This window comes from Sediminicola luteus, assembly GCF_040566555.1.
Classification (GTDB): Bacteria; Bacteroidota; Bacteroidia; order Flavobacteriales; family Flavobacteriaceae; genus Sediminicola.
Genome location: NZ_JBEWYP010000011.1, coordinates 1 through 57,671, shown reverse-complemented (window position 1 = coordinate 57,671; position 57,671 = coordinate 1). Strand labels below are relative to the sequence as shown.

Genomic DNA, 57,671 nt, shown 5'->3' with positions numbered 1-57,671 from the left:
TTTCAATACTTCTATCGATGAATCTTATTCTTCCAGACTGTGCTTGGCATACTGTCGCCATTTATCAATACAATTAGCCATATCCTCAGGAATCTCCGAATCGAAACGCATAAATTCTCCAGTAACCGGGTGGACAAAACCTAAGGTTTTTGCATGTAGGGCTTGCCTTGGCAAGATCTTAAATGCATTGTCCACAAATTGCTTGTATTTGGTAAAGGTTGTGCCCTTTAAAATTTTTTCTCCCCCGTAGCGTTCATCATTGAACAAGGTATGCCCTATATACTTCATATGCACCCTTATCTGATGTGTCCTTCCAGTTTCCAACTTACAGGAAACGACGGTAACATACCCCAAGCGTTCCAATACTTTATAGTGCGTGACCGCTTCCTTGCCTTGATCCCCTTCAGGAAAAACCTCCATTTGGAGTCGGTTTTTAGGATTTCTGGCAATATGTCCTTCAATGGTACCACTTTCATCCTCCACATTGCCCCAGACTATGGCTACATATTCCCTTTCGGAAGTTTTATCATGAAACTGTTTTGCCAAATGCGTCATGGCCGCTTCTGTTTTAGCTACCACTAGGAGTCCAGAAGTATCTTTGTCTATTCTATGAACAAGCCCTGGCCTTTCATCACTGTTCAATGGAAGCGAATCTATGTGGTGCAACAGCGCATTGATCAAGGTGCCAGAATAATTGCCGTGACCAGGATGTACAACCATCCCAGGCGTTTTGTTTACCACCAATAACACATCGTCCTCATAAACTATATTTAAGGGGATATCCTCTGGAGTAAGAAGAAACTCATAGGGAGGATGCTCGAACATCACACGTACCTCATCACCTGCCTTCACTTTATAGTTGGACTTAACGATGGAATCATTCACCCAAATATTTCCTTCTTTGGCGGCTTGTTGAATTTTGTTCCTTGTGGCGTTTTCAATAAAATTCATCAAAAATTTGTCAACCCTAAGTGGCTCTTGCCCCTTTCCGGCTACAAATTTGAAATGTTCAAATAACTCCTCTTCATTCAATTCCGGCCCATTTACCTCTTCCATATGTTATTCTTCTGATTCATCTTTAATGACAGCCCTTTCTGTTATTTCTCCCCTTCCACAGACAAGTTCAATTTTGGAAGTCTTGGGTAATTGATCCCCTGGCTTTATATATTTCCCTTTAAACCTTATCTCGTACACCATATCCTTGCCCATTTCTTCAATGTAGGTAATACGTTGTACGTCCAGACCTACAGCCCTTAATTTTGAAGTGGCATTACGAATGGAATTTTGAATAATGTCTGGGACAGTTACTTTATTATATCCTGATGGATTGACCGTGACATAAATTTTCCTGTTGGATTTTACCTTGTTCCCAGCCGGCGGGTTCTGCTCAATAACCGAAAATCTTGGATAGTCGGGATTGTAATTAGCAGAATCCAACACCTCGTACCTAAGGTCGTTTTTCTCTATCACATTCCTCATGTCTGAAACCGATAATTTTGAAAGATCGGGCACAGTAATAAATTCACCATGATTGGTTGAACTTTTTAACCATTGCATTGTTCCAAAAACCAATAGCACCAAAACCACTACTGCGAGTGCCAATTGTTTCAAAAAAACCTTACTTCCCAAAAAACGGAAAAAACTCATCCTAACTCTTTTAATAATCCGAACAAATATATGAAACACAAAGCTTTTTTCTTTACTTTAAAAAAATGATATTTGTTTTGATGGTTTAGGTATATGGCAACCTTGATAAATACACCTATCCATAACATACAACCTAGTATTTACAGATGAAAAAGAACATTGCCATCATTATGGGCGGGTATTCCAGCGAATATAAAATTTCACTAAAAAGTGGAGGGGTCGTATTTAAATATTTGGATAAGGAAAAATACAATGCCTTTCCTATCCATATTTTTAAGGATAAATGGGTTCATGTAGATGAAGAACAAAACGAGCATCCCATAAATAGGAATGATTTTTCCTTGGACTTGCCCAACGGAAAAATAGTTTTTGATTGCGTCTTTAACGCCATCCATGGTACCCCTGGTGAAGATGGTTTAATGCAGGGATATTTTAAATTGATGGGCATTCCCCAAACTTCATGTGACTATTACCAAGCGGCCTTGACCTTTAACAAAAGGGATCTTTTGAGTGTGCTTAAACCATATGGCATTATATCTGCCACATCCTATTACCTAAATTTAGGAGATCCTATCAATGAAGAGGAGATTGTCAAAAAAGTAGGTCTTCCCTGTTTTGTTAAGGCAAATAAAGCTGGAAGCAGCTTTGGCATTTCCAAAGTCTACCAAAAAGAAGATCTTTCTGAGGCAATTTTAAAGGCCTATAAGGAAGATGATGAAATTATCATTGAAAGTTTTTTAAATGGTACAGAAGTCTCTGTAGGGGTCATTACCTATAACGGGGAGACCAAAGTATTGCCAATAACCGAAATTGTCACCGAGAACGACTTTTTTGATTATGAGGCCAAATACGAAGGGAAATCCAAAGAAATTACCCCTGCCAGAATTACGAAAGAGCAGGAATTAATGGTGTCTGAAGCTGCAAAACGCGCCTACGAAGTATTGAAAATGAAAGGGTTCTCTAGAAGTGAGTTCATTTTTGTAGGGGACCAACCCTATATGTTGGAGATGAACACAACGCCAGGTCTCACCGAAGAAAGCATACTACCCCAACAGGCCAAGGCGGCTGGCATTGAACTGCCACAGCTTTTTGAAAGTGCCATCAAGGAAGCCTTAAAAGAAAAATAAGTAACTTTAACCAACGCAAAACCAACCGTAATGAGACGTGCCATTTTTCCAGGCTCCTTTGACCCACTGACCCTTGGACATTTTGATATCATCCATAGAGGGATTACCCTTTTTGATGAATTAGTCATTGCCATAGGAATCAATGCCGATAAGAAATACATGTTCACCCTAGAAGAAAGGACCCAATTTATCAAGGAGGCCTTTAAGGATGAGCCGAAAATTAAGGTTATGACATATGAAGGTCTAACCGTAGATTTTTGTAAAAAAATAAATGCCAGTTTCATTTTAAGGGGCCTTAGAAATCCTGGAGATTTCGAGTTTGAAAAAGCTATAGCACATACAAATCGTAAACTCTCAGAAATTGAGACCGTCTTTCTTCTCACCTCTTCCGGTAAATCCTATATCAGTTCGTCTATCGTGAGGGACGTTATTAGAAATGGTGGGGATTATACAGGATTGGTTCCAGATAGTGTTCGTGTCAAAAAATAAGAACAGATTTAAATTCACAAAATCCGTAATACAACGGCCTTAATTATTCTTCTAAAGGCAAGCAAGCATGTAGGTCAAAATAAAGGGTTTTTTACAATTAACAGTGCTGTTTCCACTTACCTTACCGATTAAAAATGTAGTATTTTTCTGCATTTCACCGACATTTTAAGACTGCACACCTTGTTATAAGGGGCCAACACCACTACTTTGGTCCTATTCACAACAAACTCTTAGACAAGAGATAAAATCCGTTTACTTTAGTAGGAAATTTCAACTAAATGTTGCGGGAGACCCAAGTACAGACCAATAATTACCTCATAAAGCAATTGCCTGGAGCAACAGCTTTTGTGAATACCAAGTTCGAGGTAGTTCATGCGTCGGACAAATGGGTGTCCTTGTTCGATTTCAACCCTTCCACCGTATTCGGAAAAACGTTACACAAACTCTTTAAGAGTATAGACCAGGATTGGCAAAATGTCTTAGACGGTTGCCTTTTAGGAAAACACAGCGAGGTTCATTTAGAGCGACATATTGATAAGGCAAAGAATGAGCGTTGGTTTAAATGGTCAAACATTCCCTGGTACGATGATAAGGAAAATGTCATTGGCATCATTTTGAATACAGAAGATGTCACGGAAAGAATCCAGAATGAATTGCAATTGGAAAAACTTGAAGTTCTATTCAAGGAAAAATCAGAAATTGGAAAAATAGGACATTGGGAGTATGATGCTGAAAAGAATGAACTTCTTTGGTGTAATATTACCAAGGCTATTCATGAGGTTCCTATGGATTATGTACCGAACATTAGTAACGGCCATACTTTTTACAAAGAGGGATACAGAGGAGAAACTATTGCCAATATGGTCCGTAAAGCAGTTAGTACCGGAGAACAGGTGAGCGGGAGAATTCCCTTGGTCACTGCAAAGGGAAAACATATCTGGGTGCTTGCCGCGGGTCAACCCATACAAAAAAACGGGGTATTTATTGGACTTATAGGCACTTGCCAAGACATAACGGATATTGTAACGGCCGAAGCCAAAACAAAAGAAAGTGAAGAACTCCTAAGAAAACTGATAGACAACCTACCTCTCAATGTTTTCATAAAAGACCTAGAATCTAGAAAAATATTGGTCAATAAGTCGGAATGTGACTTTTTTGGAGTAAAAAATCCAGAAGAAATCCTAGGAAAAAACATGTTCGATTTCTATTCGAAGGAAAAAGCCCAACGTTTCCGAAATGAAGATTTGGAGGTCATGAACAATAATACACCTATGCTCTCCATAGAGAGTACTTTTACTAAAAAAGACGGATCTTCCTCCACTTTTTTAACCTCAAAAATCCCACTTACAAATAGTGAAGGACAAGTTACCGGCTTAATAGGCTTTAGCTTGGACATATCTAAAGTAAAACAAAAGGAACAGGAACTAAAAGAAAATGAACATTTGTTGAGGACCCTGGTGGACAATCTACCCCTCAATGTATACATAAAAGACCTAGAGTCCAGAAAAATCCTCGTCAATCAATCTGAATGTGATTACTTGGGCGTAAAAAATCCCAAGGAATTATTGGGAAAAAGTGATTTTGATCTATATGATAAAAAGATTGCCCAAATATCAAGAAACGAAGATCTTAAGGTATTAACTTCATTAAAACCGATTATAGGAAAGGAAACGGTAAATATCACCAAAGATGGTAAGGCAACCTATTTCTTAACCTCCAAGATACCTCTAAAAGGGTTGGATGGCAAAGCCAATGCCTTGGTTGGCTTTAGTTTGGATATTTCCAAACTAAAACAAAAAGAGGAAGAACTAAGGGATTTGATCAATGTAACCTCATTACAGAACAAAAAGCTTATCAATTTTGCCCATATCGTTTCCCATAATCTAAGATCACATACCGCTAATTTCTCTATGTTATTAGATTTTTTGATCAACGAAAAGGATGAAGAGGAAAAATTGAAAATAGTAAATATGTTGACCGATGCATCGGACAATTTATTGGAGACCCTTGATAATTTAAACGAGGTGGTCGCTATTAACACCAATGTCAATTTGGGCAAAATTCCCAACCATTTGAACTCAAAAATTGAAGCGGTACAACAAAATCTCTTGGCCTTTCTAAGAAACAACAACGCAAAAATCATAAATAATATCCCTGATGATATACATATAAAAGCCATTCCGGCTTATTTGGATAGTATTTTGATGAATTTTATGACCAATGCAGTTAAATATAAAGATCCAAACAGAGATCCAATAATTACCTTGAGCATAAAAAGAAGCCAAGATTACACCGTCTTGAGCATTGCCGATAACGGCTTGGGTATCGACCTAAAAAAATACGGCGGCAAATTATTTGGCATGTATAAAACATTCCACAGCAATACTGACGCTAGGGGAATTGGACTTTATATTACCAAGAACCAGGTTGAGGCCATGAACGGAAAAATTATTACAACCAGTGAGGTTGGGAAAGGCACCACATTTAATATACACTTTCATGAAAAAGATTGATTCTGTTTGCATTATTGACGACGATCAGATCGTTGTTTTTGGCATTAAAAAAATGCTAGGAACGGTCGTTGATTGCGAAAATATTTTCACTTATGGCAATGGAAGGCTTGCTTTGGAAGGAATTCGTGAAATGATCGAAGAAAACAATGAGGTACCCAGTATCATTTTCCTGGATATCAATATGCCCATTATGGACGGCTGGGAGTTCTTAGAAGAATTTATTACCCTAAAATTGGACAAAAAAGTATATATAAATATCGTGACCTCTTCCATAGACCCTTGCGACAAACAAAAGTCGGAAACCTTCAAATCCAGAACACATCACACCATAGAATATAAGACCAAGCCCATTAGGAGAAATGAAATTGAAGAAATAACAAATGCCGCTTAGACTTTGAACTTTAAATTTGCTTAATTTTGAAAAGGCATTGCCAATAATGTCCAGTCAACAATTATAAGTAAATGAGATATTTTTTAATCTTTTCTATTCTGTTCCTACTACTTTCCTGCGAAAAAAAAATAGAAGATAAAATAGCTGAATATCCCACCCCATTTGAGAAATCGAATGGCAATCAGACCGCCACCTATGATGAGGTCATTGAATTCTACATCCAATTAGCGAAGGGATTTCCCGCCATCAACATACAGACCATTGGTGAGACCGATAGTGGTAAACCATTACACATTGTGACCTTTAACTTGGACGGGGATTTTAACTTTTCCAAAATTGGCAAGGACAAAACCATCATCCTGATCAACAACGGCATTCACCCAGGCGAAAGCGACGGGATAGATGCTACAATGACCCTATTCAGGGATTTGGCAGTGGAAAAAATTACGCCTCCAAAAAACGCGGTCATCACAACTATTCCCATCTACAACATTGATGGCGCCCTAAATAGAAACTCCACCACCCGTACCAATCAAAATGGCCCAGAATCTTATGGTTTTAGGGGAAATGCCCAAAATTATGACCTCAATCGGGATTTCATCAAATCCGACACTAAAAACGCAAAAACTTTTGCCGATATTTTTCATTTGGTAAAGCCGGATATTTTTATTGACAACCATGTAAGCAATGGTGCCGACTACCAATACACCCTTACACACCTATTTACACAGCACAATAAGCTTGGCGGAGACCTTGGTACATTCATTAACCAGGAATTAAGGCCCAAATTGGAGCAATCCTTAGCTGCCTCTAATTGGAATATTACCCCTTATGTAAATGTATTTAATACAGTGCCCGAAAAAGGTTTTTCCCAATTTATGGACTCCCCCAGATATTCCACAGGATATACAACTTTATGGAACACCCTTGGAATGATGGTAGAGACCCACATGCTAAAACCTTATAAGAAAAGAGTGGAGGGAACGTACCATCTGATGGTCAAAATGATAGAAATAGCGGATACGGATACCAAGAAAATTAAGGAGTTAAGAGAGCGCGCCTTTTCCGAACAATTGGAAATGGACTACTACCCATTACAATGGGAAGTAGACAGCACAAAAGTATCTACCTTAAATTTTAAAGGCTTTGAAGCAGACACCCTGATCAGTGAAGTCACCGGCCTCCCACGCCTAAAATACGATAGAAAAAGACCTTTCACTAAAAAGATAGAGTACTACGATAATTTTAAGCCTTCAGTGATCGTAGAAGTCCCCAAGGCTTATATTATTAAAAAAGGATGGACAAAAGTAGTAGACCTGCTTGCCAAAAACCAAATTAACTTCCGAACACTTCAACAGGACTCCACTTTTTTGGTAGAATCCTATAAAATTGAGGCCTACAGCACCTATGAGCGGCCCTTCGAAGGCCACTACCCACACTATGGAACCAAAGTTTCCAAAAAATCGGATACGGTAAGATTTTCACAAGGGGATTATTTGGTGCCCACCAACCAACCGGGAATGAGGTATCTCTTGGAAACCTTGGAACCAGAGGCACCCGACTCATTTTTCAACTGGAATTTCTTTGATACTATTCTTAGTAGAAAAGAGGGATTTTCTCCTTACGTTTTTGAGGATGTAGCGCTTAAAATGTTACAGGAAAACGAATCCTTGAATTTGGAATTTCAGCTCAAAAAGGAAATGGAACCCGATTTTGCCCAAAACTGGTATGCGCAGTTAGACTGGCTTTTTACACATTCCAAATATTATGAATCTGCACACATGCAGTATCCGGTATACCGCATATTAAAAGATAGCGGCTTGGCTTCACAATAAAAATTAATCCTCGAAAAGAATTTTGATATTGGTATAAGAATTCTGAAGTGCCTTTTTAATTTTTTTGGGTCCCTTCCACTTTACTTTCACGATCCCTTCGTCGGCCTGACCCACTAACGGGCCCCTATATGCCGTTCGCATGGCATACCAATGCACCTCTTTTAGCTTATAAGTGCCGTTTCTTTTGAATACGTGATAGGTAGTCCTAAGAAAGTTCTCAATTTTCAGGCCTCGTACCCCGGTCTCCTCCTCTACCTCCCTTATTGCGGCATCTGGTAAGGTCTCCCCTTTATCTACTTTTCCTTTGGGCAAGTCCCATTTATCATTCCGGTAAATAAAAAGAACTTTCCCCTCCTTATTGGTCACAACTCCGCCTGCCGCTACCACTAATGGAATCTTTTTGGTGAACTTTTTAAGTATTTCTTCGTGATTCGGGTGATAGATATAAGCCTCTGTAATTTTATTCTTTGCCAAGGCAGCAATGGCAGCATTGATAGATTTACCATTCAACAAAAAATATTTGCTGTTGTCTGTTTCCGAGAGTTTATTTGTTAAAATAAGAGCAGACTCATTAACAAAAACTTTATACATTTGCGTCATGGTTTTAAATAAAGACACCGCAAAAAAAACAGCAGAGCTTTTGTTGCAAATTAATGCAATAAAGTTGACACCTGAAAATCCATTTACATGGGCTTCGGGTTGGAAATCTCCAATCTACTGTGACAATAGAATAATCTTGTCCTATCCTACCATAAGAAATTTTGTGCGCGATGAGATGGCCAAGCAAGTAGAAAACCTTTATGGAAAGCCAGATGTGATTGCTGGGGTAGCTACCGGTGCCATTGGTATTGGCATGCTGGTTGCTGAATCTTTGGGCCTACCTTTTGTCTATGTACGCCCAGAACCTAAATCTCACGGAAGACAAAACCAAATTGAGGGTTATTTGGAAGCCAATCAAAACGTTGTGGTCATCGAAGATTTAATTAGTACAGGAAAAAGTAGCTTAAATGCGGTAGATGCCCTTAAGGAAAGTGGCGCCAATATTAAAGGAATGATCGCCATCTTTACCTATGGTTTTTCCGTCGCACTCGACAATTTTAAAGAAAAAGGCGTAGAACTGCACACCCTGAGTGATTACGATCATCTGATAAAACAGGCATCAGAGACCAATTATATCAAAGAAGCTCAATTGAACACACTTCTTGCATGGAAAAACAATCCTGCAGAATGGAAAAAATAACTTAATATGCATATTGAAACTCCGAAAAAAACAATAGCAAAAAGCGATAAGGAAGTCTACGATTTTTTGCTTGATATCAAAAATTTTGAAAAATTGATGCCTGAAAACATTAGTAAATTTGAAGTTTTGGGTGAAGATAAATTTTTATTCGCCTTAAAAGGAATGCCCGAAATTGTTTTAAAGCTAAAGGACAAAAACCCTTACGACAAGGTTGTTTTGGGTGCTGCCAGCGATAAACTACCCTTTACACTTACGGCAGATATAGTTTCCCTAGGGGAAAATGAAAGTGACGTTGTACTAAGTTTCGAAGGCGAATTTAACGCCATGATGGCCATGATGATAAAAACGCCCATCACTAATTTTATGGGAACCCTATCCGAAAACCTTCATAAAATCTAGTACAATAATTTAATTTCCTTTAGACCAAATTCTTTTTTTATACCATCTTCCAAGGTAATGATGAGTTTCCCTTCTTGGGAAACATCGGTGATGAAACCCATAAATAATTCGTCATTCTCATTTCTGAAAGTGGAAGGCTTATCTTTTCTAAAGAGCACACTTTTGTATTTTTCAAGGAGTGCGTTTCCTTTTGTGGAATTTTTGGACTTTAAGATGTCAAACATCTCCCCCATTGTTTCTAAAAGCGACTTTAAAAGTTCTTCCAAGTCCAAATTTTTACCTGAAATCAGTTTTAAGGAAGAAACATTTGGAAGATTATTGAAGTGGATTTGGTTCACATTTAGTCCAATTCCTATGACGGAAGACTGAATTTTATCACCAGAAAGGATATTTTCGATTAGGATACCGGCTATCTTATGGTGACCTGACAGAATGTCGTTTGGCCATTTTACACGTAGATCGGGTATATGAAGCTTCTTTAAATGCTCATATAGCGCCATAGAAACCAATACATTGATCATAAATTGATTGGATACCAAAAAATTATCAAACCTCTTCAACACACTAAAGGTCAGGTTTTTACCGGGTTCTGACTCCCATACGGTGCCCATTTGTCCTCTCCCTTTAGATTGTTCACGGGCCATTACAACCGTAAAATCTTTCAGTGCAACCTCTGCCAATAACTCCTTTAAGTATGCATTTGTGGATTCCGTGGCATTAAGTTTGATTATCTGCATAGGTAAGTAGTTGTTTTCTTGCACAATCTTATGTTAAAAACAATAGCTAAAAAAACAAAAAAACAATAACTTTGTAAAATATAAAATTTTTGAATGCAGAATAGTAAAGTTAGTCAAGATGAATTAATCACTTCAATTTTATTCGGAATAGAAGAAGTAAAAGGAAATCATATAAATATCCTCGATCTTAGAGAAATTGAGAACACTGTATGTGATTACTTTATTATCTGTGATGGTACTTCCAATACGCATGTAAATGCAATCGTCAACTCAATCCAAAAAACTGTAAGCAAGGGCTTAAAAGATAAGCCTTGGCACGTTGAAGGTTCCGACAATTCGGAGTGGGTCTTAATGGACTACGTAAATGTTGTGGTGCATGTCTTCCAGACGCAAACCAGGGAATATTATGACATAGAAGGTCTATGGGGCGATGCGAAGGTAACCGCTATTGAAAGTAGTTTTAATAAGTAAAAAAAAATAATGGCTAAAGAAAATAATACAAGTCCAAAAAAACCAAAATTCAGCTCATGGTGGATTTATGGTTTAATTGCTATGTTGCTAATCGGTTTCCAATTTTTCGGTAGCGGTAATTTCAATAGCACCAAAAAAACCACCTCTTCTGAGCTACAAGAATATCTGAGGAACGGGGATATTTCTAAAATTCTTATTATTACCAATACCCGTCAGGCTAAGGTCTTCCTTACCGAGGAGGCTTTAAACAAGGACGTTCACAAGGATGTGGCAGAAAAATCTTTTGCACTTACACAGGGAGTGACGCCACAGTACATATTGGACTATGGGGATTTACAGAACTTTGAGAACGAGATAAAAAATATTAAAAAGGAGAACAACCTGGATACCATTGTCGATTACGACACGGAATCTAACGTCTTGGGAGACCTTCTCTTGACTTTACTGCCATTTGTACTAATCATAGGTATTTGGATCTATTTGATGCGCAGAATGTCTGGTGGTGCCGGTGGAGGAGCTGGAGGACAGATCTTCAACATAGGTAAATCTAAAGCAAAACTTTTCGACGAGAAAACAGATACAAGGACTTCCTTTAAGGATGTAGCCGGTCTCGAAGGGGCAAAAGAAGAAGTAGAGGAAATAGTTGAATTCCTTAGAAATCCAGATAAATACACCTCTTTGGGTGGAAAAATTCCTAAAGGTGCCTTATTGGTAGGACCTCCTGGAACAGGTAAAACATTATTGGCCAAAGCCGTTGCAGGTGAAGCCAAAGTTCCTTTCTTTTCATTGTCTGGATCAGACTTCGTAGAAATGTTCGTAGGGGTTGGTGCCTCAAGGGTACGTGATCTTTTCAAACAAGCAAAGGATAAATCCCCGGCCATTATATTTATCGATGAGATAGATGCCATTGGTAGGGCAAGAGGGAAAAATAATTTTACCGGGTCCAACGATGAAAGGGAAAATACCTTGAACCAATTACTGACAGAAATGGATGGTTTTGGAACCAATACAAATGTTATTGTATTGGCAGCCACAAACCGTGCGGATGTGTTGGACAAGGCCCTTATGAGAGCTGGTAGGTTCGATAGACAGATCTATGTGGATCTTCCTGATCTTAACGAACGTAAGGAAATTTTTGAGGTTCACCTTAGACCGATAAAAACTGCAGAAACGCTGGATCTTGATTTTCTTGCAAGACAAACGCCAGGTTTCTCAGGTGCAGATATAGCCAACGTATGTAACGAGGCCGCACTTATCGCCGCCAGAAAAGAGAAAAAGGCCGTAACAAAACAAGATTTCCTGGATGCCGTAGATAGGATCGTAGGAGGTCTTGAAAAGAAAAATAAAATCATCACCCCAGGTGAGAAAAAAACCATCGCCTATCATGAAGCCGGACATGCCACTGTTAGCTGGATGTTAGAACATGCTGCTCCCTTGGTAAAGGTAACAATTGTGCCTAGAGGACAATCTTTGGGGGCAGCATGGTATTTACCGGAAGAGCGACTTATCGTTAGACCGGATCAAATGAAGGATGAGATGTGTGCCACCTTAGGAGGAAGAGCTGCCGAGAAGGTGATGTTCGATAAAATTTCCACGGGTGCCTTGAGTGACCTTGAAAAGGTGACTAAACAAGCAAGGGCAATGGTGACCATCTATGGCCTTAATGATGAGATAGGAAACCTTACCTACTATGATTCCTCTGGTCAGAACGAGTTTGGATTTTCCAAGCCATATAGCGAGGATACCGCTCAGAAAATTGATAGGGAAATTTCCAAACTAATAGAGGAACAATACAAGAGGGCTGTTGAACTTCTATTTAAACATAAGGATAAACTTACCGAATTGGCAGAACGCCTTTTGGAAAAGGAAGTTATCTTTAAAGACGATTTGGAAAAGATTTTTGGCAAAAGACCATTCGACAAAGAATTTGATGCTCAAGGCCAAGAAAAACTCGATAACGAAGTATTACCAAAAGAAGAACTAGAATCTTAGAAACAAAAGACGTGTTATTACACGTCTTTTGCTTTACTTTATGCCATAAATTGAAGATCGTATAAACAGCTATGGGTCTATTTGATAAACTATTTGGGGGTGGAAAGAAGAAGGTTTCAAGGGAAACTGCTGAAACCAGAGGGCTACATATGCCTGACCTCAATATACCTGTGGACGAAAAATTTACGATTCACTTTAAAAAGAATGGTGGTAAATTCCTATACTGCGATTCCTTTTCAGAAATTGCCGAGGCTCTAGACAATATTATTGTTGAAAATCAATGGCAAGACCATGCCTTCTTTTCCATAGATGACAGATTGGAAGACAGGTTTTCCAAACAAGGGCTGCTATTTACAAACAGTCCAACCAAGAGCAAGGTATTTTTTACCACTTGCGAGCAACTCATAGCCCAAAACGGGTCCATTTTAGTATGCTCCAACCAATTAAAAGAGTACAAACTACACGATTTACCAGAAAATCTTATTGTTTTTGCCACGACCAGTCAACTGGTAGAATCTATTGGAGAAGGTTTAAAGAACATTAAGAAGAAATATAAAAACAGCATTCCGGCCAACATTACAACCATTAAACATTTTCAGTCCAATACGGAGGACAAAGATGATTTCCTCTCTTACGGAAGTAGTTCAAAAAATTTATATCTTTTACTTCTGGAAGACCTTTAACTTATGAGAGAAATTCTAAGGCGCCTAATAACGGGTGTCGTCTATGTCTTTTTATTACTATCTGCTATTTTTCTTAGCTCAGATGCCTTTGACTTTTTGTTTATGGCCTTCGGATTGGCCTGTTTACATGAATACAAGCGTATTGTAAAACTGAAAGGATACCATATCTATTTGGCCTATTTGATTCTTTGGTGGGCCTTTATATATATTATTCAGGACCAAGTAGTCATCAATATTTTGATGTTAACGACAATTACCATTAATTTAGCACTACTGGTTTTCCTCTTCAACAAAAAAGAAATTCATCTCAACACTTTGCAGAAATTCCTATTTGGTTTATTTTATATAGGTGGAGGCTGTATTTTTCTTACCATGATACCTTATAAGGATGACGAATTTGCCCAGTTTTTGATCATGGGTATTTTTATCCTCATTTGGGTAAATGATTCTTTTGCCTACTTGGTAGGAAGAAGTATAGGAAGAACCAAACTTTATCCCGCAGTTTCTCCTAAAAAAACAATTGAAGGAACTTTTGGAGGACTAGTTTTCGCCCTGGTTGCGGCATATATCATGTCATCCTATGAAACCAACCTCTCCCTTCAGGAATGGTTGATTTTAGCCGTAGTGATTGTTGTTACCGGTAGTTTGGGCGACTTAATAGAATCTAAATTCAAAAGAAGCGCAGGGGTCAAGGACAGCGGCGCCATATTGCCCGGTCATGGAGGCATGTTGGATAGGTTGGACAGTTTGGTCTTTGCCGCCCCATTTGCTTATTTAACGTTAAATATCTTTTCATATGTTTCATAAAGAAGGTCAAAAAATCATTTTAATTACATTTCTGATCGTTGCTTCCATCAGTCTTTTGGCCCATTTTTTTATTGATATTACCTGGGCCAGACTTGCCATACAGATCTTTGCCCTATTTATTTTGGTAATGATCCTTCAGTTTTTTAGAAATCCTAAACGAAAGGTCATCAAAAACTTTGACGAGATATTGGCACCCGTAGATGGGAAGGTTGTTGTTATTGAAGAAGTAGAGGAAACGGAGTACTTTAAGGATAGAAGAAAACAAGTCTCTATTTTTATGTCCCCCATCAATGTACATGTCACAAGGTATCCTGTGAGTGGAGTAGTTAAATATTCCAAATATCACCCTGGAAAATACCTAGTTGCCTGGCACCCAAAAGCGAGTACCGAAAACGAACGAACCACTGTAGTCATAAAAACTCCCAAATTTGGCGATATCCTGTACCGACAAATAGCTGGGGCAATGGCCAAAAGAATCGTAAATTATGCCATTGAAGGAGATAGTGTCCGGCAAGGTGAGGATGGTGGTTTTATTAAATTTGGTTCTAGGGTAGATTTGTTCTTACCTTTAGATTGTCCAATTACGGTAAAATTGAACCAAAAAGTTACAGGAGCCAAAACCTGTATTGCCATACTTAAAAGTCAGGATGACGAGTGATAAATTAAATACAAAATTTTCCGAAGCTGTTGCCTTTGTGAATGACTTTACAGAACCCCTACCTGCTGATCTTCTGCTAAAGCTCTATGCGTATTATCGCATTGCGAATGAGAACTTCAACCACCCAGGAAGCAGCACACCACTAATCAATGCATTTAAGGCCAATGCAATGATACAGGCCAAAGATATAAAACCGAAGCAAGCTATGAAGCTTTATATCGCCCTAGTAGACAAGGAACTTAGAAATAAGTTGTAAGGTTTTTTATAAAAATAAGTGATTAGGCTACAGACAGAATATCCTGCTCTTCTTTCTCAAAATAAGTGAAGTATATACCAAAGACTATGGTGATTATAAAATAACCAGCCATAAGTATTTCACCAAAGGGCATAAAGCTATCTAGCCCGAACCAACCTCCGGTATAAACAATTATTCCGATCCCGCACAGACCCCTTGCCACCTCAATATACACAGCAACCTTACTTCTATCCATTAAAGACGAATACCCATAGATGCCAACAAATACAAAAGCTCCAAATAACAATAGCCCATCAAAACCAATAACGCTGTAACTATAAAACATAAACAGCAAAAGGAGTACACTGAACAACATTTGAAAAATCACATAGGCCTTTAGCCTTGACGACGCCACTGTTTTATACCTTTTAAAGTGATAAACATCCTCTATGATGGTAATGGGATATTTCTCCTTGACATCCTCCGGTCTCCATCCGGTAGGCATAAACCAAATTCTAATTTTGTCCCAATAATTCCCAGTTCTCCAAGCATCCTTCAACATATTCCAAAAATGCTGAAAATTAATATGCACAGGGTTCCAAGTAGCTGCCTGTTTTAACACCCCGAACTGAGGTGGGACGTCGTCCAGTTCTTCTTGGAATGTTCCAAACATCCGATCCCATATGCACAAAATCTGTCCAAGATTCTTGTCGATATACTCCGGGTTAATAGCATGGTGAACTCTGTGCTGGGAAGGTGTCACCAGGACTTTCTCTACCCAGCCCATTTTACCAATATGCTGCGTATGATACCAAAATTGGGCAAATAAATGTACTGGAGCCAAAATAGCAATCACCTCATAAGGAACACCCAATAAAGCTGCGGGTAACAATAAAATTGAAAAATATCCAATCAGATTTGAAATAGGCTGGCGGAGAGCACAGGCCAAATTGAATTCTTCACTACTGTGATGTATCACATGCTGATTCCAAAATATATTGATCTTATGGCTCAATCTGTGGTTCCAATAGCCCGCAAAATCCATAACTACAAAAGCCACAACCCAAACTAGCCAAGTAGCTTTAATCTCTGTTACCGCCAGTTGTTCCACTAAAAAAGGATAACTGATCACAATAAAGGCAAGGCCAAGGGAATCTTTTATAATATTGGTCAATCCGGAGCTTATGCTAGAAACAGTATCCAGCACCTTATGCATTTGATTTTTGATGAAATAACCGTAGCCGATTTCAATGGCTAGCAAAAGAATAAAAAAGGGAATTGCATATAATAATGCATTGGCATAGGTTTCCATGACAGGATATTAATTCATACTCCCTAAATATACTAAAATCCTCTTTTACAACTGAATAATTATTTTTTTGGTTACCAAAACTCAGGGAGAATTTACTTTTAGGATAAAACCTTGGCCGTGTACATTATCAATCTTTATACTTGGATCTTTACTGAGGTACCTCCTTAAATGGGAAACGAATACATTTAAACTCTTTCTATTGAAGTAATCGTTCTTACCCCACAAATGAATTAGGATATCCTTATGGGAGCAGAGCTGATTAGGGTTATTGACCAGATAAACCAATAGTTCATTTTCCCTACTGGTCAGAGATGTTACCTCATTTTCAAAACTCAATTCTTGATTGACACTGTTCAATCGATATTTACCAATAGAATAATTTTTATCCTCATGGGCAACAACAGTTTTTTTACCCAATCTGGACAAAAGGCTTTCAATACGCACCACCAATTCTTCTTCATCAATTGGTTTTTTCAGATAATCCACGGCCCCAAGGGCAAATCCTTTTAGGACGTCGATTTTTAAAGATCTCGCCGTTAAAAACAAAAACGGTAACTCAGGAGCCACATTCTGAATCTTCCCGGCAAGGGTGAACCCGTCCATTTCAGGCATCATTACATCCAAAATGGCCAAATCATAGTAATTGCTTTCAATATTCTTTAATCCCTCCTTACCAGATTTTGCCCAAGTAATTTCAAACCCCTTCATCTTTAAATACTCTGTGAGCAAATACCCTAGAGATGGGTCGTCCTCAACTAATAATATGCTATACTCTTTTTCCATTTTTCTTTAAAGGGATTTCTATTGTAATTGTGGTGCCTTTGCCGAGCTCACTTTCCACTTTTATATGGCCATTATGACTATCAACAACATGCTTCACATAATGTAATCCAAGTCCATATCCTTTCACCGTATGTAGGTTACCTTGAGTTACCCTGAAATATTTATCAAAAATACGTTGCTGGTCTTTTTTATCCACTCCTATTCCATTATCCCTGACACTTACCACCAGAAACTTTTTATCCATATAGGCTTCTAAATGTATTTTAGGATCTTCAGAATACTTTTTGGCATTCTCCAATAAATTAATGATCGCATTTTCTAAATGGGAAACCGCTGCACTCAAGTGATATTCCCCATCCTGCAATTCATATGAAAATTGAAGGTTCTCCAATGCTCCCAAAGTCTGAAACTCCTCACAAAGCCGTTTCAATACAGGCCTAAAATCAGCATCCGTAAAAACCAAGACTTTTCTATTGTTCTCCATACTTCCCAATTCCAAAACCTTATCTATATGGACTTTCAATCTTTCCATCTGCTGCCGGATAATGGCAACTATAGGTTTGTGTTTTTCATCTAAATCCTTTTCCAGAATTTTGGTAGCCAACCCTATAGAGAATACAGGAGTTTTTAATTCATGGGTTAGATTATTAATGAATTCGTTGGTGGTGGTAATAAGTTTTCCTTGCCAATAAAAAGACCTCAGCACCCAAATGACCACCATAATAATGGCCAACATAAATATGAGACTGGGAATGGTGAGCCCGTTCAACTGAAATAAAAAGTAGGTATTAATATCTTTGAATTGAAGCTCAAGCACCAAGCTTTTGCCTACTAAAGCAGGCAGGTACCCGTCCAATTCTATTGGATAGGCATTTAACTTGTCACCTTCCCTAAAAACGATGGGTGATGTTAGGTAATCCGTAGAATCCCTGGAGAATAATTGATATGAAAAATCGGTTGCAATACCATTGACAGCCAACCTATCTTTTAAAAAGTCATTGAAAAAATGTCCAGTGGCACTTTGTACACTGTCCATACTAAGTTTAAAATAGGAATCATCCTTTGTGATCGACTTGCCAATTAAAAATGTAAGTTCATTTTCTTCGAACAAGTCCTTTTTTATAGCCTGACTGGCAATACCCATATTTTTACTGAACTGCACTTTGGCTAGATTTAGTCCAATCCGTAAATATTGGTACTGTACGATGAACAGGCCGAGCACCGCAACTATAAATATAACGATATGTAATTTCCGTCTTTTCAAACCAAGCCCAAAATAATACAAAAATGGGCTATTTTGCCTTTCTCAATAATTTATTATGCCCATTAACTTTTCATTAATCTTCTTTACCTATCGTTAACCTCAACCAATGGCAAATCTGCTTAATTTAGTCAATAGTTAATTCCAATTCAATTTCATTGCAAGTACATTCATAAATAATTAGTCACTCAAAGCTAACCAATGATTGGTTAGCTTTTTGTTTTTGGCCTTGCAAACCATGGATACCTCTAGCATTTAGAATAATGCTGATAAAAAACAATGAAAGAAATCTACCTACATATTACCACAAGAATTTCTAAAGATCAGATTCTTTCCATCTGTATTGGACTGGTATATGTTTGGTTTGGATCATTAAAATTCTTTTCAGCGATGAGTCCGGCCGAAGATTTGGCGATCCACACAATTGCTAAACTAACCCATGGCCTTATCCCGTCTTCCATTGCCATCTATATCTTGGCCTTTTGGGAAACACTCGTGGGGGTACTACTAATTGCCCAAACATACCGGAGAACTATAATTATTATGGCATTGGTCCATATGGGCATGACCTTTACCCCCTTTATTTTTTTTCCAGAACTTACATTTAACGAAACTATATTTGTGCCCACATTGCTAGGACAATATATTGCAAAGAATATTGTGATTATCGGTGCCCTACTAAGTCTGCTCCCGGAGAGATCCATGGAGTAGAGCAACTCTCAAATCCTGTACTTTAAGAGGTTAGACTTTAACCTGCCATCTTTACTATTACCAATCTATTGGATGATAATCCTTCAGGAATTTTCCGGTCCAATGCTTTGCGGTATTAATACCATCTATCAGTGGATCCAAGACCCTTGCAGCCCCATCAACAATATCTAAAGGTGGTTGAAAATCATGAACCTCAACCTTTCTTTTGGAAAGTTCCACAGGGTCCTCATCTGTCACCCAACCGGTATCGACGGCATTCATGTATACCCCATCCTTTGCAAAGTCGAGGGCAGAGGTATGTGTCATCATATTCAAGGCCGCTTTGGCCATATTGGTGTGGGGATGCCTGTCTTCCTTGTAAAAACGATGGAACTTGCCTTCCATTGCCGAAACATTGATAATATGCTTTTTACCCGTGTTTTCCTGCCTCATCAATCTAGACAAGCGGTTGCAGAGTACAAATGGTGCTATTGCATTCACCAATTGCACTTCTATCATTTCCGGGGTCTCTATCTCCCCCAATTTTAAACGCCAGCTATTGGTTTTCCTCAAATCGACCTGTTGTAGGTCTGCATCAAATTCTCCCTCTGGAAATACTTCCTTGGTGGAAAGTGAATTGTCAAAACTATAGGGAATCTGTGATAGCTTAGCGGAAGCCCTAATCCCGATGCCAGGTTCTGGAGCGTGCCAATTTACCGGCAGGGCGTTGTTTTGTTCCGTAGATGTTCCTTTACCCAAAGATTTTAATTCCTGCAAACAGTAATTGTGATCGGAAAGAACTTCCTGTGCAAACTGAGGTAATTGCTCTATGGGCAATTCCTCATTTTTTATTAGGTGTTGGTAAAAGCCCGCTGGTCTTCGCACCGTTTGTGCTGCATTGTTTATCAAGATATCTAACCTGTCGTACTGCTGTTCTATAAAATTGCAGAAAATTTCTACGCTGGGAATATGACGGAGATCAAGACCATGGATTCTTAATCGATGTCCCCATTGCATAAAATCTTCTTCCTTGGAAAAACGCAAGGCAGCATCAACCGGAAAACGGGTTGTTGCAACCACCGTAGCACCTGAACGCAATAAAATTAAGGCAATATGGTATCCTATTTTCAATCTGGAACCTGTTACCACCGCTACTTGACCTGTTAAGTCAGCAGTCTGGAATCGTTTGGCGTAATTGAAGTCCCCACAATCCTGGCACATGGTATCATAAAAGTGATGTAATTTGGTATAGACTGTTTTACAGACGTAGCAATTTCGTGGTGATTCCAATTCCCTCTCTTCCAACTGCTCTTTAGATGGCATGGGCAACAATTTAGGCGCCACAAATACTGCCGCCTCTCTAGCACTTCGAATCCCAGTTTCCTTACGCGCATGTTTGTCGCGTTCTATCATTTTTCGCTTTGCAGCTTTGGCAGAATCTTTTTTACGTTGTTTAAACTCGTGACGATCCGGTCTGGAAAGAATTCCTGCCGCTTTTAATAAGGCCACTCTTTTATCTTCTGGCAATTCCAAAATCTGATGCGCATTGTCCACCAATCTATCCAAAATGGAAATACACTGCTCTATCTCCTCAAGACTCACCCCCGACGATGTCAGTTCGTTTGGCTCATTCGGCTTCATAATACTCATACAATCAGGATTATTGCTCTTTTTTAAAACGGTGCAAATGTACAGTATAATTCATCTGAAAAAGCAATAAAAAGGCATCAAATGATCAATGGATCATTGTGAAATCTTACGAATGCCGGTTTTAAACCTAAGCATCATGATATCAACATAAAGAATTGATAGTGTCACTAATTTCTAAAAAGGCCCTATCATGATATGAGCCCTGTACGTCCCAGGATCCATCAGCCAAGGCATTCCTGGAGCATGTGGCTTATCTGGAAGTCCCGTAGATTCAATGGTTGCAAAGGGAATATAAACAACATATCTAAACTTACCATCGGACAAGGTTCCCGAAGCTTTATCATACGCCTCATCACTTCCATAATAGATGTACAACATACTGGGATCTTTAGGCATCATTAATTTCCCCGCAGCAACTTCCGCTCCCCGAATATCAAATTTTTCCTTGGCGTCCATACCCTCGGCTCCCAATTCCCTCCCTCGTCTCATAAATGGTTCCAATTGAACAGAATAACAGGCTACACTGATTCCTTCCTGATTTGGATTATCAGCAATACATACCAGGTTATTGGATCCTTTCCTCAGTACGGTGAATTTCCCATTGGCATCATATCCATAAACCATGGCCTCACTCTTTTTTTGATCTGGAGCAGGTATCACTGCTGTTTTTATTTGAATTTCCTTTGGCAATATTTCAGTTTTCACCTCCTGTGCCGATGAAGAAAAGAACAATAACAGGATCAACATGAATAGTAGTGGTTTCATAATTCTATCTTTTATTAAATATAAAAAAAGACGGCTTATTAGAGAAATAAAAAAGCGTTTACCTTTTCAACCATGAAAAGATAAACGCTTCATATTAAATGTAGTACCTTTTATTCCAAGCTGGCCAAGCTCTTTTCCAAGGTCTCGATTTTGGCAACTGCATCTGCCTCTTTTTGACGTTCCAATGCAATGACCTGCTCTGGAGCATTACTGACGAAACGCTCATTGGAGAGCTTCTTTTGTACAGATATCAAAAATCCTTTGGTATACTTCAATTCCTCATGGATCTTCTTTATCTCTGCATCAATATCAATTGCACCGCTCATCGGAATAAAATATTCATTAGATTTCACCCTAAACGTAAGTGCTCCATCAAGCGGACTTTCCCTATAGGAAATAGTAGACACATTGGTAAGCTTGCTTATAATCACATCCCAATCATTTGCTATTTGGCCTTCGTTCAATACAGACAGTTCCAAAGATTCCTTCATGGGAATGTTCTTTTCCTTTCTAATGGTTCTGACTCCGGCAATAACATCGGCAGCAAAATCGAATCCTTCAATAAGACTCTCATTTACTGTATTTGGCTTTGGCCATTTTGCCACTACCAGCGCCTCCTTAGGCGAACGCTCAGCTATATGCTGCCATATTTCTTCTGTTAGGAATGGCATGAACGGATGTAATAATTTAAGGTTGTTCTCAAATATTTCGATCACTGCATCAAACGTGATCCTATCGATAGGCTTTTGGTATGCAGGCTTTATAATTTCCAACAACCACGAACTGTAATCATCCCACACCAATTTATAAATTGACATCAAAGCATCTGAAATTCTGTATTTGCTAAAATGGTCCTCTATCTCCAATAAGGTCTTGTTGAATTTGGAATGGTACCATTCAATTCCCAGTTTTGAAGATTCTGGCTGGGGCAAATCTGCCACTTCCCATCTTTTAACCAACCTAAACCCGTTCCAGATCTTATTGGCAAAATTTTTCCCTTGTTGACATAGGGCCTCATCAAACATTAAATCGTTTCCTGCCGCGGAACTCAATAAAAGTCCAACCCGCACCCCATCAGCACCATAATCCTTAATCAACTGTAGGGCGTCTGGTGAATTCCCCAACGATTTAGACATTTTACGCCTTTGCTTATCCCTAACCAAACCTGTTAGATATACATTTTCAAAAGGTTTTTCGCTTCTATATTCATATCCAGCAACAATCATTCTGGCCACCCAGAAAAACAAAATGTCCGGACCGGTCACCAAATCATTGGTAGGATAGTAATATTCAATTTCCTTGTTCTCCGGCTCCAAAATCCCATTAAAAACACTAATGGGCCACAACCAGGAAGAGAACCATGTATCCAAGGCATCCTCATCTTGTCGAAGATCTATGGATGTTAAATTAGAGTTACCAGATTTTTTCTGGGCAAGGAGCAATGCCTCCTCCTTGGTCTCAGCGACCACAAAATCGTCCTGTCCATCCCCAAAATAATAGGCAGGTATTTGTTGTCCCCACCATAATTGCCTGGAGATATTCCAGTCGCGGATATTTTCCATCCAGTGGCGATAGGTATTCTCAAACTTTTTTGGAAACAATTTGATTTCTTCATCTTCCAAAACAGATTTGATGGCCGGCTTTACCAAATCTTCCATTCTTAGGAACCACTGGTCAGACAAACGTGGCTCTATTACCGCTTTGGTCCTTTCGGAAGTTCCCACCTTATTGAGGTGTTGCTCTTTTTTTATCAAAAACCCTTTCTCTTCCAACTCTTTGGAGATTTCCTTTCTGACTACGAACCTGTCTTTGCCTTCGAAGTGAAGACCATAACTGTTAAGGCTAGCATCGTCATTAAAAATATCTATGGTTTCCAAATTATGCTTTTCTCCTAAAGCCTTGTCATTAATATCGTGGGCAGGAGTTACTTTTAAGCATCCTGTACCAAATTCCACGTCTACATATTCATCCTCAATAATCGGGATCACCCTATTGCATATGGGCACAATTGCCTTTTTACCTTTTAAGTGGCTGTATCGCTCATCATTTGGATTGATACAAATGGCGGTATCCCCTAAAATGGTTTCTGGTCTTGTGGTTGCAATGGTTACGGTTTCATCCGAACCTTCAATACCATATTCCAAATAGTATAACAGGCCTTGCTTTTCCTCATAGATCACTTCTTCATCAGAAAGTGTGGTTTTAGCTTCCGGATCCCAGTTCACCATGCGGTACCCCCTGTATATCTGACCTTTGTTGAACAAGTCAACAAATACCTTAATTACGGAAGCGGACATATTGTCATCCATGGTAAACTTGGTCCTATCCCAGTCACAGGAACATCCCAATTTCTTCAATTGCTCCAAGATTACGCCACCATACTCATTGGTCCAGTCCCAGGCATGTCCTAAAAATTCCTCTCGGGTTATATCGGCCTTATTGATGCCCCTTTCCTTTAATCTAGCAACCACTTTAGCTTCCGTTGCAATAGAAGCATGATCCGTACCGGGCACCCAACAGGCGTTTTTACCCATTAGTCTTGCTCTTCGGATCAGAACATCTTGAATAGTGTTGTTCAGCATATGCCCCATATGTAAGACCCCGGTAACATTTGGAGGGGGAATTACAATGGTATAAGGCTCTCTTTCATCTGGTACTGAGTGGAAATATTTATGTTCCATCCAGTAGTCATACCAGCGGTTTTCGGCCTTTTGGGGCTCGTATTTTGATGGGATCTCCATTATTTGGTATAGTTTTTGTCTTACCCTTTATAGGTATTGTTCAATTTATTTAAATAAGTAATGTTAACCTTAATAAATCCATTACTCATTTGATAAGCTGGAAATACGAAACAAAAATAAGTAACGTTATTACATAACAAAAGAATTTTGGAGGTTGATGTGAAAACATTTACTTTTGAATCTTACCCAAAACTAAAAATGATGAAAAAAATAGTACTATTATTATTTATTGGACTATTAGGAATTAGCCTAAACGCGCAGGATAAAACTGCAAAAATTAAGTTTAATACGGATACCGTTGATTACGGCGTGGTTGAAAAAGGCAGTGATGGAGTTCGTGCTTTTGAATTTACAAACACCGGAACATCTCCTTTGATTATCAGCAAGGTGAGTTCTAGTTGTGGATGTACAATCCCTAAAAAACCAGAAGGTCCTATTATGCCAGGAGAGAAAGGCGAAATCCAAGTAAAATATGATACCAACAGGGTTGGACCTATTAGAAAGGCGATCACAGTCATCTCCAATGCAGATCAGCCGACAATTATTTTAAAGATTAAAGGCGAAGTAAAAGCCTAATTTATAATCACATTATTAAAAGCCCGCAATAGCGGGCTTTTTTTATTTGAATACTTTTTTTAGAACAAAGGAAAAAAGCAGATCTTGGTTATAACGCTCAATCACCAGCTTAACCCTTTTTCCTTCCCTTTCATTGATCATTTGAAGCACTTCTTGGAGTTTGTACTTATGAACACCCTTGCCATTGACCGAAAGTATTAAGTCTCCCTCCTGCAATCCTGCCTCATGAGCCGGACTTCCAGCGCGAATGGAGGAGACAACGATTTCTGGTACCAAACTTAATCTCGTCCTGCCTTCCATCAATAATTGCACGTCTCCAAACGACTTTTCATCATTTTTTACAATACCTCTGGCATCTGTAAGTTTCTCTGCGATATAACGCATTCCCGCATGCATGAGTTCTATCCCACTAAGGTTGTACAGAAATGGCGCCTTAAAATTACCATTCCTTTTTATGAGGATCTCATTTTCCGCATAATTGAAAACAATATTGAATCTCTTTAATATTTCGCCACCAATACTACCATTGCGCTCCCCCAGATTCTTAATCGCATTAAAGGATTCCATATCTGGAAATGCAGTCTTTGGGCCCTTTAAACTATTGCTACCCAACTTAAACCCTTCTACCATAGTTCGCTTTCCAAAAATATTGCCACTGAGCCCTTTTCCCAGGTAATCCTCATAATGCTTCTCAGGAATATCCAAGCCCTTTTCCTCATCTTCAAAAAGCCAGATGGCGTCCGAACTACCAGTATCCACCAATAACCTCACAGGTATTTCCGATCCACTTCCCATAAAAACCTTACCGTCTACATAAGCCTTTTTATTTTCAACAATTAAAGGAAGCCTTTCTTGATTTTTACTGAGTTTGGGCTTGTAGCTCTTCGGGTCGTGGAATTTAATAATCTTGGACCCGTAATTAATTTCCACTACAAAATCTTTAAAAAGGTCATAGCCAATGATTCCGTGAACCGGGACGCCCAGACTAGGGGAAAAATTAATGTCCTTATCTAGAACCACATACAACTTCTGACTCCTATTTGAAATAGAATTTATTTTAAAGAAATTACCATCAGAACTAAGCCCTTTCATATGACTGCCTTCCCCCAAGCCTTTGATGGTTATTTCGGTGACATTTTTGATTTGTACGGAGTCCTGATCGGAGAGATTGAATAAGATTGGAGTGCCCACCCCTGAATCGAGCAGAAAGGACAACTTTGCCCCATTCACTTCCACAGGAATGATTATTAAATTGTTGATGAGCTGGAATTTTACCTTTTGAAATTTCTCACCTCTCTCCAATTTAAATCCTTGGGCAAAGGAAATTAATGGAAAACAAAAGATAATTATTGCGATATATTTTAATAGGCGGGCCAAATTTCAGTATTTCAATTTCATAAACTTCTTTAAATTAAGGAATTAACAACAATTGTCATAATACATTAACATATAATTGGTGGCATAAAATAAACCCAATCTTATTGCGTGGTATGGATTGATTTCTCATTTTTGTGGAAAATTAATATTCATGCCGACTATTTCACAAAAAGGGCGTTCCATGCCCGAATCCCCTATCAGAAAATTAGTGCCTTATGCTGAAGATGCTAAAAAAAGAGGCACTAAAGTAATTCACTTGAATATCGGGCAACCGGATATAAAAACTCCTCAAATAGCCTTAGATGCTGTAAAGAACAACACCCTAGAGGTATTGGAATACAGCAGAACAGAAGGTTCTGAAGCCTATCGTGAAAAATTGGCCAACTACTATGCTAAAAACGACATTCACGTTTCGGCAACGGAAATAATCATTACAACAGGTGGATCTGAAGCTTTGGCATTTGTGATGGGCACCATTATGGATACTGATGAAGAAATCATCATTCCTGAGCCTTTCTATGCCAATTATAATGGCTTTGCCACTGCGGCAGGGGTTACGGTAGTACCCGTAGTTTCAAAAATCGAAGATAATTTTGCATTGCCTCCTATAGAGGAATTTGAAAAACTTATTACCCCAAAGACCAAAGCTATTTTAATCTGTAACCCAGGAAATCCTACAGGCTACCTTTATAGTAGGGAAGAGATTGAAAAATTGGCGAAAATTGTCAAAAAACACAATTTGTTCTTGGTGGCCGATGAGGTTTATAGGGAATTTACCTATGAAGGCAAAGAACATTATTCCGTACTACAAGTAGAAGGATTGGAGGACAATGCCATAGTGGTAGACTCGGTATCCAAAAGATATAGTATGTGCGGTGCAAGAATTGGTTGTTTGGTTTCCAAAAACAAGGAAGTTATTAAAACTGCGCTCAAATTTGCCCAGGCCAGGTTATCCCCACCAACCTATGCACAAATAGCCTCCGAAGCAGCATTAGAGACCCCACAGAGCTACTTTGACGATGTAAAGGTTGAATATGTCGCTCGAAGAAACCTCCTAATTTCCGAGTTAGAAAAAATTAAGGGCATCAAAGTTGCCAAACCCCAAGGTGCTTTTTATTGTATTGCGCAGCTTCCTATTGCAGATGCTGACCATTTTGCACAATGGCTATTGGAATCATTCGAACTCAATGGGGAAACGGTAATGGTGGCTCCTGCAGCCGGATTTTATGCCACTGAAGGGTTAGGAAAAAATCAAATCAGAATCGCCTATGTTTTGGATAAGGAAAACATCACAAGGGCCGTTCAAATATTAAAGGCAGCTTTGGAAGTCTATAAGGGATAATGACAATACAAGAGAACATATCCTTAAAACAATACAACACCTTTGGCATAGATGCCAAAGCAAGGTACTTTTGTGAGATCACTTCCTTGGCCGAATTGAGGGAAGCCCTTGAATTGGAAGGCTACCCTGAGAAATTCATCCTAAGCGGTGGCAGCAATATGCTGATCACCAAAGATATCAGTGCTTTGGTGCTGTACATCCACATAAAAGGAATTTTTGTGGAAAAGGAGGATGAAAACCATGTTGTTCTAAAGGTGATGGCCGGAGAGAACTGGCACGAAATGGTACTTTGGACCCTGGACCACAATTATGGTGGCCTTGAAAACTTATCACTGATCCCCGGATTTACAGGAACGGCCCCTATTCAGAATATCGGCGCCTACGGGGTGGAACTAAAAGATTGTTTTGTAAGCTGCCAAGCTATGGATGTGGACACTTTGGAACTGAAAACGTTTTCAAAAGAGGATTGTCAGTTTGGGTATAGGGATTCCTTTTTTAAAAATGAGGGCAAGGGTAAATATATCATCACCTCTGTTAATTTTAGGCTTACAAAAAAAGACCACCAACTGAATACCTCATACGGGGCCATTGAAACTGAAATGGAACAGCAGCAGGTTTTAAACCCTACCATTAAAGACGTTTCCAATGCCGTGGTGGCAATTAGAAAAAGTAAGTTGCCAGATCCTAAGGAATTGGGAAATAGCGGGAGCTTTTTCAAAAATCCGGTGCTGACCAAAAATGAATTTGAACTCTTTATTAAACACAATCCGGAAGCCCATTACTATAAGGTATCAGACCAAGAGTACAAGGTTCCTGCAGGATGGCTTATAGAACAAAGTGGGTTCAAGGGTAAAAGATTTGGTGATGCGGGTGTACATAAAAACCAAGCTTTGGTCTTGGTCAATTACGGAAATGCCAGCGGAAAGGAAATTATAGAATTGGCACAGACGATCCAAAAGAAGGTATGGGACAAGTTTCAAATAGAAATTATACCTGAAGTGAATATTATAAAATAACCCCCGACGATTAAAATCACCGGGGGTCAAACCAAACCAAACTAACCAAACTTAAATGTACAATTACCAGTTGTACACTTATCTTATTAAAAACAGGTTATAAAATCATGTTAGCCATCAATTTTATACCTTAGCGTTCAAATGTATTTACGGTACTTAGGTACCCTTGGATTTTTCAATAGCGTTAAAATTCTCTAAACGCAATTTAATTTATGAGCGTACTTCTAGAAAAACATATTGTTGAATTGTTGCAGGAGCGAAATGAAAAAGCCATTTCCCTTCTCTATGAGCATTATGGGGATACCTTGTTCGGGGTTGCCTATAAGGTGGTCAAAGATCACGACCTTGCCCAAGATATCGTTCAAGAAAGTTTTGTAAAGATTTGGAAAAAGTCGGACTCCTATGATTCTTCCAAAGCCAAGCTTTTCACATGGCTATTTCGTATTACGAGGAATACGGCCATAGACAAATTGAGGAGCGTAAACACAAAAACCGACAAGGAAATCCAAATGGATGTTTCCGACGTATATAGAATAGGCGTAGAAAGCACTAGGCCAGAGTTAATGGATGTTCGAGAACATTTGGACAAGTTGGAATCCAAGTATCAAATTGTGTTAGATGCCCTCTTTTTTCAGGGGATGACGCAACAAGAGGCCAGTGATGAACTGGAGATACCCTTGGGAACCATAAAATCTAGATTAAAAATCGGGCTTCGGGAGTTAAAGAAAATTTACGGCTCTTCTATGGTGCTATTGTCTCTAATAAGTATATGGTCATGAAAGATAAAATAAAAATATTCCTAGATTCCGATCTGTTGGAAAAATACCTAATCGGTTCCACTACCAAGGAAGAGACATTACAGGTAGAAAGATACATAGCCATGCATCCAGAAGTTAGGGAGATGTACCTTGAACTTCAGGAAAATTTAGAGGCCTATGCAAAATTGCACGCTATAAAAACACCGGATGGTCTTAAGGAAAAAATCTTGAGCACCATAAAGGCCCAAAATTCTTTGCGTAAAAGATTTACTAGATATGCCGTGGCCGCCAGTGTGGCCGTATTTATATTTGCTGGCTCCTCTTACTTCTTTTGGGACCAGAACCAAAATCTTATGCAGGAAAACACCATTGTCTCCAATAAGATCAAGACTTTAGAGGAAGATATGAGGGAGCAATTGGAAGATGTCAGGAACCAATTCATTGTTCTGAACAATCCTTTGACCAAAAAATATAACGTAAAAGGGAACAAAAATGCTAGGGACCTTAAGGCCATAGCCTATATCAACCCTGTTAAAAAACTATCCTATCTCAACCTAAGGAATCTGCCCGAGTTACCAGAGGATAAGTGTTTCCAAATGTGGGCGGAGGTCAATGGCGAAATGGTAAACCTTGGCGTCATAAAGGAAATAACGGACAAAGAAAAATTGCTGGCCCTTCCGTATGCTGAAAATGCTATCGGATATATTACCATTGAACAAAAAGGTGGCAATATGGCCCCTACTGTGGAAAATATAGTGGCCAATATCAATTATTAAAAAGTCCAAATCTTAAAGTAGTTCTAAATACCCTTTTAAAGGCCATTAATTTTATATCTTTGACCAAAATTTAGATATGAAACTATTACTATTGACTATTGGTCTATTAGCTATAGGATTTGCTGGAATAGCGATAAAAATCTGGTCTAAGAAAGACGGAAAATTTGCCGGTACTTGTGCCAGCCAGAGTCCCTTTTTAAACCAGGATGGAGAAGCTTGTGGTTTCTGCGGAAAACTTCCCAGCGAGCAAGATTGCAAAAAAGATACAGTAACGGAACTTCCTTAAAGTACCTTCTGCCGCTTATTAAGAACTCTGTTTGGACAAAACTAAAGACACACTTAAGATTACCATAGAAAAGGCTAAACTGGGAAATCAGATAGCCTTTAGCACGTTATTGGACACCTATTGGAATAATGTATATGGGTTTCAGCTCATAAGGACCAGAAATGAGAATGACGCTGAGGATATTACTATCCAGACATTTTCAAAAGCTTTTGATAAAATTGACACCTACGACGACACCTACGACTTCAATACGTGGTTGATCGCCATTTCCAAGAATTTACATGTAGATCTCATTCGGAAGCGTAAACGAAATATTTTTGAAAATACCGGTGACGGCAGCAATGAGGCCATTAAAAGAGTTTTGGACGATGCCCCGTCTGCAGAAGACCAGCTGATAAGGGAGCAAGACTTGGCTACCCTTTTATATTATATAAAGCAGTTAAAGCCCCATTACCAACAGGTCATTAACCTTAGGTACTTCAATGAGTTGAGTTACGCCGACATAGCAGTGGAACTTAAGGAACCCCTCAATAATGTAAAGGTAAAATTACTCCGTGCCAAAAAACTTCTGGCAGAAGTGATCAAGAACAAAAAATAAGCCCTTCTCCCCTATTTTACTAGGATTCGCATTCATATATATCAAAATTCCTAAAATAACTATGTTTTATCATTTTGGTTCATCTCCCAATATGGAATAATACAAATCCCATTTCGTATCTTTGTAAAAAATTAGAGCATGAGCATTGAAACCGTAGAAAGTGTAAGTCCACCTAAAGGAAAACCAAAATGGCTACGTGTAAAACTTCCTACCGGAAAAAAATATACCCAACTAAGGGGTCTGGTAGATAAATATAATCTCCATACCATTTGTACTTCGGGAAGCTGTCCCAATATGGGCGAATGCTGGGGTGAAGGAACAGCAACCTTTATGATCCTAGGAAACGTCTGTACCCGTTCATGTGGGTTCTGCGGCGTAAAGACCGGAAGACCTGAGGATGTAGATTGGGAAGAACCAGAAAAAGTTGCCCGTTCCATCAAAATTATGGGCATTAAGCATGCTGTAATAACTTCCGTAGATAGGGACGATATCAAAGATATGGGTTCCATTATCTGGGCAGAAACGGTCAAGGCTATCCGAAGAATGAATCCAAATACCACCTTGGAAACCCTAATTCCTGATTTCCAAGGAATAGAAACCCATTTGGACCGTATTATAGCTGTCTCGCCAGAGGTTGTTTCCCATAACATGGAAACGGTCAAAAGACTAACGAGAGAAGTACGAATTCAAGCCAAATACGAAAGAAGTTTGGAAGTTTTGAGGTATTTAAAGGACAATGGTGCCAAAAGGACCAAATCCGGAATAATGCTCGGACTTGGAGAATTGGAAGAAGAGGTAATAGAGACCATGGAAGACCTGAGAAGGGCAAACGTAGATGTGATAACCATTGGCCAATACCTTCAGCCTTCCAAAAAACACTTACCGGTAAAAGAATTTATTCTTCCAGAACAGTTTAAAAAATACGAAGAATTGGGTCTAAAAATGGGCTTTAGACATGTAGAAAGTGGAGCCTTGGTCAGATCTTCCTACAAGGCCCATAAGCACATCGATTAATAAAAACCTACATATATTAAATCCATCCCGCTAATGCGGGATTTTTTTCAAATGAATAAAGTAAATATTGGTATCAATGGTTTTGGTAGAATAGGAAGAACGGTCTGTAGGTTAATGCTAGACAATCCCCACCTAAATGTTGTTGCAATTAATGATTTGGCCGATGCCAGAACCCTGGCCCATTTATTAAAATACGACAGTATCCATGGGGTATCCCAAAATCAAATAGGACACGAAGGGAACCATATCCTAGTGAATGATAAAAAAATAGCTTTACTAAGTCATGAGCATCCCCAGCATATTAATTGGGCAGCTCATAAAGTTGATATTGTCATCGAGGCCACTGGGAAGTTTAAAACCCAAGCGGACCTTCAATTTCATTTGGATAACGGAGCGAAGAAGGTGATCTTATCTGCCCCTCCTGTGGACGACAATATAAAAATGGTTGTCTATGGCGTAAACGAGGGAATTATTACAGAGGATGACCATATCATCTCCAATGCCTCATGCACCACCAACAACGCAGCTCCCATGATCAAGGTCATTGACGACCTTTGTGGGGTAGAACAAGCTTACATAACCACAGTACATTCCTATACTTCCGATCAAAGCCTGCATGACCAACCTCATAGGGATCTAAGAAGATCTAGGGCCGCCTCCCAATCCATAATACCAACTACGACTGGAGCAGCGAAGGCCTTGACCACCATTTTTCCGAATTTAGCCAACGTTATCGGGGGCTGTGGCATACGTGTTCCCGTGCCAAACGGCTCTTTGACTGATATTACTTTGAATGTAAAAAAAGAGACATCCATTCAGGAAATCAATACGGCATTTGAAAAAATTTCCAATGAGGAATTAAAAAATATTATTTTTTACACAGAAGACCCTATAGTTTCTATTGATATAAACAATAGTTCTTATTCTTGTACGTTTGATTCTCAGATGACTTCCGTAATTGGAAAAATGGTTAAAATCATCGGCTGGTATGATAATGAAACGGGATACAGTTGCAGAATTATTGACCTAATTAATTTATTGATCAAGAAAAAGTACGTTTGAGAATTAAATTTAGATATACAAGGAATGTAAAATTCCTATTGATGGTGGTGATCATGTCCACTTTTCATTTTATTTCCGCTCAGGATATTAAGCCTCCTGTGAAGGACATAGATGCGTATTTCTCAGAAGCAAGAAAATTCAAGAACCAAAACAAGATAGATCTTGCCATTAAAGCCATGGCCAAAGCCGCGAATCTGGCTGAGGAAAATGAGGATATAAAGACCATTATCGATAGCTATCACGAAATCTCTTTATTAAATCTCAAGCTGGAACGGGAAGACAATGCACTTTTTTATTATGAACGTGCAGAAATATATCTTCGGGAGATAACATACCCGCACGGTAATGCCACCCACCAGTATATTGAAGCCCTTAATTATTTTAGAAACGGAAAACCTTACCAAGCCTTAGACTTGCTTGAAGAGGCCAGAAGTCTTAGCAATGACAGACATCTTTTAAACCTAATCTCTTTGTTGGAGGCAAACATCTCCCTCAAAATTGAAAAATATAGGGTTGCTTCCAAGAATTTCAATTCTTTGGTAGTCAATAGCGATATTCATGAGAAGGCTTATCTGACCACAAAAGCTTATTTGGGGCTAACAAAATTGAATATAGCCCTGGACAGTTTGGATTCGGCCGCAAAAAATGGAACCAATGCGTTGAACCTTGCTCGGGATAATGATTTCCATCAAGAAATATTGGAAGCCAATGAATTGTTGGGAAAAACCTTTGAGAAATTGGGACAATTCGATTCTGCACTGGTTTACAACAGAAATCTTCTCCAGATCAAAGATTCCTTGATTGCCATTGAAAAAATTAACGCCCAAGTCAAAACTGCCGATCAGTTACGAGGAGAGTTAATGGAGAGCACCATTAAAAAGCAGGATGTTGAAATAAAAGAATTGAATGAATCTTCTAGCCGTTCTGAGATTACGGCCATTTTGACTTCCGCCTTTTTGACCATAATATCACTTTTGGCCGTTTCATTATACAGGAACAATCAGATTAAACTAAAAACAAACGACTTATTACATACTAAAAATAGGGAACTACAAACCGCCAGGGATGCCGCAGTGCAGTCCATGGAGGCCAAGACCAATTTCCTATCAACAGTAAGCCACGAATTGCGGACCCCATTATATGCGGTTACGGGACTCACGCATTTGCTTTTGGAAGAAAATCCAAGCAAAAAACAAGAAGAGCATTTAAAAGCGCTGAAATTTTCTGGGGATTATTTATTGAATTTCATCAATGACATCTTACAAATCAATAAAATTGATGCCGATAAGTTGGAACCTTTAAATGTAAAATTCAGCCTTAAAAAGGTCCTTACAGAAGTCATCAACTCATTACAACAAAGTGCCAAAGCCAATAAGACGGTAATTAATTTGGATTACGATCCGGACATTCCTAGCCATTTACTAAGTGATCCTTTAAAATTATCCCAGATATTCATCAACCTAGTTGGAAATGCCCTTAAATTCACCAAAAAGGGAGAGGTAACGGTTATAACCAAACTTCAGGAACAACATGAGGATGAGGTCACTATTTATTTTGAGGTAAAAGATACAGGAATTGGAATTGCCCCTGAAAAACAAGAAAACATCTTTGATAGTTTTGAACAAGGATCCATACAGATCAATAGGGAATACGGAGGTACAGGGCTTGGTCTTACTATTGTAAAGAGCTTACTTGGACTATTTGATAGTAAGATCAAATTAAAAAGTGAACTTGGGAAAGGTAGCTCCTTCTTTTTTGAGCTAACGCTTAAAACCACTGAGGGCAGTGAAATTGACGACATGAATTTCCAAATGCACGAAAGGGATTACGACCTGACTGGACTGCATATTTTGATTGTGGAGGATAACAAGATCAACCAAGTCATTACCAAAAAGATGCTTCTTAAAAAGGAAGTGACCTGTGATATTGCGAGCAATGGTACGGATGCCATAGAAATGGTGAGAAACAACACCTACGATGCTGTACTAATGGATATTCATATGCCAGGTATTAGTGGAGAGGAAGCGACGATAGAAATAAGGAAATTCAACACCACATTGCCCATCATTGCATTGACAGCTATTTCTTTGGATGACAGTCTGGAAAGTTTCTATGCTGCAGGGGTCAATGATGTGGTGACAAAACCATTTAAGCCAGAAGTTTTTTATCAAAAAATTGGTCAGAATGTCTTTTCTCCAAAAATCAACAATCCAGCATCATAAAGAAGCCAAGGCTTCCTGTAATTGCTTTCGGCCTTCTCCAAGCAACTTGTGCTCTATTTTGATATAATAAAGATTATCAACCTTACCCTTTAGCCTTACAAAATCCTTTTCTGTGGTCAAGATGAGCTCTTTGGAATCAAAAGCGTTTATTTCTCTTTCAGTAAAAAAATGATGGTCCCCAAACTCCAGATGCTCAAAGGCTATTGAGGCTTCTTTCAAATAAGTGACCAATGGAATTGGATTCGCGATACCCGTAACCAATAATACCTTTTTGACTCGTAGATCTTGCAGCTCCAAGGTGCTACCTTCCCCTTGTAAGACGGTATCATAAACCAAACTACTGAACAATACCTGTTGATGTTTTAAGGGTTGTAACTTTTTAATGATTTTTTCTTGCTCGTCCTGCCTTAAATTGGGCGGACATTTGGTCACCATAATAATATCGGCTCTTTGGGCCTCCTTTTTGCTATCCCTTAAATTCCCGGTAGGCAAAAACCAATCATCAACATATAACTGGCCGTGGGCAGTTAGAAGAATGGCAAAGGAAGGTTGCACCTTACGATGTTGAAAAGCATCATCCAACAAGATGAGATCGGGCTTCTCTTGTGCCTCCAAAAGTGAGATTCCGTTTCTCCTATCGGCATCTACAACCATTATGACTTCAGGATATTTACTATATATCTGAAAAGGTTCATCCCCTATTTGCTCAACTGTGGTAGATGGTACTGCCTTTATAAAACCCTTGCTTTTCCTTCCATATCCCCTGCTTAGAACTGCTAGTTTGCGATTTTCCTTTAAAAGTGCAATCAGATATTCTATCATGGGGGTTTTTCCTGTTCCGCCGACACTTAAGTTTCCCACACAAATGGTGGGCGTACTGAAGGAAGTGGATTTAAAAATCCCCTTATCGAACAGTATATTTCTAATATAGACTACCAATCCATAGACCAGGGAAATTGGAAACCCTATTTTTCTGAGTACCTTCATCGGAACGAAAATATAATATTTTATCTTTGAAGGGCTATAAATTTCAAAAATGATCGTAAACGAAGTAACCAGAATACTAGAGGAATTGGCTCCATTGGATTATGCAGAGGATTTTGACAATGTAGGTCTGCTCATCGGAGATAAAAAAATGGAGGTATCAGGTATTTTAGTGACCCTGGACACCTTGGAAAATGTTGTTGATGAGGCCATTGAGAAGAACTGTAATCTCATTGTGAGCTTTCATCCGATCATTTTTAGTGGATTGAAGAAAATTACGGGCAAAAATTATGTGGAAAGGGTTGTCCTCAAATGCATTAAAAATGACATTGCCCTATATAGCATGCATACCGCATTGGACAATGCCCCCATTGGTGTCAACTCCAAGATATGTGAGGTTTTAGGAATACAAAATCCAAAAATCCTTATTCCACAAAAAGGGACCATTAAAAAATTGACCACCTATGTTCCCAAGGACAGTGCCCAAGTACTCAAGGAAGCCCTCTTTGAAGCAGGGGCTGGGAACATTGGGAACTATAGCAATTGTAGCTTTTCCACCAATGGAATAGGGAGCTATATGGCAGGGCCAAATGCCAAACCTACGTTAGGGGAAATTGGAAAGGTCCATTACGAGGAAGAAACACAGATCAGCGTTACCTATTCCAAAGGAGATCAGGGTAAAATTATCAATGCCCTGCTACAGGCACATCCCTACGAGGAGGTCGCCTATGAAATACAGACCCTAGAGAACAAAAACCAGAATATAGGCATTGGAATGGTCGGGACTTTGGAAAAAGCCATGAGCGAAGAAGATTTCATGCACTGGGTGAAAAAACAAATGAATGTCGCCTGTGTGCGCCATTCCAGTTTTTTGGGTAAAAAGATCAAAAAAGTGGCAGTCTTGGGAGGCAGTGGTTCTTTTGCCATTTCCGCTGCCAAAGGGGCAAAAGCAGATATTTTTATTACCGCTGACCTTAAATATCACCAATTTTACGAGGCTGAGAACAAAATTGTACTGGCAGATATTGGACATTTTGAAACAGAGCAGTTTACAAAAAATCTATTAGTTGACCATCTTACAAAAAAAATTCCTAATTTTGCAATCTCTTTAGCGGAGAGCATAACAAATCCCATCAAGTATTTTTAATATATGGCAACAAAAACAGAAGCAACAGCAGAAGAAAAATTAAGAGCATTATATGATTTGCAATTAATTGATTCTAGGGTTGACGAGATACGAAATGTTCGTGGAGAATTACCTTTGGAAGTAGAAGATTTAGAAGATGAGGTGCTTGGCCTTAAGACAAGATTGGATAAGTTAAAAACCGATGTTGAAACCATCAACTATGAGATAACTGCCAAAAAGAACCTTATTGACGAATCTAAAGTTCTGGTAAAGAAATATACCGAACAACAAAAGAACGTAAGGAACAGTAGAGAGTTCAACTCTTTGACAAAAGAAGTGGAATTTCAGGAACTGGAAATTCAATTGGCTGAAAAGAACATCAAGGAATTCAAAGTTCAAATAGAGCAGAAAAAAGAAGTTATTTCCCAAACGAAAGAACGTTTATCAGAAAGAGAAGCTCATCTAAAGCACAAGAAAAGTGAATTGGATGCTATCTTGGCGGAAACTGAAAAGGAAGAAAAGGCATTGATAAAGAAATCTGCTGAATACGAAGAGCAGATTGAAGAGCGCTTGGTTAAAGCCTACAAACGTATTCGACAAAATGTTAAAAACGGACTAGCCGTTGTTCCAATTGAAAGAGGAGCATCAGGAGGTTCTTTCTTTACTATCCCGCCACAAGTGCAGGTAGAAATTGCTTCACGTAAAAAAATCATTACGGATGAGCATAGCGGAAGAATCTTGGTAGATCCTGTTTTAGCAGAAGAAGAACAAGAGAAAATGCAAAAATTGTTCTCTAAATTATAAGAACAATACATAGATATATAAAAAAAGCCAGCTTAATTTAGCTGGCTTTTTTATTGGGTTCAAATTTCATTTATAGCAATTCCAAAATGCGCTGCTCTACCTCTTGGCTATCCCATTTTTCTTCAATCTGTGGCATTTGCATTATCTGTTTCATAATCCCTTCCTGTGCATCCCCTATGGCCAATGCCTCGGCATACGACGCATCTGAAAAGGTTACTCTTGAATAACTTGGAATCCATTTATCGGGATATTTCTCAGAGAAGCGGCGTTCGATCTTTTTCTGTAATAAAAATTTGGGATCTGCCGTTTTACTGCTCATTTCCATAAAGTTACGATAACTCAATTCGGCTATCGCATCTGCATTGGGCTTTCGCATTTCTTGATAGGCCTCGAATGCGGAGCTCCAATCATCGCCACTCTTATCCAACAGCTCACAGAGCACATAAATATCTTCAAATCCGGCATTCATTCCCTGACCATAAAAAGGAACAATGGCATGGGCTGAATCGCCTACTAAAGCTACCTTGTCCCAATATGTCCACGGATAACACTTTATGGTTACCATGGCACTTGTGGGATTGCTGAAAAAATCTTGGGTCAAATTTTCAATATCCTGCATAACATTTGGGAAATATGCCGTAAAGAAGTTTTTAGCATCCTCTTTGGTCTTAATACTTTCAAATGAAACCTCTCCCTCGAAAGGCAAAAATAAGGTACAGGTAAAGCTGCCATCCAAATTTGGCATTGCGATGAACATAAACTTGCCCCTTGGCCATATATGGAAGGAATGCTTGTCTAACTTATGGGTGCCATCAGCATTGGCCGGTATGGTAAGCTCCTTATAACCTACATCTATAAATTCCTGTGTATAATCAAATCTACTACGACGTTGCATTTTATGCCTTACCCTTGAAAAAGCACCATCGCAACCAAAAATAACATCATAGTCATATTCTTCCCATACACCTTTCTCTGTTTCTCCTGTAAATATCTTGGCATTGGGCAGATCTACATCCCACACCTTCTCCTCAAACCGAAACTCAACTCCGGCTTCCTCCGCCAAATCGATCATCCTTCTGTTCAACACCCCTCTGGAGATAGACCAAATGGCCTCTCCGTCCTTGCCGTATTTCTGAAAGTACAATGGCTGACCTACCACGTGCATTGCACGTTTATCCAGAGGAATTGCAATCTTTTTAATCTCATCCTCTATCCCTACGGCCCTCAAGGACTTCCATCCCCTATTGCTCATTGCCAGGTTAATGGAACGACCGGAAAATTGAACATTTCTTATATCAGGCCTACGATCGAATACTGTGATGGAATGCCCTGCCTTTCTTAAATAAAGCGCCAATAAAGAACCTACCAGTCCTGAACCAACTATTGCAATGTTTTTAGGAGTTTTTGCCATGCTTGCCCGCAAGGGGAAATAATGTTAAGTTGTAAAAATACTAAATTTAAAAAACACAACTCTTAGTTATAATGTTATATCAAGTGGATATGGAGGGGAATCATCAATACTTTATATTTTGTTTAATTTTTTATTATATTTGTTAAACAATTACTTTTTTATGATCCATTACTCCAAAGAACAGCTTCAATTATTGAATTCTAGGTTCAGGGCCAATCTCATCAACAGCTGTACCGGATATAAGTCTTCCAATCTTTTGGCAACAAAATCCCAAAAGGGAATAACCAATGTCGCTATTTTCAATTCTGTGGTCCACATTGGCAGCAATCCCCCCATGTTGGGGTTCATTCTCCGACCGCTAACGGTAAAGAGGAACACGTATGATAATTTTAAAGCATCGGGATACTTTACGGTAAACCAAATCCCCAGTGCTATCATTAAAGACGCCCATGAAACATCTGCAAAATATGATGACGATGTTTCGGAGTTCGCCAAAACTCATTTGAATGAGGAATATATCAATGAATTCCAAGCTCCCTTTGTTAAGGAAAGTCATATAAAATTAGGTTGCAGGTATGTCAACGAATATGAAATAAAAGAGAATGGATGTCTTCTAATTGTCGGGGAAGTCATGGATCTCTATGTACCAAAAGACATTGTGCACGAAGACGGATGGGTACAACTGGATAAAGCCGACACAACAGCAATTATTGGTTTGGACGGGTATGCCCTACCTCGTGTCCTGGACCGGTTTTCCTATGCAAAGCCCGATCAAGAATCCCATTCCCTGCTCCATGGCTCATAAAAAACAACATTTGCCCAGTAAAATTTGTAATACCTGCGGACTTCCCTTTACATGGCGCAAAAAGTGGGAAAAGAACTGGGAAGAAGTAAAATATTGCAGTGAGCGTTGCCGCCGTAATAAATAATCAAAATATCTAAGACATAAAGATACATTGCCTCCTATGAACAATTTAGTCTGGTTTAGAAATGATTTGAGAATAGAGGACAATCAATCCTTGTCCAAGGCCTGTGCAGACGATAACAACAAGGTCATTGGCGTATATTGTTTTGATCCCAGACAATTTGACTATGGAACTTTTGGCTTTAAAAAGACCGAAAAATATAGGGCCAATTTCTTACTAGAGTCGGTTATCGATCTCAAAAATAATCTTGAAAAACTCAATATTCCCCTATTCGTTTATCATCAGCGACCAGAAGATATTATCCCTGCCTTGGTGAGCGAATACAAAATAGATGCCCTTTACCTTCAAAAGGAATGGACAGAGGAAGAACGCAACGTCCTAACAGCTGTGACCTCAAAATTGCCCCTATCCATACACTTGGAAGAAAGCTATGACCAATTTCTATTTCATCCGGAGGACATACCTTACGAGAGTTATCAAAATATTCCAGAGGTGTTTACCGCCTTTCGCAAAAAGTGTGAGAAATATTCCCATATAAAGCCCTGCTTGCCTAAACTACAACCTAGGCCGCTTAAAAACTTAGTGGATAATACTACCGTGTTACCAACCCTCGAAGATTTGGGGCTTGAGTCGTTCTCCCTGGACAGGAGGACTGCCTTTCCTTTTAAAGGTGGAGAAACCAAAGCCTTAGAGCGCATTCATACCTATTTTTGGGAAACCAAAAACTTGGCCATCTATAAGAAAACTAGAAATGGACTTGTGGGAGAGGCTTACAGTTCCAAACTTTCTCCTTGGTTGGCCAATGGAAGTATTTCTCCCCGAACTATCTATTGGGAAGTAAAACGTTTTGAGAGGGAAATTCAAAAAAATCAAGATACCTACTGGCTTATCTTTGAGCTCATTTGGCGCGACTATTTTAAATATGTTTCCCTTAAACATGGAAATAAGATTTTCCAAATAGGGGGTCTACTCAACAAGCAATACGAGTGGGGAACAGACGAAAAGTTAAGGTACCAGTGGATTACCGGAAATACCCCATATCCGTTCGTGAATGCCAACATGAAGGAATTGGCACTCACCGGATGGATGAGCAACCGAGGTCGACAAAACGTAGCCAGTTTTTGGTCTAAAGAAATCTGCCAGGATTGGCGAATTGGAGCAGCCTATTTTGAAAGTATGCTGATAGACTACGATGTACATAGCAATTGGGGCAATTGGATGTACAACAGCGGGGTTGGCAACGATCCCAGGGATCGTAAATTTAATATTGGGAGACAAACAGAAATGTATGACCCATCTGGAAAATTTCAAAATTTATGGCTACAGGAAACCTTATTTTAATAGTGCAATTTAAAACAGCAGGATGAAGATATTACGTTTGATCTTAGGAGACCAGTTGAACTTAAAACATTCGTGGTTTAATGATGTGGACTCTAATGTAACCTACTTAATGGCCGAGATGCGACAGGAAACGGATTATGTGACCCACCATATACAAAAAGTAGTCGCCTTTTTCCAGTCCATGCGAGAATTTTCAGAAGATTTAAGGGAAAAAGGACATCATGTATCCTACCTAAATATCAATGACTCTGATAACCCACAAGCATTGGATAAAATAATCCAACAGCAGATTGAGTTAATAAAGGCAGACAAATTTGAATATCAATTGCCAGATGAGTATCGTTTGGATCAACAATTAATAGCTATTTGCGAGGAACTATCTATAGATTCCGAAGCATATGACAGTGAACATTTTTTTACTACCCGTTATGAACTGAAAGATTTTTTTGATGGCAAAAAGCAATTGATCATGGAATCCTTTTACCGAATGATGCGCAAGAAGCATGATATTATGATGGTGAATGGGCAACCTGATGGGGGAAAATGGAACTTTGACCAAAGCAATCGAAAAAAATGGAAAGGAGAACCAAAAATTCCGCATGAAAGAGGTTTTAGAAAAAACGTAACCGCCTTGGTGGATGAAATTAATGCTTCGGGAATAAAAACCATTGGCACTATTACTGTCGACAACTTTAGCTGGCCAACTTCTAGGGCAGATGCCCTATCGGTACTGAACTATTTCTGTAAAAACCTATTGATCCATTTCGGAGATTATCAGGACGCCCTGCATACAGATGAATATTATCTTTTCCATTCTAGGCTTTCCTTTGCCATGAACAGTAAAATGATATCTCCCAAGGAGGTTATTGAAAAGGTGCTGGATCACTACTATGATCATAGCGACCAAATACATATTTCCCAAGTGGAAGGTTTTGTTAGGCAAATTCTAGGGTGGCGGGAATACATGCGTGGTATCTATTGGAAGGAAATGCCCACTTATAAAAAAATGAACGAGTTGGACAATTACAATAAACTACCCGATTTCTTTTGGACAGGAGAAACCAAAATGAATTGTTTACATCACGCCATAAAACAAAGTTTGGAGACCTCCTACGCCCACCATATCCAGCGATTGATGATCACCGGTAATTATGCCCTGCTCACACAGACCCATCCCGATGCAGTTGATGCCTGGTATCTGGGAATTTATATCGATGCCATTGAATGGGTGGAGATTACTAATACCAGAGGTATGAGTCAGTTTGCCGATGGGGGCATCGTAGCTACAAAACCTTATGTCAGCAGTGCTAATTACATCAACAAAATGAGTAATTATTGTTCGGATTGCCAGTATAGCCACACCAAAAAAACAGGGGAAGACGCTTGTCCGTTCAATGCCCTTTATTGGAATTTCTTGGATGAAAAGAAAGAGCATTTTAAGAACAACCAACGTATGGGAATGATGCTGAACCTATTGGGAAAAAAAGACAAAAAGGAATTGGAGCAATTAAAAGAAAGAAGTCGGAAAATTATTGAACATCCAGAAGATTTCTAGTTTATACTTCCCTTTTTTAAATGATTTGATCCAAACGCAAAACCTAAACCGTATATATCCAAAGATGCGTTTTTTCCGCTTAGGCGTCTATATATAGAAAAAGTCCTTCCCAATGATTTGGAAAGGACTTTTCACTTTTTGTGATCTGAATTTAAGAACTATTCTAAAATTCCATCAACTATACCGTACTCTATTGATTCCTGGGCATTCATCCAAAAATCCCTATCAAAATCTTTCATCACCTTTTCAAATTTCTGACCACAGTTATCTGCCAAAATATGCGCACTTAGTTCGCGTGTCTTGATTATTTCACGGGCCTGAATTTCTATATTGGAAGCCTGTCCCCTAGCCCCTCCACTTGGCTGGTGAATCATTACCTGAGCATGTGGCTGAATAAAACGTCTCCCTTTTTTTCCGGCTGACAATAAAATTGAACCCATTGATGCGGCCAATCCCGAACAAACGGTAGAAACTGGGCTTTTCAAGGATTTAATGGTATCATAGATAGCAAAACCTGAGGTGACATATCCACCAGGACTATTGATTACCAATTGTATTTCCTTATTGTTCTGTAAATCCAAATATAACAGACGATCAATTACGTGCTTTGCAGAATCGTCATCGACCATCCCCCATAAAAACACTTTTCTTTCGTCCAATAATTTTTCATCTATAGCTTCTTGTATCTTACCTTTTTTTGAACTCATTGTTAGTTTTCTTTATTGCACCCAAAAATAATCATTTTATTGGGATTTGTTATCCCAACAAACCCAGCGATTTCCCAAATATATATCTAAAAGAATTTATATTTGTGTAAAGTTCAATAATATGAGAAAATATACCTTTCTTTTTTCTTTAGCTGCTGTATTCTTCATTAGCTGTAAGTCCGATAAAAAAAATAAAACAGAAGTTGTCGAATTGACCGTCTTGGAGAAAGTAGCTAACGCCCATGGCTTCGAGAAATGGAATAATTTGAAGGAACTGGAATTCACCTTTAATGTAGATAGGGATACCACCCACTACGAACGTTCTTGGATCTGGAACACAAGAACCAATGAGGTTACGGCCATGAGTGCCACAGATACTATTACTTACAACAGAAAAAGTGTGGATAGCCTGTCCATGAAGACAGACGGAGGGTTTATAAACGACAAATACTGGTTCTTGGCCCCTTATAATCTTATTTGGGACAAAGATAATTTCACCTTTGAACATACTACCGAGGCAGTTGCCCCAATCAGTAATACACCGATGCAAAAACTGACTATTGTTTATGGCAGTGAAGGCGGATATACCCCAGGTGACGCCTATGATTTCTATTTTGGTGATGACCATCTCATCAAGGAATGGGTGTTTAGAAAAGGGAATGCCACAGAGCCTTCCACTATGACCACTTGGGAGGATTATTTGGATGCAGATGGTTTAAAAATAGCCAGAATGCATAAAAACAAGGAAGGTAACTTTAAACTTTATTTTACTAATATCAAAACCGTCACAGAATAAGCAAAAGGGTTATCTTTTTTTTCTTAGGAAGAAGGTTGCCAGAAAAACTGCGATGCAACAGGCCAATAGCGTCATAAAACTTAATTTTAGAGAAGAGGCTTCAGCCAAATAACCAAGAATTACAGGACCCAGAAGGAATCCTGAAATCCCGGTACCTGCAATAAAGGCAACACCCTGTGATGTCTTTACCCCTTTGATATTGCCTCCTATTCGGAAAAGTTCGGGAACAATGGCCGAAAATCCCAAGCCAACAAAAGCGAAACCAATTATGGCCAAATATGTATTGGTGGTCAATACCATGAAATACCCCATTATAGCTACCAAGGCACCTGAGCCAACAATTTTTACGGAACCTATTTTTGCACTAATGCTATCTCCCAAAAACCGACCTAAGGTCATTGTGACGGAGAATGCTAAAAATCCAGATCCAATAAGGGCAACGGGGGCATTACTGATTTCTTGTAAAAAAATACCGCTCCAATCCACAATGGCCCCTTCACTGCCCATGATCAAAAAAGAGACTATTCCTATTAAAAGTAAAGGCCTGAAATTTTTCAATTTAAAAGGTTCCTTTTCTAAGGGTGGAGAAACTATATGGATGTAATTCTTATAGAAAAATGCATTGACTCCTAGTACCAATATTATAGCCAGGACAATATGCAGCACAGGATTGTCCAAAAAGATGATCATAAAACTACCCAATCCTGCCAAGACCCCACCAAGACTAAAAAAACCATGGGAAGCCGACATAAAATTCTGGCGATCCTCCTTTTCAATTTCGGTAACCAAGGTGTTCATGGAGATATCCAAAAAACCATTGGCCGCCCCGTAAAAAAAGAGGCCACCCAACAAAACGTAATAATTGGGAGCCAAAAAAGGAAGTATTGCCGTAGCACTTATTAAAAGCACCCCGTACCAGGTGGCCTTCCCCACTCCTATCGTATTGATGATTTTGGAAGCCAAGGGAAAAATAGTAAAGTTTCCCAACGAAAGAAAAAACAATGCCAATCCCAAGCTAGCCTTATCTATCCCCAAATCACCCTTTACCTGTGGTATATAAATGGCCCAAGTACCAAAAAGTATATTCAGACTGGCAAAGGCCCAAGCAGGGGCAAAGTATCTAGGGTTGGAAAGGATTAGCCGTAAGGATTTCATTGATCACAAGGTATTGAACGGCCAAAAATACTTTATTTCTTTAAGACCCCTGATTTTAAAATTTGTCCAAACCTATACATGTCCTCATATGAGCAATAAAAAGGCGCAGGTGCCAAACGGATTACATTGGGTTCGCGCCAATCTGTAATGACTCCATTTTCCATTAAATAATCAAATAATGGTCGGCCTTCTCCATGGAGGAATACAGATAATTGACAACCGCGTTCCTTTGGGGTAATAATTTCGAAGGAGCTTTCTACCTCCTTATCGATCTCATGAAGAATAAATTCCAAGTAAGCCGTAATCTTGTTGCGTTTTTCTATCAGGGCAGCCATACCCACCTCTTCGAAGAGTTCCAAACAGGCCAAATAAGGGGCAACGGACAATATAGGGGCATTGCTCAATTGCCATGCATCCGCATTTTCCATGGGCTCAAATTCTGGCTTCATCAAAAAACGGGTATCTCTTTTGGTTCCCCACCATCCTTCAAATCTCGGGATATCCTTACGATTCAGATATCGTTCATTCACAAATACTCCAGAAGCATTGCCTGGACCGCTGTTCATATATTTATAACTACACCAGGAGGCAAAATCCACATCCCAATCGTGTAACTTCAACTCTATATTTCCTGCAGCATGTGCCAGATCCCATCCCACGAAAGCCCCTTGATCCCTGCCTACTTTGGTAATGGTCTCCATATCGAACACCTGTCCGTTGTAGTAATTGACACCTCCAATGAGCACCAGGGCCAGCTCATCGCCAACCTCTTCAATGGTCTTTAAAATATCTTCGGTTCTCCAAAAATTCTCCCCTTCCCTTTTCTTTACTTCTACAATGGCATCATTACTGTTAAACCCATGAAAGCGAACCTGACTCTGTAACATGTACTGGTCTGAAGGGAATGCCTTTTCCTCACAGATGATCTTATACCTTTTTTTGGTAGGCCTGTAAAAAGAGACCATCAATAAATGTAGGTTTACTGTAAGTGTGTTCATTACCGTTACTTCTTCGGGTTTTGCGCCCACTACCTTTGCCAACGGGGCAGCCAATCTTTCGTGGTAATCCCACCAAGGCTTATCTGCATAAAAATGCCCTTCAACAGCCAGCTCCTTCCAATCGGTCATTACCTCATCCACAAATTTTTGGGTACGTTTAGGTTGAAGTCCCAATGAGTTCCCGGTAAAATAAATGACCTGCTTTCCGTTTACTTTTGGAAAATGAAACTCGTCACGATACTTGCTCAGTTGATCTTCTGCATCTAATTGTTGAGCGTATTCGAGGGTATTTTTAAATTGCATAGGGGTAGTTTTTCTGTAAAAATACGATATCAAAAAAGAACTAATTCTTAATTATTCTGTAAGTTTTGGCTTGTATTATTGGGTGTTTAGTCTCATTTCAATTATGTGCTTTTTAAACCCGACCCTTTCATAGGCCTTGATGGCCGGAATATTATCATCGTAGACGGTTAATCTAATTTCTTTCATTCCTTTGGCCGATGCCCATTTTTTCAATTCCTCAACAACTAATTGATTGACACCTTGACCCCTATAATCCGGATGGGTGTACATAAATCCCAAGTAAGCATACTGTTCATGATCCAAATATGGCCTTGCCTTTTTGATCAAGGCATACCCTGAAGCAATTACAGCCCCATTGGTCTCTACTACGACCACCTCTATATCGTCCGAAAGTATATATTCCCGTAAGTCATAATAGGTAACCGGATCTTTCTTAATAGTAGGATCAAAAGGACGTTCTGCCACGATAATGCCCTGCTCAAATTCCAATAAGATCTCGAGATCATCGATAGTTGCCTTTCTACATGTAAAATTTTCCATCTTCCGTTATTCTTTAGGGGATTAATCAATAGTGGGTACTGTCCAAAAATAGCATAATATTCCATAATTTTGCAAAAACGTATCCATGCATTTCTTATCTCCATTACTGGAAAATTATATTGCCGACCATTCCGAATCAGAGCCTTTGGTGTTGCAGGAACTTACTAGGGAAACCCATCTAAAAGTTATACAGCCCAGAATGATTACCGGTCATTTTCAAGGAAGGGTATTAAGCATGCTCTCCAAAATCATTGCTCCCAAGAACATTCTTGAAATTGGCACATATACGGGGTATTCTGCCATATGTCTTGCCGAAGGCATGCAAAAAGATGGAAAGTTGCACACCATTGATGTCAACGAGGAATTAGCGGGCATTCAACGCAAGTATTTCGACAAAAGCGGCTTTGGGCCCCAGATTGTGCAACATGTTGGCGATGCCCTGGATGTAATCCCAACTTTGGATGTGGTTTTTGACCTGGTGTTCATCGATGCAGGAAAAACAAGTTACGATGCCTATTTTGAAAGTGCACTTGCAAAAACTAGACCTGGAAGCATTATTCTTTCCGATAATGTGCTTTGGTCCGGCAAGGTCATAGAACCTTTGCAACCTAATGACAAAGCAACCAAGGTATTGTTGGATTACAATAAAAAATTAAAGGACGACCCAAGGGTAGAAACAGTTTTACTGCCTATAAGGGACGGTTTGACGCTAAGTAGGGTATTATAAATCTTTGATGTAATTTATAAAACAAAAGAGCCGAAAAAGTTCCTACCATGGCACCTACCAAAATATCCACGGGATAATGGACCCCCACATAAATTCTACTAAAGGTGAACAACAAAGGCCAGATGTAAAATACCCAAACCCATTTGTATTTTGGTCTTAGAAAAAGAAAGACCAAGGTGGTTATAGAAAAGGAACTGGAGGCATGGCCGGAGAAAAAACTATATCCTGTAGGACTCCGTAATATTCTAATTACAGTATTGATCTCCTCGTTATTATTGGGCCTTAACCTTGCCACAAATTCCTTAGTCAAATCTGTAATCCCCAAAATAAAACCCACTAACACCAGAACGGTAAGGCTCATGAAAATTGCTTCCTTTTTAGGATACTTAATCCATATCAAGATAAAAAACAGAACAAATAGTGGGGTCCATGAACTAATATTGGTCACTATAGACCAGAATACATCGTAATCTTCAATCCCCAAACTATTTAGGTAGATGAAGATATTTCGGTCCCATTCCGCAATTTTTTCAAGCATGAACTAACTTACTTTCTCTTGATTACCCCGGTAACATCTTCCACACTGTCCTTTACCTTATCAATCTCTTTCTTGATATCCTTGGTAAAGCTTGTGTCGATGCCCTGTTTATCGGCAGTTTTATAAATTTCTTGTTTAATATCTTCGGTTGCGTCCTTCAGTTGGCGCATTCCCTTACCCAGACCTCTAGCGATATCCGGAATTTTATCAGCACCAAATACCATTACCACAATGAACATGATAAAAAATATCTCGGCACCGCTTATGAATAATAATACATTTGCATACATACCACAAATATAATGAGAAGTTTGGCAGCTGAATAAAAAAGGCTCCCAATTTTATTTAAAAATTAATTTTATCCAACCCTGTTAAAAGACAGATACAGCCATCCGGCAATCCTTAAATTTCTGGCACAAAAAAAGCCCCAACTGCTTAAAAAGCAATTGGGGCCTTGAATATTACACTTAGACTTATTCTCCCTTGATATTTTCTTTGAATTTATCAAAGTCGGACTTCTCATCTTTTTTAGGCCATGAGTTATTGGTTGTATCTATATCAGCAGTTTCTGCTTTAGGATCTACCATAATACCTACCAATTCTTTTTGGGTAGCCATCACTCGTTTAACCTCTTTGTCACTTTTTCTCCAAATTTCTGGAGGGTAAGTGATATTTTCTTTGGAACCATCAGCATAGGTGTACTCCACGATCAACGGCATTGGCAATCCTCCCGGCTTGTCAAAAGTGATCTCATAGAAATACTTTGGCTCTTTAACAGCGGCTCTTTCTACAGCTGTCATGTTATCCATCATATATTCATTTAAAGTCTTGGAATTTTCTGAAGGCCCTTTTCCTTTTAGGTCGGCATTGAAATCCTCACTGTCCTCTTCGGCCAAATACACCAATGGTGGTAAATCGGCTTCCGTTACATTTCTCTCGGCCATATACTCCTGCATCTTCTTGGTCGGCTTATTGGAAACAAAGTATTTTTTAACGTCTTTCACTCCTATATCCACATAATCCGTAGTATAGAACCATCCTCTCCAGAACCAATCTAGATCTACCGCTGAAGCATCTTCCATGGTGCGGAAGAAATCTTCAGGAGTTGGGTGTTTAAACATCCAACGATGAGAATATGTTTTAAAAGCGTGATCGAACAACTCCCGGCCCATTACAGTTTCCCTAAGGATATTAAGAGCAGTAGCCGGTTTTCCGTAGGCGTTATTCCCCAATTGGTAAACATTTTCCGGATTCTCCATGATGGGCGCAATGGTACTTTGATCTCCACTCATGTAAGGTACAATCTTAGCTGGATCACCCCTTCTAGAAGGGTATTTATCATTGGGAGCAATTACCTCTGGAAAGGCTTCACCAAATTCTTGTTCAGCCACATATTGCATAAAGGTATCCAATCCTTCATCCATCCATCCCCATTGGCGCTCATCGGAATTAACGATCATTGGGAAAAAGTTATGTCCTACCTCATGGATGATCACACTGATCATTCCATATTTTACACGGTCAGAAATATTTCCATTTTCATCCGGTCTTCCATAGTTCCAGCAAATCATAGGATATTCCATCCCCTGATTTTTGGCGTGTACAGAAATCGCTTTATGATATGGGTAATCGAAAGTGTGGGCAGAATAAGATTTTAAGGTATGTGCAACAGCTTTGGTAGATAAGTCTTCCCAAAGAGGATTCCCTTCTTTTGGGTACATAGAAACCGCCATAACGTCTCTGGCACCAAATTTAACCGCTTGCATGTCCCAAATAAACTTACGGGAAGAGGCAAAGGCAAAATCCCTTACATTTTGAGCTTTTAATTTCCAAGTCTTGGTCTTATCTGAAAAGCTTTTTTCTGCAGCCTCAGCTTCCGCTTGAGTTACAATCAATACTGGCTTATCATATGATTTTTTTGCTTTTTCAAAACGGTCCATCATTGTTTTAGTGAAGACCTCTTTTCTATTTTGAAGCTCTCCTGTACCATCTAAAATGTGGTCTGCAGGAACGGTAATGTTTACTTCATAATCCCCAAAGGTCAGGGCAAACTCGCCACTGCCCCAGAATTGATGGTTTTGCCATCCTTCAACATCGCTGTAAACCGCCATTCTAGGGAAGAATTGGGCAATTACATAGGCTCTATTCCCATCTTCAGGGAAATACTCGTAACCAGATCGCGCTCTATTTACAGTGTGGTCAGGGATATTGTACCACCATTTAATAGAAAAGGAAATTTGTGATTTGCTTTTCAATGCCTGCGGTAAATCTACACGCATCATGGTTTGGTTAATGGTATAAGGCAAGTTTTTTCCAGAGGCATCCTTTACATACTCTATATTGAAGCCACCATCAAAATTCTCGGTCAGGTATTTTTGTACAAACCCTGAAGTAGGCTCGGCCAAGGGCACTCCATCTCCATCTTTTAAAAGGGATTTGGAATCTTTGGTTCTAACATTTTGATCTAGTTGAAGCCATAAATATTCTAAATCGTCCGGGGAATTATTGATATAGGTAATGGTTTCCGTACCGTAGATTTTGGTGTTTTTATCATCCAACAGAATATCCATCTTATAATTGGCCTGCTGTTGGTAATAATCAGGTCCGGGAGCGCCGGATGCAGACCTATAGGTGTTGGGAGTGGCAAACTCCTGGTACATCTGCCTAAATTTACTTTGGGCCGTATGCCCTTGTTCCCGTTCTACCTTCACTTCTTCCTGCGCAGATACTACAGCTGCAAACAAAAATAAAAGCGAAGCAAAACAATACTTTAGTTTGTTCATTTCTTAAAAATTTTTAGTCGCGGGAAATTAGCTCTTTTTTAAGAAATCGATTGAAGAAGTTATAATTTTAACATTCCTTTATTACTATCCTTCATCAGCACAAAACTTTTCTTTTTACCATTCATTTTAAAATGCAACACATTTTGCTGCTCCTCAAACAAATCTGTAAGGACTTCATTTTGGAGTTCTATACTCTTTATTTTGGACAATTTAATCTTTGGCACTTCTAGATAACAGACCATTACATCATTATCATATTTCTTCCCCAAAAATTTGTAATCCACCTGTTTCCCGTCTATTCTGATCAGAAGTTTGGACCTAAGGTATTTTTCGATGTAGGTATCGGCCGTTTCTGATTCAAGGGGAGTTGCCAGGTTGGGATGTACCCCATAGCGTTCTTCCAATACATCCTCAAAATCATCAATGAAGACCCTTGAGGTAATTTGAAGGGCTTCATCCTTTTCGGAATATTGCACATTGGTAACACTCAAATAGAATTTATGGACGGTAGTAAATGCCAATAATGGCAATAGCAACAGCAATAATCCTTTTTTCAAACCTTTCATCTTCATTTCCAATTTCTTTAACTAGAGCAATTTATGTGCCAAAGCTTTTTTACTGACACCATCAACCTTTTACTACTCCAGCCCGTTATTTTCCCTATACACGATACTTTTCTTTTTAAAAAAGCTCCAAATTTTCAACCTATCATGGGTATCCACCAGACTACTAAATGATTCATCCGCCTCACAGTAATACATAAAGTCATCTATTTTGGCTATCGGAATTTTTAAATCCTGAACATAGAGAGAATCTGAATAAAAGGCACGCACGCGTTCTGTTCTGGCGTATTTTTCTTCAATTTCCAAACGTTTTTTTAGCATTTTAGTCCGCCCAGATATCCCATTTAAAATAGGATTCAAGGGCAAAATCCCTCCTCCTGTGGTTGCCTCATTCAATATTCTTTGGGTCTGGGTCATTGGTTTCACGTAGGCATTGGGCAGCCCTAGGGTAGATGCGGTTACTACGGCTTCTGTTTCCAGGCTTTCCAGATCCTTTGAAATATCACCCGACAGGTTATAGGGTCTTACCACCACTTCATCCAATTCTGTCAAAGCGTCTTCCATGGTTATAAAAAGGCTTTTGCTCTGCAATACGGATTGGGTGACCACCAATTCTTTCTTTTTAAACTGTACGGCAGAAAAAACCAAGGTATCGTTTAGGCTTACCGCTATTTTAAAAAAGCCTTCCACACTGGTAATTGTGGCCCTATTGGTGGTTGTATTCATGACATGGGTGGCCGCCACATCTCCACTTTCGTTTAAAACACGGCCTTCCAATTCCTTGGAAAAAAAAGTTTGTGCTTCCGCCGAAACACCCATTAAAATAATACTGATTAAAACGATCTTACTTTTCAGTGCCTTTTTCTTTTAGATACAATTTACTGTAGGTAACCAAAAAGTCGATCAACTGAAACTCATTATCCTTTTTTAGAAGGGCCTGGGTAGGAATCTTATCATCGCAATAGACCAAGAAATTATCAATTTGATCTTGGGGCAAGTTCAGGTCTTCCACGAAAAAACGGTCCTCATACACCTGCCTCATTACATCGCTCAATTTTAGAGCAGGTCTTTCCTCTGCCTTCTCTTTATTATCGGATTTGGTCAATGCCTTAAATATATTCACAAAATTAAGTCCATACCGCATTCCCCTTTCTTGTTGGGATAGCGCTATATTCTCTACTTCGGTGGAACGGTCAATTTCGTAATCGTACTGTTTTTGAATCCTTTCATTTTGTAATTGCAAGAATTTTTCTTGGTTTTCCGGACTCACCACAACCTCGTCCAGTTCTGTTACCTTCTCGTTCACCTCTACCACCAACCTATTGTTATCAATCATTTCTTGGGTCACCTTCATTTGTAATATCTGGTAATTCACAGCAGTAAACACCAGCTCGTCCCCAGCTTTCACCCGAATACCAAATTCCCCATTATCATTGGTGATGGTAGCGAATTCTGAGGTGGTATTGATTACATTCTCATTGGGAACATTGGTGTTTCTGTACAATACTTTCCCCCTTAAGAGGGTACGGGTATCTTCTTGGGCATTTGATATTCCGAAACCCAGCAATAGTAATGTTAGTATAAATAGATTTTTCATAGTAAGTTTTTAGTGTCCAATATCTGGTTTTTGGATTTAAAACCAATATTCCTCGCCTTACTTAAAGTTACGAAAAAAAGAATGGTAAACGCTGATATTTCCATGGATAAAGAAAAACCAAGTTGTGGTCAAAAAAAAATATATCCCCATTAAACTTTTGTTAATTTGTAGTACTGATGTCAATTCAAAACCATGAAAAAATTACTGTTAGCAAGTACCTCTACCCTATTTGGGGAAACTTATTTATCCTATCTTACCAAAGACTTGGAGCTATTCTTCAAGGATGTGGATACCATAACCTTTGTTCCTTTTGCCAGGCCGGGCGGCATCTCCCATGATGCATATACGGCAGTAGTGATTAAAGCATTTTCCAAACTCGACAAAAAAGTGGTGGGACTGCATACCTATTCAGATCCAAAGGAAGGACTGGAACAGGCCGAAGCTATTTTTACAGGTGGGGGAAATACCTTTTTGTTGGTAAAGCAGCTTCATGAACAGGGGTTGATGGCGGTTATCAAGGAATTAGTGGAGAGCGGCATTCCATATATGGGTTCCAGTGCTGGCAGTAATATAGCCGGACCAACCATGCAGACCACCAATGATATGCCCATTGTTTATCCACCTGGTTTTGAAACCTTGGGTTTGGTCAATTTTAATCTAAATCCACATTATTTGGATCCCAATCCGACTGGTCGCCATAATGGGGAAACGCGGGAAACTCGGATCAAAGAATTCCACGAATTTAACACCACTCCGGTAGTTGGCCTTAGGGAAGGGAACTTTATTTGGGTGCAAAATGGAAAGACATTATTAAAGGGAAAGGGTACCGCTCGCATTTTTGAAGCAGGAAAAACCCCTTATGAGTCCGAAAAAATTCCATTTTGATGTCTTTCAACCGATAAGTGGGTCGTTAAACCCTTAGTATGAGAATTTTAGCCCTATTATTTAGGGAAATGGGTAAATCGTTTTATTTTTATAGACTTGGTTTTATCAAGGATAAATTCATTTCCTATGAGATTAAAAAAAGCTCTTCTAGTTTTACTAATATTCACTGGCACTTTCACTTACGGTCAGATCAAAATTGGTGACAACCCTCAAAATATTAATCAGGCTTCTGTTTTAGAATTGGAGAGCACTTCCAGAGCCTTGGTCATTACCAGGATCAACACCTCTCAAATGAATGCCATCACTCCCTTACAAGGGGCCATGGCCTACAACACCGACACCAAATGTATCCATTATTACAATGGCTCCCAATGGCTTAATTTGTGCGATGCCTTGGTCAATTCAGTGAATATAAGTTTAACGGACAATGGAGATGGCACATACACTTTTAGCGATGCCACTAACAATCTCACCGAGATCAACAACCTCAATGAAAGTTTGGTTGTTGATAATGGAAATTTGATTTTGACGGATACTTCTGGGAATGCCATAAGTGTGGAGCTCCAAAACCTGAGTTCACAGACATTTACCACGGATGCCACAGCTCCTCGAGAGTTCCCTTCTATTTTGATTACTACAGATTCCAGTGGTAGCAATTATAATTTCGAGGTTGGGGTTATCGATGGTTTAAGCATACAAGATGGCTCCATTAAGCAGATAGATTTGGCAGGGGCCTCGGTAGGGTCTGCCCAACTAAGGGACAATTCCGTAACGACTATTGCCATCGCAGAAAATGCGGTTACTACCATCAAAATTGCCAATAACAGTGTTACCAACACAAAGCTCGATAAGTCGAACATTCCCTTAAGTGGATTTGCTCCTCCAAACGCTGAAGTGAACCTTGGGAATTTCAAAATTATCAATTTGGCTGAGCCGACCTTGGATCAAGATGCTGCCACAAAAAATTATGTGGATCAGGCGATCATAGCAGGAACCGCTGATGGGTCTGAAACCATACTGAACAATGGGACTAATATTAACATTACAGGAATAGGAACTTCTGGTAGTCCGTATGTTATCAACAACACATTTACTGAGGTAGATGGGAGTGTGACCAATGAAATACAGAGTTTATCACAAGTTTTGGGTATTGGAAATGCAGCGAATAACAGGATCACCAATGTAACAGAACCTGTTGCAGCCCAAGATGCAGCAACAAAAGCGTATGTGGATGCCCAAGTAGGCGGGTCGGCACAAACCATAGTAAGCGGACAGACTGGAAATGATATTTCTCCCGGTGTTCCCGATGGGGGAGCCTATTATAATGATGGGGATTCCGATGACACCAATGAACTTTCGGATCTGGCCTTCGATTCAGGCACGAACATACTAACCTTAACCAATCCAACTACGCCAACCAACTCCGTTGATCTTTCCAGTTTAAGTGGGACCGGTTCGGACAACCAAAACATTACCGATTTTACTTTTAATTCTGCAACAAACATTCTTTCCCTTAGCCTGGAAAATGGCAACACAGATACCGCCGACCTTACGGCATTATCAGGAGGCGGTGGCACTACTGAACAAGCTGATCAAATAACCATTGTTGGAGACGGTACAACAGGGAATGAGTTTGAAGTAGCCGATGGAGCCATTAATTCTATTAAAATAACGGACGGGACTATTCAGGCAATTGACATTAGTATAAATGCTGTAACAACTTCAGCCATTCTTAATGCCAACATAACTCCAATTAAAATTGAACCGGGTACAAACGGTCAATTTTTAAGCACCTCTGGTGGGGCTGTAATCTGGGATAATTTACCAGGAGGTACAGGTGGAACCGTTGAAACGGATGGTGTTACTTTAGAGGGTAATGGAGTTACTCCAAATCCTATACAAGTGAGAGAAGGCGGAATAACATCAACTCAAATTTTTGACGGCACCATCGCTACAGCGGACATCGCCGACAATGCCGTGGCCACGATCAAAATATTGGACAATAACGTAACACCTGCAAAAATCGAGGAGGGCGCCAATGGAGAGGTGCTTACAACCGACGGAGCGGGCAACGTAGTCTGGGCGGCACCCACCGCCGGTGCAGTATCCTCCGACGGCACTACCATTACAGGCGACGGGAACCTGACCGACCTTTCAGTCCCCACTGGCGGGATAACATCAACTCAAATTTTTGACGGTACCATCGCTACGGCGGACATCGCGGACAAAAATGTAACCCCAGCCAAAATTGCGGAAGGCGCCAATGGAGAGGTACTAACAACCGACGGAGCGGGCAACGTAGTCTGGGCGGCACCCACCGCCGGCGCAGTTTCCTCGGACGGCACTACCATTACAGGCGACGGGAACCTGACCGACCTTTCAGTCCCCACTGGCGGGATAACATCAACTCAAATTTTTGACGGTACCATCGCTACGGCGGACATCGCCGACAACAACGTAACACCCGCCAAAATCGCGG

Annotated in this window: 57 protein-coding genes; 34 read left to right on the top strand and 23 right to left on the bottom strand. The window is 39.4% G+C overall.

Going from position 1 to position 57,671, the window contains the following annotated elements:
- Window positions 1-24: 24 nt before the first annotated feature.
- Complete coding sequence (locus tag ABXZ32_RS15225) at window positions 25-1,056, bottom strand: RluA family pseudouridine synthase (RefSeq protein WP_354619547.1); 1,032 nt, start codon at window positions 1,054-1,056, stop codon at window positions 25-27.
- Between the two features lie 3 nt (window positions 1,057-1,059).
- On the bottom strand, window positions 1,060-1,647 hold the full coding sequence (locus ABXZ32_RS15220; protein WP_354619546.1) for a PASTA domain-containing protein: 588 nt from the start codon (window positions 1,645-1,647) through the stop codon (window positions 1,060-1,062).
- A gap of 146 nt (window positions 1,648-1,793) precedes the next feature.
- Here ABXZ32_RS15220 and ABXZ32_RS15215 point away from each other — a divergent pair, with 146 nt between their 5' ends.
- The 5 genes from ABXZ32_RS15215 to ABXZ32_RS15195 all read left to right on the top strand — a co-directional run bounded on the left by ABXZ32_RS15215 (window position 1,794) and on the right by ABXZ32_RS15195 (window position 8,002).
- The gene (locus ABXZ32_RS15215; protein WP_354619545.1) at window positions 1,794-2,774 is read left to right on the top strand and encodes a D-alanine--D-alanine ligase; all 981 of its coding nucleotides are present in this window, start codon (window positions 1,794-1,796) and stop codon (window positions 2,772-2,774) included.
- 30 nt (window positions 2,775-2,804) lie between these two features.
- Window positions 2,805-3,263 carry a pantetheine-phosphate adenylyltransferase gene (gene coaD / locus ABXZ32_RS15210; RefSeq protein WP_354619544.1) on the top strand — a complete coding sequence of 153 codons (459 nt, stop codon included), beginning with the start codon at window positions 2,805-2,807 and terminating at the stop codon, window positions 3,261-3,263.
- Between the two features lie 278 nt (window positions 3,264-3,541).
- Window positions 3,542-5,776, top strand: a complete 2,235-nt coding sequence (locus ABXZ32_RS15205) for a PAS domain-containing sensor histidine kinase (protein ID WP_354619543.1) — start codon at window positions 3,542-3,544, stop codon at window positions 5,774-5,776.
- Window positions 5,763-6,167 carry a response regulator gene (locus ABXZ32_RS15200; protein ID WP_354619542.1) on the top strand — a complete coding sequence of 135 codons (405 nt, stop codon included), beginning with the start codon at window positions 5,763-5,765 and terminating at the stop codon, window positions 6,165-6,167. The genes ABXZ32_RS15205 and ABXZ32_RS15200 overlap by 14 nt, the downstream gene beginning before the upstream one ends.
- Before the next feature lie 71 nt (window positions 6,168-6,238).
- The gene (locus ABXZ32_RS15195) at window positions 6,239-8,002 is read left to right on the top strand and encodes a M14 family metallopeptidase (protein ID WP_354619541.1); all 1,764 of its coding nucleotides are present in this window, start codon (window positions 6,239-6,241) and stop codon (window positions 8,000-8,002) included.
- Between the two features lie 3 nt (window positions 8,003-8,005).
- Here ABXZ32_RS15195 and ABXZ32_RS15190 read toward each other — a convergent pair whose 3' ends face one another.
- The gene (locus ABXZ32_RS15190; protein ID WP_354619540.1) at window positions 8,006-8,593 is read right to left on the bottom strand and encodes an NUDIX hydrolase; all 588 of its coding nucleotides are present in this window, start codon (window positions 8,591-8,593) and stop codon (window positions 8,006-8,008) included.
- 7 nt (window positions 8,594-8,600) lie between these two features.
- Between ABXZ32_RS15190 and pyrE the strand changes: the two genes are divergently transcribed.
- Window positions 8,601-9,242, top strand: coding sequence for an orotate phosphoribosyltransferase (pyrE, locus tag ABXZ32_RS15185; RefSeq protein WP_354619539.1), 642 nt, complete (start codon window positions 8,601-8,603; stop codon window positions 9,240-9,242).
- Window positions 9,243-9,248: 6 nt separating this feature from the next.
- Window positions 9,249-9,641, top strand: a complete 393-nt coding sequence (locus tag ABXZ32_RS15180) for an SRPBCC family protein (RefSeq protein ID WP_354619538.1) — start codon at window positions 9,249-9,251, stop codon at window positions 9,639-9,641.
- On the opposite strand, the gene ABXZ32_RS15175 is transcribed toward ABXZ32_RS15180, so the two are convergent.
- On the bottom strand, window positions 9,638-10,378 hold the full coding sequence (locus ABXZ32_RS15175; RefSeq protein ID WP_354619537.1) for a biotin--[acetyl-CoA-carboxylase] ligase: 741 nt from the start codon (window positions 10,376-10,378) through the stop codon (window positions 9,638-9,640). The two genes, ABXZ32_RS15180 and ABXZ32_RS15175, sit on opposite strands and share 4 nt — an antisense overlap.
- A gap of 93 nt (window positions 10,379-10,471) precedes the next feature.
- On the opposite strand from ABXZ32_RS15175, the gene rsfS reads away from it, so the two are divergent.
- The 6 genes from rsfS (at window position 10,472) to ABXZ32_RS15145 (ending at window position 15,245) form a co-directional block, all read left to right on the top strand.
- Window positions 10,472-10,849: a ribosome silencing factor gene (gene rsfS, locus ABXZ32_RS15170; RefSeq protein ID WP_062052930.1), complete on the top strand. Its 378-nt coding sequence runs from the start codon at window positions 10,472-10,474 to the stop codon at window positions 10,847-10,849.
- Window positions 10,850-10,858: 9 nt separating this feature from the next.
- Window positions 10,859-12,841 (top strand): ATP-dependent zinc metalloprotease FtsH, encoded by a 1,983-nt coding sequence (ftsH, locus tag ABXZ32_RS15165; protein ID WP_354619536.1) that lies wholly within the window; start codon window positions 10,859-10,861, stop codon window positions 12,839-12,841.
- 71 nt (window positions 12,842-12,912) lie between these two features.
- Complete coding sequence (locus ABXZ32_RS15160; RefSeq protein WP_354619535.1) at window positions 12,913-13,524, top strand: LUD domain-containing protein; 612 nt, start codon at window positions 12,913-12,915, stop codon at window positions 13,522-13,524.
- Between the two features lie 3 nt (window positions 13,525-13,527).
- The gene (locus ABXZ32_RS15155) at window positions 13,528-14,331 is read left to right on the top strand and encodes a phosphatidate cytidylyltransferase (RefSeq protein WP_354619534.1); all 804 of its coding nucleotides are present in this window, start codon (window positions 13,528-13,530) and stop codon (window positions 14,329-14,331) included.
- Entirely contained in the window at window positions 14,321-14,989 is a 669-nt protein-coding gene (locus tag ABXZ32_RS15150; protein WP_354619533.1) for a phosphatidylserine decarboxylase family protein, read from the top strand. The genes ABXZ32_RS15155 and ABXZ32_RS15150 overlap by 11 nt, the downstream gene beginning before the upstream one ends.
- The gene (locus ABXZ32_RS15145) at window positions 14,979-15,245 is read left to right on the top strand and encodes an acyl-CoA-binding protein (RefSeq protein WP_354619532.1); all 267 of its coding nucleotides are present in this window, start codon (window positions 14,979-14,981) and stop codon (window positions 15,243-15,245) included. The genes ABXZ32_RS15150 and ABXZ32_RS15145 overlap by 11 nt, the downstream gene beginning before the upstream one ends.
- A 22-nt stretch (window positions 15,246-15,267) precedes the next feature.
- Here ABXZ32_RS15145 and ABXZ32_RS15140 read toward each other — a convergent pair whose 3' ends face one another.
- From ABXZ32_RS15140 to ABXZ32_RS15130, 3 genes are all read right to left on the bottom strand, one after another.
- Window positions 15,268-16,536, bottom strand: a complete 1,269-nt coding sequence (locus tag ABXZ32_RS15140; protein WP_354619531.1) for a sterol desaturase family protein — start codon at window positions 16,534-16,536, stop codon at window positions 15,268-15,270.
- An 81-nt stretch (window positions 16,537-16,617) separates the two neighbouring features.
- Window positions 16,618-17,319, bottom strand: coding sequence for a response regulator transcription factor (locus tag ABXZ32_RS15135; RefSeq protein WP_354619530.1), 702 nt, complete (start codon window positions 17,317-17,319; stop codon window positions 16,618-16,620).
- Window positions 17,303-18,583: a sensor histidine kinase gene (locus tag ABXZ32_RS15130; protein ID WP_354619529.1), complete on the bottom strand. Its 1,281-nt coding sequence runs from the start codon at window positions 18,581-18,583 to the stop codon at window positions 17,303-17,305. The genes ABXZ32_RS15135 and ABXZ32_RS15130 overlap by 17 nt, the downstream gene beginning before the upstream one ends.
- A 276-nt stretch (window positions 18,584-18,859) precedes the next feature.
- Here ABXZ32_RS15130 and ABXZ32_RS15125 point away from each other — a divergent pair, with 276 nt between their 5' ends.
- A complete protein-coding gene (locus ABXZ32_RS15125) occupies window positions 18,860-19,291 on the top strand; it encodes a doxx family protein (protein ID WP_354619527.1) in 432 nt (143 codons plus the stop codon).
- Window positions 19,292-19,348: 57 nt separating this feature from the next.
- Here ABXZ32_RS15125 and ABXZ32_RS15120 read toward each other — a convergent pair whose 3' ends face one another.
- From ABXZ32_RS15120 to ABXZ32_RS15110, 3 genes are all read right to left on the bottom strand, one after another.
- Window positions 19,349-20,911, bottom strand: coding sequence for an SDR family NAD(P)-dependent oxidoreductase (locus tag ABXZ32_RS15120; RefSeq protein ID WP_408017366.1), 1,563 nt, complete (start codon window positions 20,909-20,911; stop codon window positions 19,349-19,351).
- A 183-nt stretch (window positions 20,912-21,094) separates the two neighbouring features.
- Window positions 21,095-21,685, bottom strand: coding sequence for a hypothetical protein (locus ABXZ32_RS15115; RefSeq protein ID WP_354619525.1), 591 nt, complete (start codon window positions 21,683-21,685; stop codon window positions 21,095-21,097).
- Between the two features lie 110 nt (window positions 21,686-21,795).
- Window positions 21,796-24,426 carry a valine--tRNA ligase gene (locus ABXZ32_RS15110; protein WP_354619524.1) on the bottom strand — a complete coding sequence of 877 codons (2,631 nt, stop codon included), beginning with the start codon at window positions 24,424-24,426 and terminating at the stop codon, window positions 21,796-21,798.
- Window positions 24,427-24,624: 198 nt separating this feature from the next.
- Between ABXZ32_RS15110 and ABXZ32_RS15105 the strand changes: the two genes are divergently transcribed.
- Window positions 24,625-25,002: a DUF1573 domain-containing protein gene (locus tag ABXZ32_RS15105; RefSeq protein ID WP_408017344.1), complete on the top strand. Its 378-nt coding sequence runs from the start codon at window positions 24,625-24,627 to the stop codon at window positions 25,000-25,002.
- Window positions 25,003-25,044: 42 nt separating this feature from the next.
- Here ABXZ32_RS15105 and ABXZ32_RS15100 read toward each other — a convergent pair whose 3' ends face one another.
- A complete protein-coding gene (locus tag ABXZ32_RS15100; RefSeq protein WP_354619522.1) occupies window positions 25,045-26,379 on the bottom strand; it encodes a PDZ domain-containing protein in 1,335 nt (444 codons plus the stop codon).
- A gap of 151 nt (window positions 26,380-26,530) precedes the next feature.
- Here ABXZ32_RS15100 and ABXZ32_RS15095 point away from each other — a divergent pair, with 151 nt between their 5' ends.
- The 9 genes from ABXZ32_RS15095 to ABXZ32_RS15055 all read left to right on the top strand — a co-directional run bounded on the left by ABXZ32_RS15095 (window position 26,531) and on the right by ABXZ32_RS15055 (window position 35,453).
- Complete coding sequence (locus tag ABXZ32_RS15095; protein WP_354619521.1) at window positions 26,531-27,721, top strand: pyridoxal phosphate-dependent aminotransferase; 1,191 nt, start codon at window positions 26,531-26,533, stop codon at window positions 27,719-27,721.
- Window positions 27,721-28,737 carry a UDP-N-acetylmuramate dehydrogenase gene (gene murB / locus ABXZ32_RS15090; RefSeq protein ID WP_354619520.1) on the top strand — a complete coding sequence of 339 codons (1,017 nt, stop codon included), beginning with the start codon at window positions 27,721-27,723 and terminating at the stop codon, window positions 28,735-28,737. The genes ABXZ32_RS15095 and murB overlap by 1 nt, the downstream gene beginning before the upstream one ends.
- 212 nt (window positions 28,738-28,949) lie before the next feature.
- On the top strand, window positions 28,950-29,516 hold the full coding sequence (locus tag ABXZ32_RS15085) for an RNA polymerase sigma factor (protein WP_354619519.1): 567 nt from the start codon (window positions 28,950-28,952) through the stop codon (window positions 29,514-29,516).
- Window positions 29,513-30,271 carry an anti-sigma factor gene (locus ABXZ32_RS15080; RefSeq protein ID WP_354619518.1) on the top strand — a complete coding sequence of 253 codons (759 nt, stop codon included), beginning with the start codon at window positions 29,513-29,515 and terminating at the stop codon, window positions 30,269-30,271. Before ABXZ32_RS15085 ends, ABXZ32_RS15080 begins: the two co-directional genes overlap by 4 nt.
- 76 nt (window positions 30,272-30,347) lie before the next feature.
- On the top strand, window positions 30,348-30,557 hold the full coding sequence (locus tag ABXZ32_RS15075; RefSeq protein WP_354619517.1) for a membrane or secreted protein: 210 nt from the start codon (window positions 30,348-30,350) through the stop codon (window positions 30,555-30,557).
- A 31-nt stretch (window positions 30,558-30,588) separates the two neighbouring features.
- On the top strand, window positions 30,589-31,155 hold the full coding sequence (locus ABXZ32_RS15070) for an RNA polymerase sigma factor (RefSeq protein WP_354619515.1): 567 nt from the start codon (window positions 30,589-30,591) through the stop codon (window positions 31,153-31,155).
- 138 nt (window positions 31,156-31,293) lie between these two features.
- Window positions 31,294-32,169 (top strand): lipoyl synthase, encoded by an 876-nt coding sequence (gene lipA, locus ABXZ32_RS15065; protein ID WP_354619514.1) that lies wholly within the window; start codon window positions 31,294-31,296, stop codon window positions 32,167-32,169.
- A gap of 51 nt (window positions 32,170-32,220) precedes the next feature.
- Window positions 32,221-33,231, top strand: coding sequence for a type I glyceraldehyde-3-phosphate dehydrogenase (gap, locus tag ABXZ32_RS15060; protein ID WP_354619513.1), 1,011 nt, complete (start codon window positions 32,221-32,223; stop codon window positions 33,229-33,231).
- Complete coding sequence (locus tag ABXZ32_RS15055) at window positions 33,228-35,453, top strand: hybrid sensor histidine kinase/response regulator (RefSeq protein ID WP_354619512.1); 2,226 nt, start codon at window positions 33,228-33,230, stop codon at window positions 35,451-35,453. The genes gap and ABXZ32_RS15055 overlap by 4 nt, the downstream gene beginning before the upstream one ends.
- Here ABXZ32_RS15055 and lpxK read toward each other — a convergent pair.
- On the bottom strand, window positions 35,448-36,440 hold the full coding sequence (gene lpxK, locus ABXZ32_RS15050; protein WP_354619511.1) for a tetraacyldisaccharide 4'-kinase: 993 nt from the start codon (window positions 36,438-36,440) through the stop codon (window positions 35,448-35,450). The two genes, ABXZ32_RS15055 and lpxK, sit on opposite strands and share 6 nt — an antisense overlap.
- Before the next feature lie 49 nt (window positions 36,441-36,489).
- On the opposite strand from lpxK, the gene ABXZ32_RS15045 reads away from it, so the two are divergent.
- Complete coding sequence (locus ABXZ32_RS15045) at window positions 36,490-37,584, top strand: Nif3-like dinuclear metal center hexameric protein (RefSeq protein WP_354619510.1); 1,095 nt, start codon at window positions 36,490-36,492, stop codon at window positions 37,582-37,584.
- 3 nt (window positions 37,585-37,587) lie between these two features.
- Window positions 37,588-38,367 carry a zinc ribbon domain-containing protein gene (locus ABXZ32_RS15040; RefSeq protein WP_354619509.1) on the top strand — a complete coding sequence of 260 codons (780 nt, stop codon included), beginning with the start codon at window positions 37,588-37,590 and terminating at the stop codon, window positions 38,365-38,367.
- 70 nt (window positions 38,368-38,437) lie between these two features.
- Here the strand turns inward: ABXZ32_RS15040 and ABXZ32_RS15035 are convergent, their stop codons facing one another.
- Entirely contained in the window at window positions 38,438-39,778 is a 1,341-nt protein-coding gene (locus ABXZ32_RS15035; RefSeq protein WP_354619508.1) for an FAD-dependent oxidoreductase, read from the bottom strand.
- Window positions 39,779-39,938: 160 nt separating this feature from the next.
- On the opposite strand from ABXZ32_RS15035, the gene ABXZ32_RS15030 reads away from it, so the two are divergent.
- From ABXZ32_RS15030 to ABXZ32_RS15015, 4 genes are read left to right on the top strand one after another with little or no spacing between them, the layout of a single operon-like run.
- On the top strand, window positions 39,939-40,583 hold the full coding sequence (locus tag ABXZ32_RS15030) for a flavin reductase family protein (RefSeq protein WP_354619507.1): 645 nt from the start codon (window positions 39,939-39,941) through the stop codon (window positions 40,581-40,583).
- Window positions 40,573-40,707 carry a DUF2256 domain-containing protein gene (locus ABXZ32_RS15025; protein ID WP_082591044.1) on the top strand — a complete coding sequence of 45 codons (135 nt, stop codon included), beginning with the start codon at window positions 40,573-40,575 and terminating at the stop codon, window positions 40,705-40,707. The genes ABXZ32_RS15030 and ABXZ32_RS15025 overlap by 11 nt, the downstream gene beginning before the upstream one ends.
- 36 nt (window positions 40,708-40,743) lie before the next feature.
- Window positions 40,744-42,045, top strand: a complete 1,302-nt coding sequence (locus ABXZ32_RS15020; protein WP_354619506.1) for a DASH family cryptochrome — start codon at window positions 40,744-40,746, stop codon at window positions 42,043-42,045.
- 22 nt (window positions 42,046-42,067) lie between these two features.
- Window positions 42,068-43,600, top strand: a complete 1,533-nt coding sequence (locus tag ABXZ32_RS15015; protein ID WP_354619505.1) for a cryptochrome/photolyase family protein — start codon at window positions 42,068-42,070, stop codon at window positions 43,598-43,600.
- 158 nt (window positions 43,601-43,758) lie between these two features.
- On the opposite strand, the gene ABXZ32_RS15010 is transcribed toward ABXZ32_RS15015, so the two are convergent.
- Window positions 43,759-44,307: a ClpP family protease gene (locus ABXZ32_RS15010; RefSeq protein ID WP_354619504.1), complete on the bottom strand. Its 549-nt coding sequence runs from the start codon at window positions 44,305-44,307 to the stop codon at window positions 43,759-43,761.
- A 121-nt stretch (window positions 44,308-44,428) separates the two neighbouring features.
- Here ABXZ32_RS15010 and ABXZ32_RS15005 point away from each other — a divergent pair, with 121 nt between their 5' ends.
- Window positions 44,429-45,103, top strand: coding sequence for a hypothetical protein (locus ABXZ32_RS15005; protein WP_354619503.1), 675 nt, complete (start codon window positions 44,429-44,431; stop codon window positions 45,101-45,103).
- A 9-nt stretch (window positions 45,104-45,112) separates the two neighbouring features.
- On the opposite strand, the gene ABXZ32_RS15000 is transcribed toward ABXZ32_RS15005, so the two are convergent.
- The 3 genes from ABXZ32_RS15000 to ABXZ32_RS14990 all read right to left on the bottom strand — a co-directional run bounded on the left by ABXZ32_RS15000 (window position 45,113) and on the right by ABXZ32_RS14990 (window position 48,099).
- Entirely contained in the window at window positions 45,113-46,258 is a 1,146-nt protein-coding gene (locus ABXZ32_RS15000) for an MFS transporter (protein WP_354619502.1), read from the bottom strand.
- A gap of 32 nt (window positions 46,259-46,290) precedes the next feature.
- Window positions 46,291-47,559, bottom strand: a complete 1,269-nt coding sequence (gene kynU, locus ABXZ32_RS14995; RefSeq protein ID WP_354619501.1) for a kynureninase — start codon at window positions 47,557-47,559, stop codon at window positions 46,291-46,293.
- A 75-nt stretch (window positions 47,560-47,634) separates the two neighbouring features.
- Window positions 47,635-48,099: a GNAT family N-acetyltransferase gene (locus ABXZ32_RS14990; protein WP_354619499.1), complete on the bottom strand. Its 465-nt coding sequence runs from the start codon at window positions 48,097-48,099 to the stop codon at window positions 47,635-47,637.
- Window positions 48,100-48,184: 85 nt separating this feature from the next.
- Between ABXZ32_RS14990 and ABXZ32_RS14985 the strand changes: the two genes are divergently transcribed.
- Window positions 48,185-48,826 (top strand): O-methyltransferase, encoded by a 642-nt coding sequence (locus ABXZ32_RS14985; RefSeq protein WP_354619498.1) that lies wholly within the window; start codon window positions 48,185-48,187, stop codon window positions 48,824-48,826.
- Here ABXZ32_RS14985 and ABXZ32_RS14980 read toward each other — a convergent pair.
- The 6 genes from ABXZ32_RS14980 to ABXZ32_RS14955 all read right to left on the bottom strand — a co-directional run bounded on the left by ABXZ32_RS14980 (window position 48,789) and on the right by ABXZ32_RS14955 (window position 54,307).
- A complete protein-coding gene (locus ABXZ32_RS14980; RefSeq protein WP_354619497.1) occupies window positions 48,789-49,364 on the bottom strand; it encodes a phosphatase PAP2 family protein in 576 nt (191 codons plus the stop codon). The two genes, ABXZ32_RS14985 and ABXZ32_RS14980, sit on opposite strands and share 38 nt — an antisense overlap.
- An 8-nt stretch (window positions 49,365-49,372) precedes the next feature.
- On the bottom strand, window positions 49,373-49,654 hold the full coding sequence (locus ABXZ32_RS14975) for a Sec-independent protein translocase subunit TatA/TatB (protein ID WP_062052857.1): 282 nt from the start codon (window positions 49,652-49,654) through the stop codon (window positions 49,373-49,375).
- 183 nt (window positions 49,655-49,837) lie between these two features.
- Window positions 49,838-52,147, bottom strand: coding sequence for a M1 family metallopeptidase (locus ABXZ32_RS14970; protein WP_354619496.1), 2,310 nt, complete (start codon window positions 52,145-52,147; stop codon window positions 49,838-49,840).
- Window positions 52,148-52,206: 59 nt separating this feature from the next.
- Window positions 52,207-52,719 carry a DUF6702 family protein gene (locus ABXZ32_RS14965; protein WP_354619495.1) on the bottom strand — a complete coding sequence of 171 codons (513 nt, stop codon included), beginning with the start codon at window positions 52,717-52,719 and terminating at the stop codon, window positions 52,207-52,209.
- Between the two features lie 66 nt (window positions 52,720-52,785).
- Window positions 52,786-53,529 (bottom strand): carboxypeptidase-like regulatory domain-containing protein, encoded by a 744-nt coding sequence (locus tag ABXZ32_RS14960; protein ID WP_354619494.1) that lies wholly within the window; start codon window positions 53,527-53,529, stop codon window positions 52,786-52,788.
- A gap of 25 nt (window positions 53,530-53,554) precedes the next feature.
- On the bottom strand, window positions 53,555-54,307 hold the full coding sequence (locus ABXZ32_RS14955) for a carboxypeptidase-like regulatory domain-containing protein (protein ID WP_354619493.1): 753 nt from the start codon (window positions 54,305-54,307) through the stop codon (window positions 53,555-53,557).
- A gap of 192 nt (window positions 54,308-54,499) precedes the next feature.
- On the opposite strand from ABXZ32_RS14955, the gene pepE reads away from it, so the two are divergent.
- Window positions 54,500-55,192 carry a dipeptidase PepE gene (gene pepE, locus ABXZ32_RS14950; protein WP_354619491.1) on the top strand — a complete coding sequence of 231 codons (693 nt, stop codon included), beginning with the start codon at window positions 54,500-54,502 and terminating at the stop codon, window positions 55,190-55,192.
- Between the two features lie 126 nt (window positions 55,193-55,318).
- Window positions 55,319-57,671 (top strand): beta strand repeat-containing protein (locus tag ABXZ32_RS14945; protein WP_408017333.1); only part of this gene is annotated, 2,353 nt, incomplete at its 3' end.

Excerpts from the sequence above, each read along its gene's own strand:
- ABXZ32_RS15025 (WP_082591044.1), top strand. The coding sequence starts at position 40,573 with ATGGCTCATAAAAAACAACATTTGCCCAGTAAAATTTGTAATACCTGC.
- ABXZ32_RS15200 (WP_354619542.1), top strand. The coding sequence starts at position 5,763 with ATGAAAAAGATTGATTCTGTTTGCATTATTGACGACGATCAGATCGTT.
- ABXZ32_RS15225 (WP_354619547.1), bottom strand. The coding sequence starts at position 1,056 with ATGGAAGAGGTAAATGGGCCGGAATTGAATGAAGAGGAGTTATTTGAA.
- ABXZ32_RS15085 (WP_354619519.1), top strand. The coding sequence starts at position 28,950 with ATGAGCGTACTTCTAGAAAAACATATTGTTGAATTGTTGCAGGAGCGA.
- ABXZ32_RS14975 (WP_062052857.1), bottom strand. The coding sequence starts at position 49,654 with ATGTATGCAAATGTATTATTATTCATAAGCGGTGCCGAGATATTTTTT.
- ABXZ32_RS15125 (WP_354619527.1), top strand. The coding sequence starts at position 18,860 with ATGAAAGAAATCTACCTACATATTACCACAAGAATTTCTAAAGATCAG.
- ABXZ32_RS15020 (WP_354619506.1), top strand. The coding sequence starts at position 40,744 with ATGAACAATTTAGTCTGGTTTAGAAATGATTTGAGAATAGAGGACAAT.
- ABXZ32_RS14960 (WP_354619494.1), bottom strand. The coding sequence starts at position 53,529 with ATGGGTGTTTCGGCGGAAGCACAAACTTTTTTTTCCAAGGAATTGGAA.
- ABXZ32_RS15030 (WP_354619507.1), top strand. The coding sequence starts at position 39,939 with ATGATCCATTACTCCAAAGAACAGCTTCAATTATTGAATTCTAGGTTC.
- rsfS (WP_062052930.1), top strand. The coding sequence starts at position 10,472 with ATGCAGAATAGTAAAGTTAGTCAAGATGAATTAATCACTTCAATTTTA.
- ABXZ32_RS15120 (WP_408017366.1), bottom strand. The coding sequence starts at position 20,911 with ATGAAGCCGAATGAGCCAAACGAACTGACATCGTCGGGGGTGAGTCTT.
- ABXZ32_RS15135 (WP_354619530.1), bottom strand. The coding sequence starts at position 17,319 with ATGGAAAAAGAGTATAGCATATTATTAGTTGAGGACGACCCATCTCTA.
- ABXZ32_RS15220 (WP_354619546.1), bottom strand. The coding sequence starts at position 1,647 with ATGAGTTTTTTCCGTTTTTTGGGAAGTAAGGTTTTTTTGAAACAATTG.
- ABXZ32_RS14980 (WP_354619497.1), bottom strand. The coding sequence starts at position 49,364 with ATGCTTGAAAAAATTGCGGAATGGGACCGAAATATCTTCATCTACCTA.
- ABXZ32_RS14955 (WP_354619493.1), bottom strand. The coding sequence starts at position 54,307 with ATGAAAAATCTATTTATACTAACATTACTATTGCTGGGTTTCGGAATA.
- ABXZ32_RS15110 (WP_354619524.1), bottom strand. The coding sequence starts at position 24,426 with ATGGAGATCCCATCAAAATACGAGCCCCAAAAGGCCGAAAACCGCTGG.
- ABXZ32_RS15045 (WP_354619510.1), top strand. The coding sequence starts at position 36,490 with ATGATCGTAAACGAAGTAACCAGAATACTAGAGGAATTGGCTCCATTG.
- ABXZ32_RS15205 (WP_354619543.1), top strand. The coding sequence starts at position 3,542 with ATGTTGCGGGAGACCCAAGTACAGACCAATAATTACCTCATAAAGCAA.
- ABXZ32_RS15080 (WP_354619518.1), top strand. The coding sequence starts at position 29,513 with ATGAAAGATAAAATAAAAATATTCCTAGATTCCGATCTGTTGGAAAAA.
- ftsH (WP_354619536.1), top strand. The coding sequence starts at position 10,859 with ATGGCTAAAGAAAATAATACAAGTCCAAAAAAACCAAAATTCAGCTCA.
- ABXZ32_RS15005 (WP_354619503.1), top strand. The coding sequence starts at position 44,429 with ATGAGAAAATATACCTTTCTTTTTTCTTTAGCTGCTGTATTCTTCATT.
- ABXZ32_RS14990 (WP_354619499.1), bottom strand. The coding sequence starts at position 48,099 with ATGGAAAATTTTACATGTAGAAAGGCAACTATCGATGATCTCGAGATC.
- ABXZ32_RS15145 (WP_354619532.1), top strand. The coding sequence starts at position 14,979 with ATGACGAGTGATAAATTAAATACAAAATTTTCCGAAGCTGTTGCCTTT.
- ABXZ32_RS14985 (WP_354619498.1), top strand. The coding sequence starts at position 48,185 with ATGCATTTCTTATCTCCATTACTGGAAAATTATATTGCCGACCATTCC.
- ABXZ32_RS15160 (WP_354619535.1), top strand. The coding sequence starts at position 12,913 with ATGGGTCTATTTGATAAACTATTTGGGGGTGGAAAGAAGAAGGTTTCA.
- ABXZ32_RS15035 (WP_354619508.1), bottom strand. The coding sequence starts at position 39,778 with ATGGCAAAAACTCCTAAAAACATTGCAATAGTTGGTTCAGGACTGGTA.
- ABXZ32_RS15095 (WP_354619521.1), top strand. The coding sequence starts at position 26,531 with ATGCCGACTATTTCACAAAAAGGGCGTTCCATGCCCGAATCCCCTATC.
- ABXZ32_RS15040 (WP_354619509.1), top strand. The coding sequence starts at position 37,588 with ATGGCAACAAAAACAGAAGCAACAGCAGAAGAAAAATTAAGAGCATTA.
- ABXZ32_RS15015 (WP_354619505.1), top strand. The coding sequence starts at position 42,068 with ATGAAGATATTACGTTTGATCTTAGGAGACCAGTTGAACTTAAAACAT.
- ABXZ32_RS15010 (WP_354619504.1), bottom strand. The coding sequence starts at position 44,307 with ATGAGTTCAAAAAAAGGTAAGATACAAGAAGCTATAGATGAAAAATTA.
- ABXZ32_RS15075 (WP_354619517.1), top strand. The coding sequence starts at position 30,348 with ATGAAACTATTACTATTGACTATTGGTCTATTAGCTATAGGATTTGCT.
- ABXZ32_RS15215 (WP_354619545.1), top strand. The coding sequence starts at position 1,794 with ATGAAAAAGAACATTGCCATCATTATGGGCGGGTATTCCAGCGAATAT.
- lipA (WP_354619514.1), top strand. The coding sequence starts at position 31,294 with ATGAGCATTGAAACCGTAGAAAGTGTAAGTCCACCTAAAGGAAAACCA.
- ABXZ32_RS15150 (WP_354619533.1), top strand. The coding sequence starts at position 14,321 with ATGTTTCATAAAGAAGGTCAAAAAATCATTTTAATTACATTTCTGATC.
- coaD (WP_354619544.1), top strand. The coding sequence starts at position 2,805 with ATGAGACGTGCCATTTTTCCAGGCTCCTTTGACCCACTGACCCTTGGA.
- murB (WP_354619520.1), top strand. The coding sequence starts at position 27,721 with ATGACAATACAAGAGAACATATCCTTAAAACAATACAACACCTTTGGC.
- lpxK (WP_354619511.1), bottom strand. The coding sequence starts at position 36,440 with ATGAAGGTACTCAGAAAAATAGGGTTTCCAATTTCCCTGGTCTATGGA.
- ABXZ32_RS15105 (WP_408017344.1), top strand. The coding sequence starts at position 24,625 with ATGATGAAAAAAATAGTACTATTATTATTTATTGGACTATTAGGAATT.
- ABXZ32_RS15115 (WP_354619525.1), bottom strand. The coding sequence starts at position 21,685 with ATGAAACCACTACTATTCATGTTGATCCTGTTATTGTTCTTTTCTTCA.
- pyrE (WP_354619539.1), top strand. The coding sequence starts at position 8,601 with ATGGTTTTAAATAAAGACACCGCAAAAAAAACAGCAGAGCTTTTGTTG.
- ABXZ32_RS15175 (WP_354619537.1), bottom strand. The coding sequence starts at position 10,378 with ATGCAGATAATCAAACTTAATGCCACGGAATCCACAAATGCATACTTA.
- ABXZ32_RS15140 (WP_354619531.1), bottom strand. The coding sequence starts at position 16,536 with ATGGAAACCTATGCCAATGCATTATTATATGCAATTCCCTTTTTTATT.
- ABXZ32_RS15000 (WP_354619502.1), bottom strand. The coding sequence starts at position 46,258 with ATGAAATCCTTACGGCTAATCCTTTCCAACCCTAGATACTTTGCCCCT.
- ABXZ32_RS15155 (WP_354619534.1), top strand. The coding sequence starts at position 13,528 with ATGAGAGAAATTCTAAGGCGCCTAATAACGGGTGTCGTCTATGTCTTT.
- kynU (WP_354619501.1), bottom strand. The coding sequence starts at position 47,559 with ATGCAATTTAAAAATACCCTCGAATACGCTCAACAATTAGATGCAGAA.
- ABXZ32_RS15190 (WP_354619540.1), bottom strand. The coding sequence starts at position 8,593 with ATGTATAAAGTTTTTGTTAATGAGTCTGCTCTTATTTTAACAAATAAA.
- pepE (WP_354619491.1), top strand. The coding sequence starts at position 54,500 with ATGAAAAAATTACTGTTAGCAAGTACCTCTACCCTATTTGGGGAAACT.
- ABXZ32_RS15180 (WP_354619538.1), top strand. The coding sequence starts at position 9,249 with ATGCATATTGAAACTCCGAAAAAAACAATAGCAAAAAGCGATAAGGAA.
- gap (WP_354619513.1), top strand. The coding sequence starts at position 32,221 with ATGAATAAAGTAAATATTGGTATCAATGGTTTTGGTAGAATAGGAAGA.
- ABXZ32_RS15195 (WP_354619541.1), top strand. The coding sequence starts at position 6,239 with ATGAGATATTTTTTAATCTTTTCTATTCTGTTCCTACTACTTTCCTGC.
- ABXZ32_RS14965 (WP_354619495.1), bottom strand. The coding sequence starts at position 52,719 with ATGAAGATGAAAGGTTTGAAAAAAGGATTATTGCTGTTGCTATTGCCA.
- ABXZ32_RS14970 (WP_354619496.1), bottom strand. The coding sequence starts at position 52,147 with ATGAACAAACTAAAGTATTGTTTTGCTTCGCTTTTATTTTTGTTTGCA.